This is a genomic window from Aeromonas mytilicola subsp. aquatica, from assembly GCF_044336385.1.
Taxonomy (GTDB): domain Bacteria; phylum Pseudomonadota; class Gammaproteobacteria; order Enterobacterales; family Aeromonadaceae; genus Aeromonas; species Aeromonas rivipollensis.
On the sequence record NZ_CP172298.1, the window covers coordinates 4,393,942 to 4,451,612 of the forward strand.

At 63.4% G+C, this 57,671-nt stretch carries 46 protein-coding genes and 1 tRNA gene (2 of these 47 only partly in view); 24 read left to right on the forward strand and 23 right to left on the reverse strand.

All coding sequences use genetic code 11. The features are described 5' to 3' along the window. The 6 genes from ACFWHB_RS20175 to yqhD all read right to left on the reverse strand — a co-directional run. Positions 1–626: the beginning of a CoA-disulfide reductase gene (locus ACFWHB_RS20175; RefSeq protein WP_395949128.1), read on the reverse strand. 703 nt of this gene lie to the left of the window's left edge; only the first 626 of its 1,329 coding nucleotides appear in the window; the start codon lies at positions 624–626; the stop codon falls past the left edge of the window. 72 nt (positions 627–698) lie between these two features. Next, positions 699–2,099 carry an L-cystine transporter gene (locus tag ACFWHB_RS20180; protein ID WP_395949129.1) on the reverse strand — a complete coding sequence of 467 codons (1,401 nt, stop codon included), beginning with the start codon at positions 2,097–2,099 and terminating at the stop codon, positions 699–701. Positions 2,100–2,255: 156 nt separating this feature from the next. Continuing rightward, positions 2,256–3,548: an L-cysteine desulfidase family protein gene (locus ACFWHB_RS20185; RefSeq protein ID WP_111910890.1), complete on the reverse strand. Its 1,293-nt coding sequence runs from the start codon at positions 3,546–3,548 to the stop codon at positions 2,256–2,258. A 311-nt stretch (positions 3,549–3,859) separates the two neighbouring features. Then, positions 3,860–5,344, reverse strand: a complete 1,485-nt coding sequence (gene pntB / locus ACFWHB_RS20190; protein WP_106885534.1) for a Re/Si-specific NAD(P)(+) transhydrogenase subunit beta — start codon at positions 5,342–5,344, stop codon at positions 3,860–3,862. 11 nt (positions 5,345–5,355) lie between these two features. Continuing rightward, positions 5,356–6,882 carry a Re/Si-specific NAD(P)(+) transhydrogenase subunit alpha gene (pntA, locus tag ACFWHB_RS20195; protein ID WP_289978260.1) on the reverse strand — a complete coding sequence of 509 codons (1,527 nt, stop codon included), beginning with the start codon at positions 6,880–6,882 and terminating at the stop codon, positions 5,356–5,358. Between the two features lie 506 nt (positions 6,883–7,388). Beyond that, positions 7,389–8,552 carry an alcohol dehydrogenase gene (gene yqhD / locus ACFWHB_RS20200; RefSeq protein ID WP_395949130.1) on the reverse strand — a complete coding sequence of 388 codons (1,164 nt, stop codon included), beginning with the start codon at positions 8,550–8,552 and terminating at the stop codon, positions 7,389–7,391. 144 nt (positions 8,553–8,696) lie between these two features. Between yqhD and ACFWHB_RS20205 the strand changes: the two genes are divergently transcribed. After that, positions 8,697–9,599 (forward strand): AraC family transcriptional regulator, encoded by a 903-nt coding sequence (locus ACFWHB_RS20205; RefSeq protein ID WP_139743809.1) that lies wholly within the window; start codon positions 8,697–8,699, stop codon positions 9,597–9,599. 16 nt (positions 9,600–9,615) lie between these two features. Then, a complete protein-coding gene (locus ACFWHB_RS20210) occupies positions 9,616–10,143 on the forward strand; it encodes a lipocalin family protein (protein ID WP_290070755.1) in 528 nt (175 codons plus the stop codon). A 275-nt stretch (positions 10,144–10,418) separates the two neighbouring features. On the opposite strand, the gene ACFWHB_RS20215 is transcribed toward ACFWHB_RS20210, so the two are convergent. Both ACFWHB_RS20215 and ACFWHB_RS20220 read right to left on the reverse strand, forming a co-directional pair. Beyond that, on the reverse strand, positions 10,419–12,308 hold the full coding sequence (locus ACFWHB_RS20215; protein ID WP_111910887.1) for a methyl-accepting chemotaxis protein: 1,890 nt from the start codon (positions 12,306–12,308) through the stop codon (positions 10,419–10,421). A 377-nt stretch (positions 12,309–12,685) separates the two neighbouring features. After that, positions 12,686–12,762, reverse strand: a tRNA-Trp gene (locus ACFWHB_RS20220). A gap of 202 nt (positions 12,763–12,964) precedes the next feature. Here ACFWHB_RS20220 and ACFWHB_RS20225 point away from each other — a divergent pair. The 4 genes from ACFWHB_RS20225 (at position 12,965) to ACFWHB_RS20240 (ending at position 15,876) form a co-directional block, all read left to right on the forward strand. Beyond that, positions 12,965–13,549, forward strand: a complete 585-nt coding sequence (locus ACFWHB_RS20225) for a hypothetical protein (protein WP_111910886.1) — start codon at positions 12,965–12,967, stop codon at positions 13,547–13,549. A 232-nt stretch (positions 13,550–13,781) separates the two neighbouring features. Beyond that, positions 13,782–14,702, forward strand: a complete 921-nt coding sequence (pyrB, locus tag ACFWHB_RS20230; protein ID WP_395949131.1) for an aspartate carbamoyltransferase — start codon at positions 13,782–13,784, stop codon at positions 14,700–14,702. A gap of 17 nt (positions 14,703–14,719) precedes the next feature. Continuing rightward, entirely contained in the window at positions 14,720–15,184 is a 465-nt protein-coding gene (gene pyrI, locus ACFWHB_RS20235) for an aspartate carbamoyltransferase regulatory subunit (RefSeq protein ID WP_395949132.1), read from the forward strand. Between the two features lie 200 nt (positions 15,185–15,384). Continuing rightward, positions 15,385–15,876, forward strand: a complete 492-nt coding sequence (locus ACFWHB_RS20240) for an arginine repressor (protein WP_005324454.1) — start codon at positions 15,385–15,387, stop codon at positions 15,874–15,876. A 129-nt stretch (positions 15,877–16,005) separates the two neighbouring features. Here ACFWHB_RS20240 and ACFWHB_RS20245 read toward each other — a convergent pair whose 3' ends face one another. The 5 genes from ACFWHB_RS20245 to ACFWHB_RS20265 form a co-directional block, all read right to left on the reverse strand. Beyond that, positions 16,006–17,412, reverse strand: a complete 1,407-nt coding sequence (locus ACFWHB_RS20245; protein WP_395949133.1) for a YfcC family protein — start codon at positions 17,410–17,412, stop codon at positions 16,006–16,008. A gap of 121 nt (positions 17,413–17,533) precedes the next feature. Next, complete coding sequence (gene argF / locus ACFWHB_RS20250) at positions 17,534–18,538, reverse strand: ornithine carbamoyltransferase (RefSeq protein ID WP_042650576.1); 1,005 nt, start codon at positions 18,536–18,538, stop codon at positions 17,534–17,536. A gap of 70 nt (positions 18,539–18,608) precedes the next feature. Beyond that, on the reverse strand, positions 18,609–19,535 hold the full coding sequence (arcC, locus tag ACFWHB_RS20255) for a carbamate kinase (protein ID WP_168236010.1): 927 nt from the start codon (positions 19,533–19,535) through the stop codon (positions 18,609–18,611). Positions 19,536–19,597: 62 nt separating this feature from the next. Further along, positions 19,598–20,818, reverse strand: coding sequence for an arginine deiminase (gene arcA, locus ACFWHB_RS20260; protein ID WP_106885524.1), 1,221 nt, complete (start codon positions 20,816–20,818; stop codon positions 19,598–19,600). Positions 20,819–21,161: 343 nt separating this feature from the next. Beyond that, on the reverse strand, positions 21,162–21,374 hold the full coding sequence (locus tag ACFWHB_RS20265; RefSeq protein WP_395949134.1) for a hypothetical protein: 213 nt from the start codon (positions 21,372–21,374) through the stop codon (positions 21,162–21,164). A gap of 191 nt (positions 21,375–21,565) precedes the next feature. Between ACFWHB_RS20265 and ACFWHB_RS20270 the strand changes: the two genes are divergently transcribed. Further along, the gene (locus tag ACFWHB_RS20270) at positions 21,566–21,742 is read left to right on the forward strand and encodes a hypothetical protein (protein ID WP_234676364.1); all 177 of its coding nucleotides are present in this window, start codon (positions 21,566–21,568) and stop codon (positions 21,740–21,742) included. Between the two features lie 804 nt (positions 21,743–22,546). Here the strand turns inward: ACFWHB_RS20270 and ACFWHB_RS20275 are convergent. From ACFWHB_RS20275 to ACFWHB_RS20300, 6 genes are all read right to left on the reverse strand, one after another. Then, positions 22,547–24,280, reverse strand: a complete 1,734-nt coding sequence (locus ACFWHB_RS20275) for a methyl-accepting chemotaxis protein (protein WP_395949135.1) — start codon at positions 24,278–24,280, stop codon at positions 22,547–22,549. A gap of 58 nt (positions 24,281–24,338) precedes the next feature. Continuing rightward, complete coding sequence (gene mglC / locus ACFWHB_RS20280; RefSeq protein ID WP_395949136.1) at positions 24,339–25,349, reverse strand: galactose/methyl galactoside ABC transporter permease MglC; 1,011 nt, start codon at positions 25,347–25,349, stop codon at positions 24,339–24,341. Positions 25,350–25,364: 15 nt separating this feature from the next. Further along, the gene (gene mglA, locus ACFWHB_RS20285) at positions 25,365–26,885 is read right to left on the reverse strand and encodes a galactose/methyl galactoside ABC transporter ATP-binding protein MglA (protein WP_041206573.1); all 1,521 of its coding nucleotides are present in this window, start codon (positions 26,883–26,885) and stop codon (positions 25,365–25,367) included. Between the two features lie 53 nt (positions 26,886–26,938). Beyond that, positions 26,939–27,925: a galactose/glucose ABC transporter substrate-binding protein MglB gene (gene mglB / locus ACFWHB_RS20290; RefSeq protein ID WP_111910882.1), complete on the reverse strand. Its 987-nt coding sequence runs from the start codon at positions 27,923–27,925 to the stop codon at positions 26,939–26,941. 221 nt (positions 27,926–28,146) lie between these two features. Then, a complete protein-coding gene (locus ACFWHB_RS20295) occupies positions 28,147–31,188 on the reverse strand; it encodes a beta-galactosidase (RefSeq protein WP_395949137.1) in 3,042 nt (1,013 codons plus the stop codon). 912 nt (positions 31,189–32,100) lie between these two features. After that, positions 32,101–33,105, reverse strand: a complete 1,005-nt coding sequence (locus ACFWHB_RS20300; protein ID WP_163148389.1) for a substrate-binding domain-containing protein — start codon at positions 33,103–33,105, stop codon at positions 32,101–32,103. A 217-nt stretch (positions 33,106–33,322) separates the two neighbouring features. Here ACFWHB_RS20300 and galE point away from each other — a divergent pair, with 217 nt between their 5' ends. The 6 genes from galE to bacA all read left to right on the forward strand — a co-directional run bounded on the left by galE (position 33,323) and on the right by bacA (position 39,788). Continuing rightward, the gene (gene galE, locus ACFWHB_RS20305) at positions 33,323–34,336 is read left to right on the forward strand and encodes a UDP-glucose 4-epimerase GalE (RefSeq protein WP_395949138.1); all 1,014 of its coding nucleotides are present in this window, start codon (positions 33,323–33,325) and stop codon (positions 34,334–34,336) included. A 51-nt stretch (positions 34,337–34,387) separates the two neighbouring features. Then, the gene (locus tag ACFWHB_RS20310) at positions 34,388–35,434 is read left to right on the forward strand and encodes a UDP-glucose--hexose-1-phosphate uridylyltransferase (protein ID WP_395949139.1); all 1,047 of its coding nucleotides are present in this window, start codon (positions 34,388–34,390) and stop codon (positions 35,432–35,434) included. Next, positions 35,431–36,579 (forward strand): galactokinase, encoded by a 1,149-nt coding sequence (gene galK, locus ACFWHB_RS20315; RefSeq protein WP_289987232.1) that lies wholly within the window; start codon positions 35,431–35,433, stop codon positions 36,577–36,579. The genes ACFWHB_RS20310 and galK overlap by 4 nt, the downstream gene beginning before the upstream one ends. Before the next feature lie 48 nt (positions 36,580–36,627). Further along, positions 36,628–37,620 (forward strand): galactose-1-epimerase, encoded by a 993-nt coding sequence (galM, locus tag ACFWHB_RS20320; RefSeq protein ID WP_395949140.1) that lies wholly within the window; start codon positions 36,628–36,630, stop codon positions 37,618–37,620. Positions 37,621–37,750: 130 nt separating this feature from the next. Next, positions 37,751–38,746, forward strand: a complete 996-nt coding sequence (locus tag ACFWHB_RS20325; protein WP_395950227.1) for an aldo/keto reductase — start codon at positions 37,751–37,753, stop codon at positions 38,744–38,746. 226 nt (positions 38,747–38,972) lie between these two features. Further along, a complete protein-coding gene (bacA, locus tag ACFWHB_RS20330; RefSeq protein ID WP_106885514.1) occupies positions 38,973–39,788 on the forward strand; it encodes an undecaprenyl-diphosphate phosphatase in 816 nt (271 codons plus the stop codon). A gap of 64 nt (positions 39,789–39,852) precedes the next feature. Here bacA and ACFWHB_RS20335 read toward each other — a convergent pair whose 3' ends face one another. The 3 genes from ACFWHB_RS20335 to ACFWHB_RS20345 form a co-directional block, all read right to left on the reverse strand. Continuing rightward, a complete protein-coding gene (locus ACFWHB_RS20335) occupies positions 39,853–40,518 on the reverse strand; it encodes a ChrR family anti-sigma-E factor (RefSeq protein WP_395949141.1) in 666 nt (221 codons plus the stop codon). After that, complete coding sequence (locus tag ACFWHB_RS20340; protein ID WP_025328693.1) at positions 40,511–41,080, reverse strand: sigma-70 family RNA polymerase sigma factor; 570 nt, start codon at positions 41,078–41,080, stop codon at positions 40,511–40,513. The genes ACFWHB_RS20335 and ACFWHB_RS20340 overlap by 8 nt, the downstream gene beginning before the upstream one ends. Before the next feature lie 124 nt (positions 41,081–41,204). Then, positions 41,205–41,771 carry an LON peptidase substrate-binding domain-containing protein gene (locus ACFWHB_RS20345; protein WP_025328694.1) on the reverse strand — a complete coding sequence of 189 codons (567 nt, stop codon included), beginning with the start codon at positions 41,769–41,771 and terminating at the stop codon, positions 41,205–41,207. A 314-nt stretch (positions 41,772–42,085) separates the two neighbouring features. Between ACFWHB_RS20345 and argS the strand changes: the two genes are divergently transcribed. From argS to hslU, 4 genes are all read left to right on the forward strand, one after another. Further along, positions 42,086–43,831, forward strand: a complete 1,746-nt coding sequence (gene argS / locus ACFWHB_RS20350) for an arginine--tRNA ligase (protein ID WP_111910873.1) — start codon at positions 42,086–42,088, stop codon at positions 43,829–43,831. A gap of 3 nt (positions 43,832–43,834) precedes the next feature. Next, on the forward strand, positions 43,835–44,674 hold the full coding sequence (locus tag ACFWHB_RS20355; protein ID WP_139744698.1) for an SPOR domain-containing protein: 840 nt from the start codon (positions 43,835–43,837) through the stop codon (positions 44,672–44,674). A 188-nt stretch (positions 44,675–44,862) separates the two neighbouring features. Continuing rightward, positions 44,863–45,396, forward strand: coding sequence for an ATP-dependent protease subunit HslV (hslV, locus tag ACFWHB_RS20360; protein ID WP_005340772.1), 534 nt, complete (start codon positions 44,863–44,865; stop codon positions 45,394–45,396). A 68-nt stretch (positions 45,397–45,464) separates the two neighbouring features. After that, positions 45,465–46,793, forward strand: coding sequence for an HslU--HslV peptidase ATPase subunit (gene hslU / locus ACFWHB_RS20365; protein WP_005328414.1), 1,329 nt, complete (start codon positions 45,465–45,467; stop codon positions 46,791–46,793). A 67-nt stretch (positions 46,794–46,860) separates the two neighbouring features. On the opposite strand, the gene ACFWHB_RS20370 is transcribed toward hslU, so the two are convergent. Then, a complete protein-coding gene (locus ACFWHB_RS20370) occupies positions 46,861–48,249 on the reverse strand; it encodes an MFS transporter (RefSeq protein WP_395949142.1) in 1,389 nt (462 codons plus the stop codon). Between the two features lie 186 nt (positions 48,250–48,435). Here ACFWHB_RS20370 and ACFWHB_RS20375 point away from each other — a divergent pair, with 186 nt between their 5' ends. The 7 genes from ACFWHB_RS20375 to nirB form a co-directional block, all read left to right on the forward strand. Further along, complete coding sequence (locus ACFWHB_RS20375; protein ID WP_395950228.1) at positions 48,436–49,356, forward strand: LysR family transcriptional regulator; 921 nt, start codon at positions 48,436–48,438, stop codon at positions 49,354–49,356. Between the two features lie 225 nt (positions 49,357–49,581). Next, on the forward strand, positions 49,582–50,214 hold the full coding sequence (locus tag ACFWHB_RS20380; protein ID WP_395949143.1) for a TetR/AcrR family transcriptional regulator: 633 nt from the start codon (positions 49,582–49,584) through the stop codon (positions 50,212–50,214). Positions 50,215–50,299: 85 nt separating this feature from the next. Further along, the gene (gene hlyD, locus ACFWHB_RS20385) at positions 50,300–51,268 is read left to right on the forward strand and encodes a secretion protein HlyD (RefSeq protein WP_395949144.1); all 969 of its coding nucleotides are present in this window, start codon (positions 50,300–50,302) and stop codon (positions 51,266–51,268) included. Beyond that, on the forward strand, positions 51,265–53,019 hold the full coding sequence (locus tag ACFWHB_RS20390) for an ATP-binding cassette domain-containing protein (protein WP_395949145.1): 1,755 nt from the start codon (positions 51,265–51,267) through the stop codon (positions 53,017–53,019). The genes hlyD and ACFWHB_RS20390 overlap by 4 nt, the downstream gene beginning before the upstream one ends. Then, the gene (locus ACFWHB_RS20395) at positions 53,016–54,125 is read left to right on the forward strand and encodes an ABC transporter permease (protein ID WP_111910865.1); all 1,110 of its coding nucleotides are present in this window, start codon (positions 53,016–53,018) and stop codon (positions 54,123–54,125) included. The genes ACFWHB_RS20390 and ACFWHB_RS20395 overlap by 4 nt, the downstream gene beginning before the upstream one ends. A 2-nt stretch (positions 54,126–54,127) precedes the next feature. Next, positions 54,128–55,216: an ABC transporter permease gene (locus ACFWHB_RS20400; protein WP_393935576.1), complete on the forward strand. Its 1,089-nt coding sequence runs from the start codon at positions 54,128–54,130 to the stop codon at positions 55,214–55,216. A gap of 244 nt (positions 55,217–55,460) precedes the next feature. Then, positions 55,461–57,671 carry the 5' portion of a nitrite reductase large subunit NirB gene (nirB, locus tag ACFWHB_RS20405; RefSeq protein ID WP_395949146.1) on the forward strand. 336 nt of this gene lie beyond the right edge of the window, so only the first 2,211 of its 2,547 coding nucleotides appear in the window; it begins with the start codon at positions 55,461–55,463; its stop codon lies off the right edge, out of view.

The window sequence follows — 57,671 nt, forward strand, 5'->3', positions numbered from 1 at the left end:
CCCAGATGCAGATAGACCCCCTGCTCGCGCAGCTCGGCCTCGATGTGCTGGGTTATCTCCGAGTCGAAGGCATCGGGGATGACCCTGTCCGCCAGCTCGATGAGGCGCACCTCCTTGCCCTGATGGACCAGGGCCTCGACCACCTCCAGCCCGATAAAGCCGGAGCCGATCACCACCGCCTTCTTGTTGCGCGGATCCTGCACCGCTGCCTTGAGCGCCAGTCCATCGCTCATGCGGCGCAGGCCGAACACCCCTTGCAGCTGCAAGCCGGGGATGGGGGGCATCTGTTCGCGGGCGCCGGTGGCGATCATCAGCCGATCGTAGCTATCGGTGAAGCTGTCCCCCTTGTGCTCCACCCGCAGGGTCTGGGCAGCCGCGTCCAGGCTCAGCACCCTGTGGCCAATCTTCACCTCTATCCCCTTGGCGGCGAACTGCTCCGGGGTGAACTCGGCCATGTAGCCCGGCTCCTGAAAATCGTCGCCGACGAAATAGGGCAGACCGCAGGCCCCGAAGGAGATCACCTCTGAGGCCTCATAGACCACAATCTCGGCATCCTTGGCCAGACGGCGCGCCTTGGCCGCCGCACTCATGCCGGCGGCTTCGCCACCGATGATCACAATACGCATAGCTTGACTCCAGTCACGACAGGGGAGGCCTCGCCTCCCCTTTTCATAAACAAATCAGAAGATAAGATCCGGTCAGACCGCGGACTCTTCCCCGTCCAGGCTTACCTCGGCATCGCCGTTGAAGACCTCCATGTCGGTCTGCCCCATCAGCCGGCTGGTGAGGGTGCCGGCCGTGATGGAGCCGGAGACGTTGAGGGCGGTGCGGCCCATGTCGATGAGGGGCTCGATGGAGATGAGCAGCCCCGCCAGGGCCACCGGGAAGTCCAGGGCGGAGAGCACGATCAGCGCCGCGAAGGTAGCGCCGCCCCCCACACCGGCCACCCCGAAGGAGCTGACTGTGATGATGGCGATGAGCGTCATGATGAAGCCGGGATCCAGGGGATCGACCCCCACGGTCGGGGCTATCATCACCGCCAGCATGGCCGGGTAGATGCCGGCGCAGCCGTTCTGGCCTATGGTGGCGCCGAAGGAGGCGGCGAAGTTGGCTATGCCCGCCGGGATGCCGAGCGCCCGGGTCTGGGTCTGCACGTTCATCGGGATGGATCCCGCACTGGTGCGCGAGGTGAAGGCGAAGGCAAGCACCGGCATGATCTTCTTGAGGAAGCGCAGCGGGTTGATGCCCACCAGGCTCACCAGCAGCAGGTGCACCAGGAACATGATGGCGATGGCGCCGTAAGAGGCCAGCACGAAGTTCAGCAGGTTGATAATGTCCGCGTAGTTGGAGCCGGACACCACCTTGGCCATCAGCGCCAGCACGCCATAGGGGGTGAGGCGCAGCACCAGGGTCACCATCCGCATGACGATGGCGTGGGCGACCTGCATGAAGCGCTCGAATCTGGCGAAGATCTCGGGCTGCTTGCGTGCGATGCCGGTGGCGGACAGGCCGATGAAGATGGAGAAGATCACCACGGCTATGGTGGAGGTCTTGCGTGCCCCCGTCATGTCGAGAAAGGGGTTGGCCGGGATGAACTCCAGCACCATCTTGGGGAGGGACATGCTCTCGACGCTGCCGAGGCTGGTCTGCAGGGCCGCGCCACGGGCCGTCTCGGCGGCGCCGGCAACCAGCCCCTCGGCACTCAGGCCGAACAGGTTGGACATCAGTATGCCCGCCCCGGCGGCGATCATGGTGGTGAAGATCAGCACCCCTATGGTCAGGGCGCTGATCTTGCCGAGCGCCGTGCCGCCGCTCAGCTTGAGGATGGCGCCTATGATGGAGACCATGATGAGCGGGATGATGATCATCTGCAGCAGCTTCACGTAGCCGCTGCCGACCAGATCCAGGTAGTCGCCGGTCTGGACCAGCACCTCGGAGCCGACGCCGTACAGCAGTTGCAAGGCCCAGCCGAACAGGACCCCGAGCCCCAGCCCCGAGAAGACCCGGCGGGTGAAGCTGACATGGGTCTGCTGCAAGCGGTAGAGAAACAGCAGCAACATGACCAGGATGGCCAGATTACCGATAACGCTAAGAGTCATGATATTCCCCAAAAATAAACGGGCGAGGCCCGAGATGGATGGACGGGCGCACCCTGCGCCTCGCCCCGAAACTGGCCGCATCGTGGCGGCACGCCCCCCGTTCGGGGTGACGTCAATCTCTGCAAAAACCGGGGGCGGCCAGTGCCGCCCCCCTCATCAGCCAGCCTTGCCTTGTTGCTTGGCCCGCATGATGTTGATGATCTCTATGTCGGTGTCCAGCATCCCCTGTTTCGAGAGGCGGCCCAGGTTCGCTATGGTCTGGTCCACGTCGTCGGAGACTATGCCCTCGCTCTGGGGCACGTGCAGGTTGTTGATGGCCATCAGCGACGACTTGACCGCCGCCGAGGTGGAGGTCGACACCTTCATGGAGCAGGCGCTGCCGGCACCGTCGCAGATGATGCCGGAGACGTCGCCAATCATGTTGTTGATGCAGTGGCTGATCTGCTCGAACTGGCCGCCCAGCAGCCAGGTGATGGCGGCGCCCGAGCCCATGGCGGCGGTACTGGCGGCGCACAGGGCCGACAGCTTGTTCTGGTAGGCCTTGATGTAGATGGCCACCAGGTGGCTCATCACCAGTGCCCGGGTCAGCTGCTCGTCATCGGCCTTGAGGAAGCGGGCGGCGGCGACCACCGGCATGGTGGCGGCTATGCCCTGGTTGCCCGAGCCCGAGTTGGACATGGCGGGCAGCATGGCGCCGTCCATCCGCGCGTCCGACGCGGCAGAAGAGAGGCGCATGGCCAAGGTCATCAGATCGTCCGAGAGCAGCTTGCGCTCCACCTGCTCGGTGAGGATCTTGCCGATGCGCAGGCCATAGCCCTGCAGCCCCTCATCCGCCAGCGCCTGGTTCATGGTGGCGGCCTCGCGGATGAAGTCGAGCTCGGCCAGTGGCGCCTCCAGGGCGAAGGCCACTATCTCCCGCAGCGTCATGGCGGGCTTGTCGGATTTCGCGGGCTGGATCTGCACACCGGGGGCACTGTCCTGCTCCATCAGCACCTCGCCATCCTTCTCCAGCAGCACTATGCGGGTGTGATCCGTGCAGATCACCACACGGGCGCTGTGACCGTCGGCCTCGGCAAGCACCTCGGCGTAGAGCACATCAGGCACATCCTTCACGTCCACCTTGATGATGGGCAGCAGCGCCTTGGCGGCGTCCACCTGCTCCGGGGTCAGGGTCTTGAGCACCTCCAGCCCCGCATCCGGGTTGCCCCCCGTGATGCCGACGGCGGCGGCGACCGGCAGACCTATCATGCCGGTGCCGGGTACCCCGACCCCCATGCCATTCTTGAACAGGTTGCCGCTGACCCAGACGCTGATGCGGGTCGGATCCTGCCCCAGCAGCTTGCGGCAGTTGGCGGCGGCCAGCGCCACCGACATGGGTTCGGTGCAGCCCAGGGCCGGCACCACTTCACGCTTGAGCAGAGTAATAAAGTCGGTCCATTGTGCTTTCATCTGTGGTTTCTCTGGTTCACTGTGCCGCAGGCATCGTATGAGGATAAGGGTGCTATCTGGAGGGCCACCCCGTCCATGTCACTTAATTTGATTCTAGTGGCGCGAGTCTCAAATAAAATTGAGCCCCCTCGCTTTTTGCCGCCATTATGCCTTCCAGCGAGGGCAACGTCACCGGATTGCTGACCTGCCACGGGCAATGGATCTCCCCTCCCGGCCAGGGCCCTTTGCCATCAATGTCTTGCCCGCGCCTCGTGAAAAGCGGGCAATAAAAAAGGAGGCCGAAGCCTCCTCTTGTCTCATCCCATCGACGCTTAGAGCGCCTTCAGGATGGCCTCGACGCTGGCCTTGGCATCGCCAAACAGCATCTGGGTGTTCTCCTTGAAGAACAGCGGGTTCTGGACACCGGCGTAACCAGTGTTCATGGAGCGCTTGAAGCCGATGACGTTCTGCGCCTTCCACACTTCCAGCACCGGCATGCCGGCGATGGGGCTGCCCGGATCTTCCATGGCGGCCGGGTTGACGGTGTCGTTCGCACCAATCACCAGCACCACGTCGGTATCGCTGAAGTCCTCGTTGATCTCGTCCATTTCCAGAACTATGTCATACGGGACCTTGGCTTCCGCCAGCAGCACGTTCATGTGACCAGGCAGACGACCGGCAACCGGGTGGATACCGAAGCGCACCTTGACGCCGCGCTCGCGCAGCTTGTGGGTGATCTCGGCAACCGGGTACTGGGCCTGCGCCACCGCCATGCCGTAGCCCGGGGTGATGATGACGGAGCTGGCGTTCTTCAGCATGTCGGCCACATCTTCGGCGTTGGTCTCGCGGTATTCGCCCATCTCCTGATCGGCCGTGGAGGCCACACCGTCGGAGCCGAAGCCACCGGCGATGACGGAGATGAAGGAGCGGTTCATCGCCTTACACATGATGTAAGAGAGGATGGCACCGGAGGAACCCACCAGGGCACCCACCACGATCAGCAAGTCGTTGGAGAGCATGAAGCCCGCCGCCGCCGCTGCCCAACCGGAGTAGGAATTCAGCATGGAGACCACGACCGGCATGTCGGCGCCGCCGATGGAGGCCACCAGGTGCCAGCCGAAGGCGAAGGCGATCAGGGTCATCACCAGCAGGGCGAAGGTGGAGCCACCGGCGTTGACGAAGTGGATCATCAGCGCCAGCGAAACCACCACGGCCAGCAGGTTCAGCTTGTGGCGATGGGGCAGTTGCAGCGGCTTGGAAGAGATCAGGCCACGCAGCTTGCCGAACGCCACTACGGAACCGGTGAAGGTCACGGCACCGATGAAGACGCCCAGGAAGACTTCCACCAGGTGGATGTTCAGCATGGCGCCGGAGAGGTGCTCGACCTGGGCGACGCTGGCCGCCTGCTCGAACGCCGCCCGGGCAGCAGCCAGGGTCGCATCGAGGTTGGAGCCGACGGAGACGACTACCTCCGCGGGTGCGGAGGGGTGCAAGTCGATGAAGCTGTTGAAGCCCACCAGCACCGCCGCCATGCCCACGAAGCTGTGCAGCACGGCCACCAGCTCGGGCATCTCTGTCATCTCGACCTTGAGCGCCAGGCGCACGCCGATGGCGCCACCGATGACCATGGCCAGGACTATCCAGTGCACGCCACTGGTTTCCGGGTTGAAGACGGTGGCGAGCAGGGCGATGGCCATCCCCGCGATACCGAACAGGTTGCCATGCTTGGCCGTTTCTTGCTTCGACAGTCCCGCGAGACTGAGGATGAAGAGCACGGCGGCAACGATATAGGATGCTGTTACCAGTCCTTGAGACACGTTAAACCCCCTTAATCCTTACGGAACATCTTCAGCATGCGCTGAGTGACGGTGAAGCCACCGAAGATGTTGATACTGGCAATCAGCACGGCGATAAAGGCCAATACGGTGACCAGGGTCGACCCTTGCCCAATCTGCAGCAGGGCACCGACCACGATAATGCCGGAGATGGCATTGGTGACCGACATCAGCGGCGTGTGCAGGGCGTGAGAGACGTTCCACACCACGTAGTAACCGACCACGCAGGCCAGGATGAAGACGGTGAAGTGGGAGAGGAAGGCGGCAGGTGCCACCGCAGCCACCCAACCGAAGGCGGCGATGCCGAGGGCACCGAACACGAACTTCTTGTTGGAGGGCTTGGCCTCTTCTTTCTTGGCTGCCGGTTTGGCGGCGGCCGGCTTTTGCGGCGCGGCAGAGACGGAGATGGCGGGGGGCGGGAAGGTCACTTCACCGGCCTGGATCACCGTCATGTTGCGCTGAACCACGTCTTCGAAGTCGATGGCGACGTTGCCGTCCTTCTCCTTGCACATCAGCTTCATCAGGTTGACCAGGTTGGTACCGTAGAGCTGGGAGGATTGGGCGGGCAGACGACCCGGCAGATCGGTGTAACCGATCACCTTGACGCCGTTCGGGGTGACGAACAGCTCGGTCGGCTTGGTGTATTCACAGTTGCCACCGGTGGCGGCAGCCAGATCCACGATGACGGAACCCGGCTTCATGCTGTCGACCATCTCCTTGGTGATCAGCTTGGGTGCCGGACGACCGGGGATCAGGGCGGTGGTGATGATGATGTCCACTTCCTTGGCCTGCTGGGCAAACAGCTCCATCTCGGCCTTGATGAACTCATCGGACATGACCTTGGCATAACCGTCGCTGGAGGCACCGTCCTCGCTACCGAAGTCCAGCTTGAGGAATTCCCCCCCCATGGATTCGATCTGCTCGGCGACTTCCAGACGGGTGTCGAATGCACGCACTATGGCGCCGAGGGAACCGGCGGTCCCGATGGCGGCCAGACCGGCCACACCGGCACCTATCACCAATACCTTGGCGGGCGGTACCTTGCCGGCTGCGGTGATCTGACCGGTGAAGAAGCGACCGAACTGGTGGGCGGCTTCGACCACGGCGCGATAGCCGCCGATGTTGGCCATGGAGGAGAGGGCATCGAGGGACTGGGCACGGGAGATCCGCGGCACCATGTCCATCGCCATCACATTGATGTTGCGCTCGGACAGCTTCTTGACCAGCTCGGGGTTCTGGGCAGGCCAGATGAAGCTCACCAGGGTGGCACCATCCTTAATTTGTGCGATCTCGGCATCGGTCGGCGCGTTGACCTTGAAGATAAGGTCGGCTTGCCAGACGCTCGGCACCACGCTGGCACCGGCAGCCTCGAAGGCGGCATCATCGAAGCTGGCCAGCTGGCCGGCACCGGCCTCGATGGCGACCTCGAAGCCGAGCTTTTTCAGCTGCTCGACGGTGGCCGGGGTCGCTGCGACCCGGGTCTCACCGGCGAGACTCTCTCTCGGTATTCCAATCTGCATGACTATTCCCTGATGGTTAATAAACAATCATTGCCCAGTCTCTCATGTCTGAGGGGACAAGGCATGATCAAAGTGCAGGTCACGGGCCCTTTGTTATGAAAATCAGCAGGCTTTACCTCAACCTCCTGTCATGGTCAGGCCCCCGCTTTTCAGGCGCGAAGGTGATTAGTATCAAATTTTGGAGTTTTATTACAACCACGACCCCGAGCGGGCGGGTACAGAATTCAGCCCATCCCGGACCATGATTAAAAAAAACAAACCAAATTAGGGGCTTATACCAGCAAAATGCGCTGAAAAAAGTGATCCAACCAGTCAAAAAAAATGTTTTGCCGAGCCTCTACCTTAGCGTTTTTTGTTCTTATGAAATCTGCCGTTGGCTCATCTGATGAGATGAAAGGGGAAAAAGTAACCGTTTTGTAACGACTCGGGGGCCGCGCCGCCGCCATAAGGCGGGAGCGGACCCCCTGATTCAACCCCGGACAAGGCCGGAGCTGGTCTCTCGCCCCTTACCAGGCGGCTTCATAAATATGCCGGCTCTGCACCAGGTCGATGTCGCCGTGTTCCCCGAGCGCCGTCATGCCGTGCTCTTCGAGCTTGGCCAGCAGGGTGTCGATATTGGCGTCGGCCAGGCCGTAGTCCCGCAGCCGGGTCTTGACCCCCATCCGCTCGAAGAAGTCGCGGGTGGCGGCGATGGCGCCGTCGATGCGATCGTCCTCGCTGCCGCTGCGCAGATCCCAGACCCGCTCGGCGTATTGCAGCAGCTTGGCGTGTTTCTGCTCACGCTTGGCCTGCAGCAGGGCGGGCAGCACCACCGCCAGGGTCTGGGCGTGGTCGAGGCCGTGCAGGGCTGTCAGCTCGTGGCCCAGCATGTGGGTGGCCCAGTCCTGGGGCACGCCGGCCCCGATCAGGCCGTTGAGCGCCAGGGTGGCACTCCACATGATGTTGGCGCGCACGTCGTAATTTTCCGGCTCCACCAGCGCCTTGGGGCCCTCCTCAGCCAGGGTCAGCAGCAGCCCTTCGGCGAAGCGATCCTGCACCTTGGCGTCCACCGGGTAGGTGAGGTACTGCTCCAGGGTGTGGATGAAGGCATCCACCACGCCATTGGCGACCTGACGGGCCGGCAGGGTGTAGGTGAGCACGGGATCCAGCACGGCGAAGCGCGGCATCACGAAGGGGGAGAAGAAGTGCTGCTTGTCCCCTGTGCTCCTGCGGGTGATGACGGCCCCCATGTTCATCTCGGAGCCGGTGGCCGGCAGGGTCAGCACGGCACCGAGGGGAATGGCGGAAGCCACTTCACCGCCGACGGTCTCGAGGATGTGCCAGGGCTCCCTGGCCAGATCGTAGTGGGCGGCAGCGGCGATGAACTTGGTGCCGTCCAGCACGGAGCCGCCGCCGACGGCGAGCAGGAAGTCGATCTGCTCGGCGCGGGCCAGCTCGACGGCGCCCATCAGGGTCTCGTACGCCGGGTTGGGCTCTATACCGCCGAACTCGAACAGGGTCAGGCCCGCCAGCTCGCTGCGGATCTGCGCCAGCAGGCCGCTACGCACCACGCTGCCGCCACCGTAGGTGATGAGGACACGGGCGTCGGCCGGGATCTGGCCGCGCAGCTGGGCCACCTGGCCCTTGCCGAACAGCACCTTGGTGGGGGTATGGAGAGTAAAATTGTTCATCGACATTGCCTTCTTCTGATAGTCCGGCGGCCTGGCCGCAAAATGTTGATTGCATTTTTCTACAGGCAACCTCTACCATCAAGGCAACATTCTGCACATTGTTTGCCTATTTCTACAAATCATCAGAATCCACCCGGAGCGACCATGTCCAACCGTTACGCCGATCTCGCCGCCAGGCTGGCCCGCCACGTCACCACCCCGGGCATCACCCCCTCCCCGGTGGATCAGGTGAACCTCATCTACACCACCGAGTATCACGGCCGCACGCCCGTGCTCTACCAGCCCCGGATGATCGTCATACTGCAGGGACACAAGGTGGGCTATCTGGCGGATCAGGTGTTTCGCTACGACCCCAGCCACTACCTGCTGATGACACTGCCGCTGCCCTGCGAGTGCGAGTGCTTCGCCTCCCCCGAGCAGCCCCTCATCGGCTTCTCCCTGGAGATCAACGTCGCCACCCTGCAGGAACTGCTGCTGGAACTGGGGGATGCCCTGCCCGCCCCGGCTGTGCAAAAGAGCGGTGTGCACTCTGTCCCCCTGTCCGAAGAAATGTTCTGTGCCGCCGAGCGATTGATCGATCTGATGGACAAGCCCCACCACGCCCGGGTGCTGGGGCCGCAGACGGTGCGGGAGATGCTGTTCTACGCCCTGCACGAGGGGGGCGGCCCGGCGCTGCAGGCGCTGGCCAATCGTCACAACCATGTGGGCCAGATAGCCCGGGTGCTGCGTATGATAGAGGCGCGCTACGCCGACACCCTGACCATGGAGGAGCTGGCCCGGGAGGTGAACATGAGCGTCTCCGCCTTCCACCACCACTTCAAAGCGGTCACCGCCACCTCGCCCCTGCAGTACATCAAGTCGTTTCGCCTGCACAAGGCGCGCATGATGATGCTGCACGACGGCATCAAGGCGGGGGCGGCGGCGGCCAGGGTAGGCTACGAGAGCAACTCCCAGTTCAGCCGGGAGTACAAGCGCTTCTTCGGCAGCACGCCGACGGATCAGGCCTCCCGCTTCCGGGAAGGCCAGTTGCACATCATCGAAGGCTAAAAGAGAGGGATCCCCCATGCGTTCACTGCTTTGTCTGCTCACCGCCTGGCTACTGACGGCCTGCACCGGCCTCGCCGACGGCATCCGCCCCGTCACCGGCTTCCAGCTCGATCGCTACCTCGGCACCTGGTATGAAATCGCCCGTCTCGACCACAGCTTCGAGCGGGGGCTGGAGCGGGTGAGCGCCACCTACAGCCTGCGTGACGATGGCGGCGTCAAGGTGCTCAACCGCGGCCTTCAGAGCGATGGCAGCTGGCGCGAGGCCGAAGGCAAAGCCTATTTCGTCGGTAGTCCTGACGAGGCGCGGCTCAAGGTGAGCTTCTTCGGCCCCTTCTACGGCGGCTACAACGTCATCGATCTGGACCCCGACTACCAACTCTCCCTGGTGACCAGCTACAACCACGACTATCTGTGGATCCTCTCCCGCTCCCCCCAGCCGCCAAAGGCCAAAGTGGATGCGCTGATCGCCAAGGCGAGGGGGCTGGGCTTTGCCACCGACCAGCTTATCTGGGTCAGCCAGGAGCCGGCCGGGAACACGCCTTGAAGATCTTCCAGGCCACCCCGCCGGACATTCCCCGGGTCGCCCCCTGATGCTGAGCACTGCCACCGACAATCGGCAGGCCCAGGCCCTCTACGAGGGGCACGGCGACCAGCGGGACATCGACTCCTACAGCTAGATCAAGCCGCTCTGGGCCCTTGACCGGGCCGATTGCAAGGCCTGACCCCGGCATTATTCAGCGGGTGCATGGCAACAAAATATCCATACACAGCATGAATAAAGGCGACCCCGGGTCGCCTTTGTCACATCAGGGTCTGCCCCTAGAGCCGGAAGCGGCCTATCTCCTGCTCCAGCCGTTCGGTCAGGGACTTGAGCTCGGCGGCCTGGGCGGCCTCCTCCTTCGCCTGCGCCGCCAGCGTCTGGGAGACATGGCGGATGTTCTCGGTGTTGCGGCTGATCTCGCCGGTGACCGAGGTCTGCTCCTCCGCCGCCGCCGCTATCTGGGTCGCCATGTCACTGATGGCGCCTATGGCCTCGTTGATCCGCGCCAGGCTCTGGTTGGCGGCCTCCGCATCCTCCACGCTGGTGCCCGCCAGCTGGCGGCTGGTCTCCATGCCCCCCACGGCGCGACGCGTAGTCTGCTGCAGCGCCTCTATCATCTGCTGGATCTCGGCGGTGGAGTCGTGGGTGCGGCGCGACAGCACTCTCACTTCGTCCGCCACCACGGCGAAGCCGCGCCCCTGCTCCCCGGCCCGGGCCGCCTCGATGGCGGCGTTCAGTGCCAGCAGGTTGGTCTGCTCGGCGATGCCGCTGATGGTGGCCAGGATGCCGCTGATCTTCTGGGCATGGCCATCCAGCTCATGAATGGTCTGGCTGGCGTCGGCCACCTCCCCTGCCAGGCCGCTGATGCTGCGCTGGCTCTGACCGACCTGGGACTGACCGGCCACGGCCAGCCTGACCGCATCGCCGGAGGTGGTGGCGGCAAACTCGGCGTTGCCGGCGATCTCCTGGGTGGCGGACGCCATCTCGGTCACCGCGGTCGCCACCATGACGATCTCGTCCTGCTGCTCGCGCACCCGCTGGCTACGGGCCTCGGCCCCCGCCGCCTGGGTCCGCGACTGGGCCGCCAGTTCGACGGTGACGTCCCGCAACCGGCTGACGATGCCGTGCAGCCGGGCCACGAACAGGTTGAAGTTCTGGGCCAGCAGCCCCACCTCGTCCTTGCTGTGGGCCGCGATCTGCACGGTGAGATCCCCCTCGCCGTGGGCGATGTCGGCCAGCGCCTTGGAGACCCGGCCAAGATCGGCAAAGAGGTAGTTGAACATGGCGATGAGCAGGGCGCTGAACACCAGCAGCAGCACCAGGGTCAGCCCCACCAGCTGCCACAGCAGGCTGGCGAAGGGCGCCTCCAGCACGTCCTTGTACATCACCATGGCGAGCAGCCAGTCGGTGCCTGGCACCCCCTGCACCGACAGCAGCACCTCACGCCCCGCTATGGTGGCGACATGCAGCTCGCCGTCCCGGCTCCAGCCCTCCAGGGTCGTCCCCGTGAGGCCGGGGGCCAGCTCGGCCACCTGCTTGAGGGCCAGCTCCTTCTGCGGGTGACCGACGATGAGGCCGGAGCTGTCCAGCAGCATGGCATAGCCCTCCCCCTGCACCTTCATGGCCAGCACCTCGTCGATCAGGGCATCCAGGGAGAGATCCGCCCCGGCCACCCCGATCACCTGGCCCTGATGACTCACCGGCTCCGCCAGAGTCACCACCATCTGCTGCATGGTCACGCTGACGTAGGGCGGGGTGACGATCAGCTTGCCCGCCTTGCTGGCGCTCTGATACCAGGGGCGCACCCGGGGATCGTAGTTGGCGGTGTTGAGGGAGGGATCGTGGCGGGTCATGGCCCCTTGCGCCGAGCCGAAATAGGTGAGGCCGAAGCCGCCGGAGGTGCGGGTCTGCAGCAGGTGCGGCACCAGGGTCGCCTCGGGATTGTCGGCAATGACGGCGGCCAGGGCATCGACCGCGTGCTTGCGATCCGCCATCCAGTTGCCGATGGCCACCGAGTGGGCGTGACCATAGTTGACCGCCTCGCTCTGAATGGCGCTCAGGGTTCGTGATTTGAGGGTGTGAAAGGCGACTATGCCGAGCAGGGCAGCCATCAGCAGCACTACCCCCAGGCTGGTCGCGAGCAGCTTGCCGCGCAACGAGAGTGTCATGACTACAAATCCTTGTGGTGACAGGAGGCCAGGAATACCCCCATATTGGTAGGTGATATCGGCGGCAGCCCCACTGGACTTTAGTGAATCCTTTTAATTTCTTCTTTATCAACAGCTGAAGATGCTGTGCATGTCGCCGCGACCTCAGCCGCCGGGCACCGACATCCAGAGGCCGCCCGCTGGCGGCACCAGTATCAGCAACGACATGGCGCCAGGGCGACCAGCTAGGGTGAGCGAACCCAAGAGGCGGATCGGCAAGGACAAGAGAAGTGAGTCGCGCGAAGCGCGTCAGGGATCGCAGGCGAGCGGCGCAGCAGAAAGGTTCAGGGATCGCAGAAATGCGAAAGGCCAGCTCAATGAGCTGGCCTTTCTGAAAATGGCAGGGGCGGCAGGACTCGAACCCGCAACCATCGGTTTTGGAGACCGCTGTTCTACCAATTGGAACTACGCCCCTGCAACAAACGAGGCGAATTATACAAAGCCGGGATCAAAGGTAAAGGCTTTTTTTCTCACTTTCGATGCGATCGAACAATTCACGAGCAAATCGCGGTAATTCCCGCAACCAGCCGGGGTAACTTGCTGTATTTGCAGTCCCGCCGGGGTAGGAATGGGGCATAAATGGGGGTAGGGTGAAACCAGCTACAGGGAGGTCGTTCATGCTCAATTACCGCCTGCTTCAACAACTTGCGCCCCTCAACTTCCGGGATGAGCGCAAAACCGAGTCCCTGCCAGACTATCTCGAGCGGGTCTCTCCCCTGGTGCCCTTCATTCCCCAAAATGTGCTGACGCAATGGATTTACCGCCATTGGCGCGGTTTTGAGTCCAACTGGAGCTTTATCGACCTCGCCCGCCACCACTTCGAGTGCGAGGCCTGGGACACGGCCCAGATCGTGAGCCAGATAGGCTCCCGCCACATGGAGGTGATCGAGCGCTGGGGCGAGATGCTGCGCAGCAACCGCTATGTGCGCCGCTCCTGGCTCGGCGAGGACATGCTGAGCCGGGGCACCTGGTCAGAGCCCATCATAGTGCTCGCCCCCGAGCCCGGCGGCCACTATCCGGACGGCCAACCCCTGCCGCAGCCATATTGCCTGCTGGAGGGGCACCACAGGCTCGGCTATCTGCGCAGCATGGCCGAAGATGGTCTGCCGTTGCAGAGTGAGCACCAGGTCTGGATTTGTCGACCCGTTCGCGACACTCAAACGTTTTTACCGGCAAATCCTGCCTCTGAAATAAATTTTTGACAATTCAAAAACCAGCCCTATAATCTGTCCGGTTTTGAAAAAGGTCGGGACAGGACGATGCCGTTTTTGATGAAAAAAGCAGCCTTGCAGACGGGTGGAGCGCACCAGAGCGGCCCCGTTGTTTCCGGTTTCCGACCCACAGATCCCCAGTTATTTTTAAAAAGAGCCCCTGTTTCAGGGGCTTTTTTTTGTGCCAGAAAAACCTTCATTGATGTCAAAGGGAATGCAGACGATGACCAATCCACTCTATAACAAACACGTCATCTCCATCTCGGACCTGACCCGGTCCGACATGGAACTGGTGGTCGCCACCGCTCAGCGGTTGAAGGCCGAACCCGACACCCGCCTGCTGAAAGACAAGCTGGTCGCCAGCTGCTTCTTCGAGGCCTCCACCCGCACCCGTCTCTCCTTCGAGACCGCGGTACAGCGCCTCGGCGGCAACATCATCGGCTTCGCCGACGGCGGCAACACCAGCGCCAAGAAGGGCGAGACCCTGGCCGACTCCATCAAGATCATCGGCTCCTATGCCGATGCCGTGGTGATGCGCCACCCGAAAGAGGGCGCCGCCCGTCTGGCTTCAGAGTTCTCCCGGGTGCCTGTCATCAACGGCGGTGACGGCTCCAACCAGCATCCGACCCAGACCCTGCTCGACCTCTTCTCCATCCACGAGACCCAGGGCAAGCTGGACGGCCTCAACGTGGCCTTCGTCGGTGACCTCAAGTACGGCCGCACCGTCCACTCCCTGGCCCAGGCCTTGAGCCTGTTCAACTGCCGCTTCTTCTTCATCTCACCGGAAGCCCTGGCGATGCCGGACTACCTCTGCGAAGAGCTGGAGGAGAAGGGCATTCAGTTCAGCGTCCACGAGACCATGGAAGAGGTGATGCCGGAGCTCGACATCCTCTACATGACCCGGGTTCAGAAAGAGCGCTTCGACGAGACCGAGTACAGGCACATGGCCGCCAAGTTCGTGCTGGAGCTGGCGACTCTGGAAGGGGCCAAGCCCACCATGAAGATCCTGCATCCCCTGCCCCGGGTCGACGAGATCGAGGTCGCCGTCGACAAGACCCCCCACGCCTACTACTTCCAGCAGGCGGAAAACGGGGTCTATGCACGCCAGGCGCTGCTGGCACTGGTACTGAACGAAACCGTCTAAGGGAAAAGGGGAACATCATGTCCGAGAAGAACCAACTGCAAGTCGAAGCCATCCGTCACGGCTCCGTCATCGACCACGTCCCCGCCGGCCAGGGCATCAAGATCCTCAAGCTGTTCCAGCTGATCGAGACCCAGGAGCGGATCACTGTCGGCTTCAACCTCAAATCCGGCGCCCTGGGCAAGAAGGATCTCATCAAGATCGAGAACACCTGCCTGACCGAACAGCAGGCCAACCAGCTGGCGCTGTTTGCTCCGACCGCGACCGTCAACATCATCGAAGACTTCGCCGTGGTGAAGAAGCACCAGCTGAAGCTGCCGGAGTTCATCGCCGGGGTGTTCCACTGCCCCAACTCCAACTGCATCTCCCACAACGAGCCGGTGGACAGCTACTTCCGGGTGCGCGAAGTGAAGGGCGCTGTGCGCATGAAGTGCAAATACTGCGAGAAATCCTTCACCCAGGACATCGTCAGCGAGCGCTATTGATACTCTGTCGGGCCCTGCGGGGCCCATTTTTGACCCCTGTCACATCACTAATTCCCCCTTTGGTTATAATTTGCCATCTCGCAACGGCTAGACATCGCTCATCACCTACCGAAATGCTCGTCATCAGTGTTTTTCGCTATGAAAAACAGGCGTGACAGACTGAGCGCCATAGCCATCTGTCATCGTCAAAGGAAGTCGCCATGGTCAAGACCCTCAGTCGCCCCCCGGAACAGGAGTCCGACCTGGCCCAGCTCGATGCCTGCCGCCAGATCATCGGCCAGCACTGCTACAGCACCCAGGAAGAGATCCGCCGCGAGCTGGCGGAGCGCGGCTTCGCCGACATCAGCCAGTCCACCATCTCCCGTCTGCTGCGCCGCCTCGGCGTCGCCAAGGCCCAGAATGCCAATGGCAAGAAGGTCTACACGCTAGTGGACGATCAGCTGGAACCCGCCGGCAGCACTCGCTCCGTGCACGACATGGTGCGCGCAGTGGTGCACAACCAGCAGATGGTGCTGGTACACACCACCCCGGGGGCCGCGACCGTGGTGGCCCGCCTGCTGGATCGCCACGCCGATCCCGAGATCCTGGGGGCCGTCGCCGGCAACGATGTGGTGCTGATAGCCCCGCGCCACATCAGTCGCACCCGCCAGGCCCATGCCGCCGTGGTGCGTACCCTGGAGCAGGCGCGCTAAGCCAGCCCCGAATGCAGCAAGGCGACCCCTGGGTCGCCTTTTTGTTGCCTGCGATCTGCCCGTGCCATCATGCACAGCCATAAAAAAACGGGAGCCCGCAGGCTCCCGTTGTGTCTTGCTGGTCATCCCTTATGAGAGCAGGGCCCCCAGGCTCAGGCAGACCACGATCAGCACAGTCAGTATGCCAAGCAGCGGTGCCACCCACTTCAGCCAGCGCACATAAGGCACCTTGGCGATGGCCAGGCCACCCATGACCACGGCTGAGGTCGGGGTCACCAGGTTCACCAGACCGGAGGCGGATTGGTAAGCGGTCACCACCAGCTCGCGGCCCACGTTGGCGAAGTCGGCAAGGGGCGCCATGATCGGCATGGTCAGCACCGCCAGACCGGAGGAGGACGGCACCAGGAAGGAGAGCACCACTTCCAGCACGAACATCACGTTGATGAACACCACTGTGGAGAGGCCGGTCACTATGCCTTCCGCGCTGTTCAATATGGTGTGGGTGATCATGCCGTTGTCCATCACCACCACTATACCGCGGGCGATACCTATGATGAGGGCCACGCCGAGCAGGTCACGGGCACCGTCGATGAAGTTGGAGGTCAGCTCCTCCTCGCTCATGCGGGAGATAACGCCGACTATGATGGCGGCGGCCAGGAAGACACCGGAGATCTGCGCCATCCACCAGCCGAGCACGGCCACCCCGTAGATCATCACGGCGAAGGCGGCGACGAAGATACCCAGCACTATCTTGCGGGTCAGGGTGAACTCCAGCATCTGGTCGCTCTTGTTGCCGAGGAAGTGGGCACGGTTCTCATCCCACTTGTCGGCCACCAGGGACTTGCTGGGGTCGTTGCGCACCATCTTGGCGTAACGCATCACATAGGCCACGCACAGCAGCCAGCCGGCCACCAGCATGGCGACCCGCAGCCAGATGCCGTCGGTGAAGGAGATGCCGGCCGCGTTGGCGGCAATCACGGTGGCGAACGGGTTGATGGTGGAGCCCAGCGTCCCTATACCGGCGCCGAGCAACACTGTCGCGGCGGCGACCACGGGGTCGAAGCGGGCGGCCATCATCACGGGCACCAGCAGGGTGTAGAAGGGCAGCGACTCTTCCGCCATGCCGTAGATGGTGCCCCCTGCGGCGAACAGCGCCATCAGGATCGGGATCATCCACTCCTCGCGGCCACGCAGACGATCGGTGACGCGCTCGATACCGGCATCGATGGCGCCGGTCTTGGTCACAATGCCAAGGAAGCCGCCGATGATCAGGATGAAGAGGGAGACGTCGATGGCGCCTGCCTCATAGGTGTCGTGGTTGTAGAGACCGTCGATGGGTGCCAGCAGCACGTCGACGATGCCCTGGGGATTGGCCTCTACCAGCTTGTAGGTGCCAGCCACCGGCACTTCCTTGCCGAGGGCTTCATTCATTACCATGTCGTATTTGCCGGCCGGCACTATCCAGCTCAGGGCGGCCACCAGGGCGATCAGCACAAACAATATGGTGTAGGCTGACGGGAACTTGAATTTGGTCATGGTCCAGCTTCCTTCTGTGGTGCGGTATCCATGTATCTGCGGGTCGTAGGGTTAGAGGTGTTATGCCGCCGTCACATGGTCGAAAAGCCGGGGGTCACCCCCCGGCACCACTACTGCGACCTTAGTCGCCCAGCGTAGCCACCATCACTGCCTTGATGGTGTGCATCCGGTTTTCGGCCTCGTCGAAGACTATGCTGTGCTCGGATTCGAACACGTCCTCGGTCACTTCCAGACCCTTCATGCCATATTTGTCAGCCACTTCCTTGCCCATGGTGGTCTCATCGTTGTGGAACGCCGGCAGGCAGTGCATGAACTTCACATCCGGGTTCTTGGTGGCGTTGATGACGTCCATGTTGATCTGATAGGGGGTCATCAGTTTCACCCGTTGATCCCAGGCTTCCTTCGCTTCACCCATGGAAACCCAGACGTCGGTGTAGAGGAAGTCGGTACCCAGCACGCCCTCTTTCACGTCTTCGGTCAGGTGAATGCGCGCACCGGTTTCTTCGGCGATCTGGCGGCACTTGGCGACCAGCTCTTCTTCCGGCCAGAAGGCCTTGGGGGCAACCAGGCGGATGTCCATGCCCATCTTGGCGGCGCCGACCATCAGGGAGTTGCCCATGTTGTTGCGGGCATCACCCAGGTAGGCGAACTTGATCTGATCCAGACGCTTGCCCTTGCCGTGCTCCAGCATGGTCATGAAGTCCGCCAGGATCTGGGTCGGGTGGAATTCGTTGGTCAGACCGTTCCAGACCGGTACACCGGCATGGGCGCCCAGCTCTTCGACTATCTCCTGACCGAAGCCACGGTATTCGATGCCGTCATACATACGACCCAGTACACGGGCGGTGTCCTTCATGGACTCCTTGTGACCGATCTGGGAACCGCTTGGGCCGAGGTAGGAGACCTGGGCGCCCTGGTCGAAGGCCGCCACTTCAAAGGCACAGCGGGTACGGGTGGAAGTCTTCTCGAAAATCAGGGCGATGTTCTTGCCGGTCAGGTGTTTGCGCTCATAGCCACCGTATTTGGCTTTTTTCAGGTCGATGGCCAAGTCGATCATGTATTGGATTTCGCGTGGGGTGAAGTCCAACAGTTTCAGGAAGTTACGGTTACGCAGATTAAAAGCCATGATGAGTTCTCTCTATATTTGTGTCAGACCAATTCGGGCAGTGTTGTTAACTACGCAGTGATTCAACGACTCAAGCATTCACGGTATGGGTGGCGACTATATTGGTGCCAGCTTCCCCCTTGAGGATGGCGAGGCCATCTTCCAGGGAACCGATCCCGACCATGCCGCCGGTTGCCTTGACGAATTCGCAGGAGGCTTCGACCTTGGGCCCCATGGAGCCGGCATCGAACTTGACGCCAGCCAGCTCATCCGGGCTGGTGACCCGCAGCGGGTGCTGGGTCGGCTTGCCCCAATCCAGGTAGACGGCATCGGCATCGGTCAGGATCAGCAGGGCGTCGGCCTTGATCTGTCTGGCCAGGTAGGCGGCGGACATGTCTTTGTCGATCACCGCTTCGATGCCGGTCAGGCACTGGCCATCCCAGGTCACCGGAATGCCGCCACCACCGGTACAGATGATGAGGTGGCCCTGGGCGATCAGGGTTTCGATGGCGTCGCCTTCGACGATGCGCTGGGGCAGCGGGGACGGCACCACGCGGCGGAAGAACTTGCCGTCGGCCTTGACGCTCCACTGCTTCTCGGCCGCCAGGGCGCGGGCTTCGGCTTCCTCATAGACGGGGCCGATGAACTTGGTCGGATTGGCGAAGGCGGGATCCTCAGGATCGACCTGCACCTGGGTCAGCAGCGCGGTGACGTTGCGGCTCGGCATCAGGTTTTTCAGCTCCTGGATCAGCATGTAGCCGATCATGCCCTGAGACTCGGCGCCCAGCACATCCAGGGGATAGGGAGAGACCTTGGTATAGGCGCTGTTCTGCAGGGCCAGCAGGCCGACTTGCGGGCCGTTGCCGTGCACCAGCACCACGTTGTACTCCTCGGCGATCCGGGCGATGGTCTTGGCGGCGGTCGCTATGTTCTTGCGCTGGATGTCGGCTTCAAGGGGCTCGCCACGACGGAGCAGGGCATTGCCACCCAGGGCGACGACGACAGTTGGTTTTTTCATGAGTGTTACTCTCGAGTCTTGGTGTGTGTGGCGCCAGCCTCTGCCGGCGCCACGCCGTCTTGTCAGATGCCGTCACGTTCCATCGGGCAGCTCATGCAGCGGGCGCCGCCGCGACCACGTCCCAGCTCTTCACCCGGGATGGGCAGCACTGTGATGCCGGCCTTGTCGTACTTCTCGTTGGTGTAGGTGTTGCGCTCGTAACCCACCACCACGCCGGGACGCACTGTCAGCACGTTGTTGGCATCGTTCCACTGCTCGCGCTCGGCCTCGAAGCTGTCACCACCTGTGGTGATGAGCTTGAGCTGATCCACGCCCAGCGCCTTCTCGATGGCGGTGACGAAGTAACCCTCTTCCTTGATGTTCATGCCGGTGGCGCCGCCCGGAGTCAGGCTCCAGCAGTTCACATCCTTGCGGATGACTTCCGGATAGACGGAGAAGGTGTCTATGTCCATGTGGGTCATGACGGTGTCCAGGTGCATGCAGCTGCGGTGTTTCGGCAGTTGCATGGCGATGACCTGCTTGGCCTGACCGTGCTTGAACAGGCCGCGGGCCAGGTGTTCCACCCCTTGCGGCGTGGTGCGCTCGGACATGCCGATGAGCACGGCGCCACGGCCGATGACCAGGACGTCACCCCCTTCGATGGTGGAGTTGTCGTAGTCACGATCCTCGTCACCGAAATACTTGATGAAGTCCTGACCGGCGAACTGCGGGTGCCAGCGGTAGATGGCCTTCACATGGTTGGTCTCGCGGCGACGGGCGGCCTTGGCCATGGGGTTGATGGAGACGCCACCGTAAACCCAGCAGGAGGTGTCACGGGTGAAGAGGTGGTTGGGCAGCGGCTCTATGATGAAGTCGGTCGGAGCGTGCATGCCCACTACCATGTTGACGCCGCTGAAGGGCATCTCTGAGTAGGTCAGGCCACCGGAGAGGATGCGGGCCAGCTCGCGGTGCGGCATGTCAGCCAGGAAGCAGCGCACGTCATTGGCCAGTGCGGTGCCGAGGCGATAATCGGAGACCTGGTGTTGCAGCAGCCAGGCTTTGGCTTCCGGCACATCCAGGGTTTCGGCCAGCAGGTTGGTCAGCAGGAAGACTTCGACATTCTGATCGCGCAGTACCTGAGCGAATTTGTCGTGCTCCTGACCGGCACGTTCAACGGACAGGACGTCATCGAACAGCAGATCCTGGCAGTTGGAAGGGGTCAGGCGCTTCAGACTGAGGTTGGGGCGGTGCAGCATGACGCGGCGCAATTGGCCAACTTCAGAACCTACATAAAATTTGCTCATGATTATATTCCGTCTAGCAGTGGTCCCTGCGAGTGATTGAATAGATTCCTTCTATTCTGGCTCGTGGCTAAGGCGGGATATTCTTTATGTAGGGTACTCGGCTTGTGTTCTATCCTGCCCTTGCCTTTCGTGACAGAGGTTAGGACTAGCAATCACCACAAACTTAGACATTGATCACATTCACTCGAGACTGAATAAAATCAGGAGTTAATTTATGATGGAGTTTACATAAATGACATTTACTCATTAACGCCTGCCGCATAACGACGCAATAAGGGCAGGTTTTATTTCACCGGGATACCGTTTTCATTCATGACGGATATCTACAAATGGATATGATCAATTAAAAATAACCAATAAAATCATGAGCATGTCTGGTTTTTATTTTTTGTTTGAATTTTATACGTTCATCCATGCATTTATCCTCATAAATACGCCCGCCACTCACCACATAAATAGTCATCTTCATCCCTTCGCCTGAATAATCCATCTCTTGTCCCAGATCATGGCATCGGCGCCAACCCGCACGGGCAGCCCTCCGTATCAGGGTGCTCATCGCATCTCCTTTATATGGATATGCATTCTGGGCGCATCCTGGCGATGCTTTTCTCACCAGCGCCATTGCATCCCGGTTTTAAAGTTTTTTCATTAGTTGAATTTATTGCGCCACCTTGCGCCACTCCCGGGTTCGCCTTAACTCAGAAAGTGATCAGGATCACGCTATTTTCTATCACCAAGGAGATAACCATGAAGATCAAATCGCTGTTTCTGCTGGTCGCCCTGGTTCTGCCCATGACCCCGACCCTGGTTCAGGCCCAGGGTGCTCCCGCCATACCGCTGGTGGTGTGCCATGTTGACCAGGCCCCCCAGAAGCTGCTCCCCGCCTACCTGTGCCAACAGCATGGCGGCCAGCAGCACCATTGATACTGTCCCCAGGGGGAGGACGCCTCCTCCTGGGTTGTCAGTTCCCCACACCGGCATACCCCTCCCCCGATAAGCCCGCTCCTTTTAGCCGCTTCCGGCCAGCAACCCCATGCGACCCTCTGTGTTCCCCCTCAACCCGTCCTGGCACAGGTGCCTCTGACCCTGGATGCTGGCGGCCCCGGCTCGCCTATCTGCGATCGACTCTGACCCTGGTGACTTTTCTGAACCTCAGTTAAACGAGCTGTAAGATATTCGCCATAGCAGGCGTAAGCCAAGCGCCTCAAAAATTCTCGCCATAGTCGGAAGATTGGAGCAAAAAAGCGCACTTAAAAACAACAACGATATGATTTACAACGAAATAACATCATTATCATTTCTCGAGAAACGAGTTTCGAAAAAACGTTTTTCAACATGCCATTGTCGTCCCCCGGGAAATCCTTATAGTTACTCCTGCACGGACGCAATGAAGTCGGTCAGGAAGACTGGCTGCCAGGGTTGGGCAAATGGACTCACCACAGGATGTGGTAAAGGACACCTCCCAGGACGGAGAAAGTGCGACGGGAACGGATGACTCGTCAGGCCATGATGGCTAAAGGACACCCCAAAGGATTGGGAAGGGGAAACCTAAAGGAAGAGGTATAGTCAGGGATTGCAGGGAGCAACTTCGTTCAAGGATATGAGCGATAAGACTATCGGGGGCGACGCAAGTCGCCCCCATCTTTTTTTGGGAATTTTTCACGCTTTCCCTGTGAGCTGCCACCCTGGCGCCAGCGGCCAGGGTGCCCACGACCAGTCCAACCGACCTTACTCCAGCCGGAAGTGTCCCACTATCTCCCGCAGCCTGTCATAGGTGTGCTGCATTGAAGTCGAACTCTCAACCGTCCGCTCGCCATTGCCCTTTAGCTGGGTGATCACCTCGGCGATGGCGCTCATGTTGCGGTTGATCTCTTCGGCGACCGCACTCTGCTGCTCCGCCGCTGTGGCGATATGGCTGATGAGATCGTTGATCTCCACCACCTCCCCCGCCATCAGATCCAGCGACGCATTCACCTTGCTGGTGTTCTCTGCCGCATCCTGACAGCTCTGCCGGGTGTTGCCCATGGCGGCCACCACAGTCTGGGTCCCCCGCTGCAACCGGGTCAGCATGGTCTGGATCTCGGCCGTGCTCTGCTGGGTACGGCCCGCCAGGGAGCGCACCTCGTCGGCGACCACGGCAAAGCCGCGCCCCTGCTCACCGGCACGGGCAGCCTCGATGGCGGCGTTGAGGGCCAGCAGGTTGGTCTGCTCGGCGATGCTGCCGATGACCCCGAGGATGGAGCCAATCTGCTGCACATCCTGCTGCATGGCGGCGATGGAATGGGCCGTGGTTTCCACCTCCGTCACCAGGGCGGTGACGCTGGCCATGGCCTGATCCACCACCCGGCGCGACTGGCTCGCGAGCTGCTGGCTCTGGCCGGTCAGCTGGGCCGTGCTGGCGGCGCTTTCCGACACCGAGACGGCGGTGCGGCTCATCTCGTTGATGGCGGTGACCACCTGCTCCGTCTCCCGCACATGCTCGGCCAGCAGCCCCTGGGCCGAGCCAGTCTGCCTGGCCAGACCCGAGATCCCTTCGTTGAGCTGGCCGCTGGCTTCCCGTACCTCTCCCATCATCTCCTGCAGCCGCTCGATGAAGCGGTTGATGCCGGCCGAGATCTGGCCGAGATCATCCTTGCTGGTCACCGCGAGCCGACGAGTCAGATCGCCGCTGCCCCGAGACAACTCCTGCACCAGATCGCGCAGGGAGAGGATGGGGCGGTAGGCCAGATTGAGGGCCACCATGGAGACCACCAGCACCAGGGCCGCCACCCCGAGCAGGGCCAGGGTTATCTTGCCGTTGAGCGCCTGGGTCATGGACTGGATGTAGTCGAGATCGATATAGCCGGTAAGGGTCCACTGGCTGCCACGGATATCCAGCGGATTGGGGCGAGACTCGCTCTCCCCCTGTGGTTTGCTGCTGTAAAGCACCTGGCCCTGACTGTCCGCCAGGGAGAAATAGCGCCCCTCCCCGCTCACCTTTGCCAGCAACTCCTTGAACTCGCTCATGTCGAGGTAATAGAGGTAGGCGGAATCGGCACCCCGGGGCACCAGAATGGAGATGACCGGCTTGCCGTCCAGCTGCTCCAGCGAGCTGACGGTGATCTGGTTGTTGGCGGCGGGGATCAGCTGGCGCAGAGCCTCAACCCTGGCCTTGTCGTCGATGACCCCGTTCACGTCGAACGCCATGTCGCCGATCAGCTTGACGATGTTGTGAAAGCCGGTCTCCTGCAGCGCCTTCTTGACGCTGGTTACCCCCAGGTTGAGGTTCGCCGCCAGCAGCACCTTCTGGTTGATGTCACCGGCCAGCTTCTCCTTGACCAGGGTGATCTGCTCGTTGATGTTCTGGGTCGCCTGGGTGCGGATGTAGCCACTGATGAAGTGATTGACGCTGAACCAGGCGGTGCCGATGGTGACCAGGATGGCGAGCAGCAGCAGGACGTTAATCTTGACTTTGAATGGCATGGGGTGGGTCCCTCCAAATAGAAAGGGCCGGAACATGCCCGGCCCTTTCTGCCAATGCTTACTTCTTCTTGGCGTACTTCATGGAGTCCAGGGCCACGGCAAGAATGATGATGCCGCCCTTGATGATGAACTGCCAGTAAGGGCTGACCCCGATGTAGGTCAAGCCGTAGTTGATCAGGGTGAAGATGAGCACCCCGGTGATGACACCGGCGACAGTTCCCACACCACCGGCAAAGGAGACACCGCCCACCACGCAGGCCGCGATGGCATCGAGTTCATACATGAAGCCGAGGTTGTTGGTGGCGCTGCCGATCCGGCCCGCTTCCAGCATGCCGCCGAAGGCGTAGAAGACACCGGCCAGGGCATAGATCATCACCAGGTTGACGGCGACGTTGACGCCGGAGACCTTGGCGGCTTCCGGGTTGCCGCCGATGGCGAAGATGTTCTTGCCGAAGCGGGTCTTGTTCCACAGCACCCAGACGAAGACGCTGGCGATGGCCGCGTAGAAGGTGAGATACGAAAGCTTGAACCCCCCTATCCGGATAAAGCCCTGCGCGAAGCTGGAGAAGCGGGGGTCGAAGCCGGCCACCGGGGAGGCACCTACAGAGTCAAAGTAGAGGGAGTTGATGCCGTAGACGATGATCATGGTGCCCAGAGTGGTGATGAAGGGCGTCACGTTCAGGTAGGCAACGATCAGGCCGTTGACCAGACCGATCAGGGCTCCCACAGCGCACACCAGCAGGATCACCACGGGAATGGGCACTTCACCCAGGCTGGGGAACACCTTGTTGACGTTGGTCAGCGCCTGCAACATGGTGGCCGCGATCAGCGCCGCCAGACCGACCTGACGACCGGCCGAGAGATCCGTCCCCTGGGTGATGATGATGCCCGCCACCCCGAGGGCTATGATGACCCGCACCGAGGACTGGGTCAGGATGTTGCTGAGGTTGGTGAGGCTGAGGAAGGAGGGCTCCTGGATCACGATGACCATGAGCAACACCAGCAGCACCAAGTAGATGGCGTTCTCTTTGAGCGCCTGCATCAGATTGAAATTTTTAGCCGACTCCATAATGTCTTCCTGTCTTTATAGGTACAGAGATGCCAGGCGCAGGATCTCGCTCTGGTCAGTTTCTTTGGTGTTGACGATCCCCGCGACCCGGCCATTGCTCATGACCATGATGCGATCCGTGATCCCCAGCAGTTCCGGCATCTCGGACGAGATAATGATGATGCCCTTGTCCTTCTTCGCCAGCTCAAGAATGAGCTGATAGATCTCGAACTTGGCGCCCACGTCTATGCCGCGGGTCGGTTCATCCAGCATCAGGATCTCCGGCTGGGTCAGCAGCCAGCGGCCTATGATGACCTTCTGCTGGTTGCCACCGGAGAGGGAGCCAATCTGTGTCTGCTGGGTCGGTGTCTTGACCCGCATGGAGTCGATGACCCACTGGGTATCGCTCTTCATCTTGTTGTCGCTGAGCAGCCCCATGGATCCCTTGTAGCTGTCCATGTTGGCGATCAGGGAGTTGAAGGCGATATCGAGACGGGAGTAGATCCCGGTGGAGCGGCGCTCCTCCGTCACCAGGGCGAAGCCGTTCTGGATCGCCTCATGGGCGTTGCGATTGGCGACCTCCTTGCCGTGCAGCTTGATGACACCGTCGCTGTGATCGCGGATGCCGAACAGGGTCTCGACTATGTCGGTGCGCTTTGCCCCCACCAGACCGGCGATGCCGAGGATCTCCCCCTTGTGCAGGTTGAAGCTCACGTCCTTGATGGAAGGCTGGTTCTTGGCCGTCAGGTGCTCGACTTCGAGGATCACCTCTTTCGGCTGGTTGGTTTTCTCCGGGAAGCGCTGGGTCAACTCACGACCGACCATCATGCCGATGATCTGATCCATGGTCATGCCCTCGAGCGGCTGGGTCGCCACCCACTGGCCATCCCGCAATATGGTGATCTCGTCACAGAGCTGGAAGATCTCTTCCATCTTGTGGGAGATGTAGACGATGCCGCACCCCTTGTCCTTCAACTTGTTGATGATCTTGAAGAGGTGGTTGACCTCTTTCTCGGTCAGGGAGGAGGTGGGTTCGTCCATGATGACGATCTTGGCGTCATAGGAGAATGCCTTGGCAATCTCGATCATCTGCATCTGGGAGACGGAGAGGGTGCCGACCTTGACCCGGGGGTCTATGTCGATGTCCAGCTCGTCGAAGATGCGCTTGGTGTCGTCATACATCTTGCCGTGGTCGATGAACCAGCCCTTGGTGGGATAGCGACCTAGCCACATGTTGTCCATCACGGTGCGTTGCAATACCAGGTTCAGCTCCTGGTGCACCATGGATACGCCATTTTCCAGCGCCTCTTTGGAAGAGGTGAAGTTGACCTCCTCGCCCTTGAAGAAGATCTTGCCCTGATCCTTCTCGTAGATGCCGAACAGGCACTTGAGCAGCGTGGACTTTCCTGCGCCATTCTCGCCCATCAACGCATGCACAGAATGAGGACGGACCCGTAAATTGACATTATCGAGTGCCTTGACGCCAGGAAAGCTCTTACTGACGTCAATCATCTCCAACAGCCATTCTGATTGTTGCCGTGTTGTCATATCAGCCATCACATCTGGTTGAAAAAAGGGCAAGGGGATCTCCCTTGCCCTGGAGGGGGGAATTACTCGAATTGGGACAGGTTGTCTTTATCAACGCCCACGTAGGCAACACGCACGACCTTGTTGTCGATCTTCCAGTTGGTGCCTTCACCGGCCGGCTTGCCTTCAGCCAGGTTCTTGGTCAGCTCGTAGGTGGCCTTGGCCTGGTTGGCCGCATCGTTCAGCACTGTACCCGCCATGGCACCGCTCTTGACCATGGCCAGGGCTTCCGGCAGGGCATCGACGCCGAATACCGGGATGGCGCTCTTGCCCTGGGCTTTCAGGGATTCAACAGCACCCATTGCCATGCCGTCGTTGTTGGCGATGACCACTTCGATCTTGTTGGCGTTGGGGCCGGAGATCCAGGCGTCCATCTTGTCTTTCGCCATAGCGGTATCCCACATACCGGTATCCATGTGCAGCTGCTCTGTCTTGACGCCGCCGTCATTCAGGGTCTTGACGACGTAGGTGGTGCGGGCTTCCGCATCCGGGTGGCCCGGCTCGCCCTTCAGCAGTACGAACTGGATGACGCCGTCCTTGTTCAGATCCCACTCAGGGTGTGCCTTCCAGTGCTTGGCGATCAGCTGGCCCTGGATGATGCCTGACTCCTTGGAGTCGGTACCCACGTAGTAGGCCTTGTCATAGCTGGCCAGGTCGGCCGCGCTCGGTTCCTTGTTGTAGAACACCACGGGGATCTCGTCCGCACGGGCCTTCTCGATCACGACAGGGGCCGCCGCCGGGTCAACCAGGTTGATGGCCAGCGCCTTCACGCCCTTGGCCAGCAGCACGTCGATCTGGTCGTTCTGCTTGGACTGGTCATTCTGGGAGTCATTCATCAGCAGCTCCACACCGGGATTGGCTGCCGCTTCCTTCTCGATGGCCTTGCGCACTACCGCCATGAAGTTGTCGTCATACTTGTAGACGGTGACACCGATACGGGTATCGGCCTGGGCTTGGGCTCCCGCCATCAGTCCCATCAGCAAGGTGGCAACTGTCGTGAGTTTTTTCATTGTTATGCTCCGATCTCTAATATCTGTTTTTGTAGGGAATGCTGTACACCGTTTGAACTGGCGCCAGCCTAATGTAATCAGTTTGTTGTATGGCGGTCTGTGATCATGGCAACAAAATGAAAACGTTTACACTCTGTTACATAGACATAAAACATTTTAAAATCAATAAGATAACTAATTAAAAGACCTTTACGAATCCATTTTCGTCATCGGCGTCAGATTCAGTGTAGAACACAGTTCCAACTGTAACTTCCAGGCGGCAACCAGAATTCGGGTCGCACGCTCTGGCTCCAGGAGTCATCGCCCCCTACACCCATGTGGAAACCATCCAGGCAGAGGTGCAATCCCCCCAGGGCCACCAGATCGGTCTGGTGGCGGGCCTGGGCCAGCTGCTGCTGGCTGTAGCGGCTGACGCTGAAATGGAACTTGCCCTCCATGCTCACCTCTGCGAGGCGCAGCTGACGGGTATCGCAACGCAAACCGTTGTCGGTCGGGAACACATAGGGGGTGTGCAGGGCCGAGATCGGCAATTGCCAGCGATGGAGGTCGGCGGCAAGCTGACGATCCGGATAGTTCTCGTGGGGACCGCGTCCCAGCCAGCTCACCTCGTCGACCTCGTCGGCCAGCCAGAGCCTGGCCCCGATGCGGGGCAGGGACGGCATGTCGGCGGCAACCTCCACCTCTATGCGCAGCGCCATGGCGCCGTCGGCACCGAAGCTGTGATGCCAGCGGGTCAGCAGCCGCAGCGACTCCCCGACGAAGTAACCGTGGGATACGACCAGCGTCCCCTTATCGGGGTTAGCCTCCAGGCCGAGGCAGCGGTGCTGCAGATCATTGAGCCCGGCCTCCTGCCAGCGGGCAATCCAGGCGTTGGGATCCGCGTGATCCGCCTCGCTGGTGCCGATGTCGTTGTCGAGCGGTGCCCGGTAGAAGTGATCGGCGATGGCATCCCGCAGCCGCTCATGACCCTGTTTCTGCCAGCTACTGATGCGGCCGCTGGCCTTGTCCAGCCGCCACTCGCTGCCTGCGGCACGCACCAGCCAGTGGTCCGGCTGCTCGCTCAATGAGGCGGGCGCCCGGGTAACAGGCAGGGCCAGAGGGGTCGGCAGCATGCATTGCTGGCGCGCCACCTCGTGATCCGCCCCGGCCCATGCCGTGGCGGTGGGCTGCACTATGGTCAGATCCAGCCAGGCCAGGGTGCCTGCGGCAAAGCCCGGCAGCCGCTCCAGCAGGGTCAGCGTCACGCAGCCCTGGGGCGCCAGCTCGAGCGGGCACTCACCCTGGCTCAGCACCACACCGTCCTCCAGCAATTGCCAGCGCAACACCTCGTTGTCCGTGGGGCGGAACAGGTATTCGCTGCGGATCTCGACCCGGAGCGGCTGCCGGCTTTGCAGGGTCAGCACGAAGGGCTGCTGGGCCCGCTTCGCCTCGAACAGAGCGGGATGCGGCGTCCGGTCCGGGAACAGCAGGCCGTTGCAGCAGAACTGGCGATCGTTGGGAATATCGCCGAAGTCACCGCCATAGGCCCAGAAATGGCGGCCATCGTCGGTCTGCTTGTCGAGCCCCTGATCCACCCAATCCCACACGAAACCGCCCTGCAGGCGGGGATGATCGCGAAACGCCTGCCAGTAGTGGGCATAACCCCCCAGGCTGTTGCCCATGGCGTGTGCGTACTCGCAGAGGATCAGCGGTCGGGTCTCGTCCGGCAGTCCTATCCACTTGGCCAGCGCCCACTTGGGCACCGCCGGGAAGGATTGATCCTGATGAGTGCGGGCATACATGGGGCAGATGATGTCGGTGGCCGGGGTATCGGCCCCGCCCCCTTCGTACTGAACCGGCCGGCTCGGATCGGCCCGTTTGACCCACTGATACATGGCGTCGTGGGCCGGGCCATAACCGGATTCGTTGCCCAGCGACCAGATGATGATGCTGGGGTGGTTGAAGTCCCGCGCCACCATGCGGGTGACCCGCTCCAGGAAGGCGTTGCTCCAGGCGGGATCCTGCGCCAGCCGCCCCATGGGGGTCATGCCGTGGGTCTCCAGGTTCGCCTCGTCCACCACGTAGAGGCCGAGCCGGTCACACAGTCGATAGAACTCGGGATGGTTGGGGTAGTGGGAGCAGCGCACCGCGTTGAAGTTGTGCTGCTTCATCAGCCGCAGATCCTGCTCCATGGCGGCAGGGGTCACCACATGGCCCAGGGCGGGATCGTGTTCGTGGCGATTGGCGCCGCGGATCAGCAGCGGCTGGCCGTTGACCCTCAGCAGGCCGCCCTTGATCTCCACCGCCCGAAAACCCACGTCATGGGCCTCGCTCTCGATGGGCTCGCCCTGCTCATCCAGCAGGGTCAGGGTCAGTCGATAGAGGTGCGGCGTCTCGGCGCTCCACTTGTGCGGCGCCGCTACCTCCAGCCACAGCTCGGCCCTGTCTGGGTAGGCGCCCTTCTCGTCGATGGCGCCTGTGCCGAGCGGCTGGCGCCGATCGGCGATCAGCGTCTCGCCGAAATAGAGCCTGGCCTCCACCGCCAGCCCGGCGCCCTCATTGACCTGCAGCGCCACCTTGAGGCGGGCGTCCCGGTAACAGGCGTCCAGCACAGGGGTCAGCCGCACGTCCAGCAGCCGGCGCTCGGGTTTGTGCAGCAGGCTGACGGAGCGGAAGATGCCGCTCATGCGCCACATGTCCTGATCCTCCAGATAGGAGCCATCGGACCAGCGCAGCACCAGCACGGCCAGCCGGTTCGCACCGGCCTGCAGGAAGTCGCCGAGATCAAATTCTGCGGGCAGCCTGCTGTCCTGGGAGTAACCGACCCAGCGGCCGTTGCAGAACAGATGGAAGGCGCTGTCCACCCCATCGAAGATGATGCGGGTCTGGCCGCTGGCCAGCCAGTCGGCGGGCAGTTCAAACTCGCGGGAATAGCAGCCGGTGGGGTTCTCGGCCGGCACCCGGGGCGGATCGCAGGGGAAGGGGTACTTGATGTTGGTGTAGATGGGGCGATCAAACCCCTGCAGTTGCCAGTTGCCGGGCACCCGGATGGGGGTCGCGCCGGGCAGATCCCCGCTCAGCCACTCCTCTGGCACCAGCTCAGGGGCTTCGAAGAAGGAGAAACGCCAGTCGCCATCGAGCAGCATGCGGGAGGGCGAAGGGAGCCCGGCACGGGCATCGGCCTCGCTGCGCCAGCTGAACAAGGGGGTATGGGCAGGCAGACGATTCACCGATGTAATCGCCTGGGTCTGCCAGTCCTGACGGGCCACTATCTCCCTGAGCATTCTTCTCTCTCCCTGCATGAAACAGATAACGCATGCAGTGTAGGGGAGTTTTGCCCGGTGATCGGCGATCTCGCTCACACAGATGTAAACGATTACACTGATTTTGTTAAGTAAAACAGGGTAAAAATAAGATAAATGAAAGTAAAAGATCACCCTGCCGGATAGGCAGGCTGAAACAGGGCGATCCAGACGTGGAAATCGGGGAAAAAGAGAGATGGATGGCCTCGAACAGGTACTCTTTAGGCGTGTTATCAGAGGCGGCCACTCAACTACCTCCAATCCACCGTCAGAAGACGGCAAGGAGACACAGCCTTCCGAGCTGTGGGGACCACCGGATGCGATTGTTCAGAGACTGGCGGGCGCCATCAAGCGGCAATTGAACAGGGACCTGGGCGTGTAGCGGCGCCTCTGCCCCCCACTCCAGCGCTATGACAACGGCAAATGGGAAGAGCGCTCAGAGCCCGACGAGCGCGACCGAGTGCGGTTGAGCAGAGACCAGGGCGCTTAGCAGAGGCGCAAGTCTGTAAACACGCCTCTGCCGCCATCACGCCAGCGCCATGACGGCGGCGAGAAGATGCGGCGATCAGAGCCTGACGGGCGCCACCGAGTGGCGGTTGAGCAGAGACCAGGGCGCTTAGCAGTGGCGCAAGTCTGTAGACACGCCTCTGCCACCTTCACGCCAGCGCCATGATAACGGCAAGGAGGGCAGAGCGCTCAGAGCCCGACGGGCGTGACCGAGTGGCGGTTGAGCAGAGACCAGGGCGCTTAGCAGAGGCGCAAGTCTGTAAACACGCCTCTGCCGCCTTCACGCCAGCGCCATGACAGCGGCAAGGGGGGGCAGAGCGTGAGCCTGTAAACACGCCTCTACCGCCTTCACCCCACCGCCATGACGGCGGCGAGAAGACGCAGCGATCAGAGCCTGACGGGCGCGACCGAGTGGCGGTTGATCAGGGTCGGGGTGTAGATCCGGCTCTGCACCGTCTCGCTCTCCCCGGCGGCGAGTTGCAACGCCAGCTTGGCGGCCTGGGCGGCCATGAGCTCGATGGGATAGCGCATGGTGGATAGCTTGGGCCGCAAGTATCTGGCATAGATGATGTCATCGAAGCCCACCACAGAGACCTCTTCCGGCACCTTGAGGCCGTTGTCCGCCAGCACCGAGATGGCCCCTGCCGCCATGGCGTCGTTGTAGGCCACCACGGCCGTGATGGGCAGCCCCTTGGCCAGCAGGTTGAGCATGGCGCGCTCCCCCCCTTCCTCATTGGGCATGCCGCTCTCCACCAGCTCGGGATCTGCGCTCAAACCCGCCTCGGCCAGGGCATCCTGATAACCCTGATGGCGCAGCAGGGCATCCTCGATGGCGTGATCCGAACTGAGGAAGGCGATGTGACGGTGCCCCAGCTCCAGCAGATGGCGGGTCGCGGTGGCGGCCCCCTGCCGGTTGTTGAGGGCGATGCAGCGGCCCCTCAGGCTGGGGATGTCGCGGTTGATCAGCACCATGCCGGGGGCTCGCAGGGCGTAGTCGATGAGCTCCTCGTCGCTGAGCGCCTTGCTGTGCACCACCAGCGCCTCGCAGCGCTTGCCGATCAGCAGATCTATGGCTTCCCGCTCCTGCTGGGCGCGGTGAAAACCATTACCCATCAGCAGGTGCAACCCCTGTTCCACCGCCACGGCGGCGACCCCCTTGACCAGGGCTCCGAAGAAGGGATCCGCCACGTCACCGACCACCACCCCCATGGTGTCGCAGGTCTGGCTGACCAGGGCCCGGGCGTTGGCGTTGGGGGTGTAGCCCAGCTCGGCCATGGCCTTCTGCACTACCTCGCGGGAGGCGGCGCTGGCCTTGGGTGAGTTGTTCATCACCCGTGAAACCGTTGCCACCGATACATTGGCCAAACGGGCGACATCCTTGATGGTGCTCATGCTGTTTTCACTTATTTCACGGTTCGATATGGCGCCATTATACCGGGCAATGTCACTGATAACAGGGGGAAAAGCCATGTCGATGCATTTATAACCACACAAACAAGTGTAATCGTTTCCACATATTTGTTAACCAGTTCACAGTTTGTCCGTCAGCCCCTCGGCTAGACTCCTGCTCAGGCTTTCCTTGCGTGAGGCACGAACGGTGGAGAAGAGGATGAGAGTACTGGTGACCGGCGGTTGCGGCTATATCGGCAGCCACACCTGTCTGGCCTTGCAGGCGGCAGGCATGGAGCCCGTGGTGGTGGACAACCTCTGCAACAGCAAGGCCGCCGTGCTGACACGGGTCGCCGCCATCAGCGGGCAGATGCCCAAGTTCTATCAGGGGGATATCCGTGATCCTGCCCTGCTGGACAGCATCTTCGCCGAGCAGCAGATAGACGCAGTGATCCACTTCGCCGCCCTGAAAGCGGTCGGCGAATCGACCCGGATCCCCCTCGAATATTATGAGAACAACCTGAGCGGCACCCTGGTGCTGCTGCAGGCGATGAAGCGGGCCGGGGTTCACAACCTGGTGTTCAGCTCCTCGGCCACCGTCTACGGCGACCCGGCCAGCACCCCCATCCGGGAGGACTTCCCGCGCAGCGCCACCAATCCCTATGGCCGATCCAAGCTGATCATCGAGGAGATCCTCGAGGATCTACAGGCCGCCGAACCCCACTGGAGCATGACGCTGCTGCGCTACTTCAACCCGGTCGGCGCCCACGAGTCCGGCACCCTGGGGGAGGATCCCCAGGGCATGCCCAACAATCTCATGCCCTATATCACTCAGGTGGCCATTGGCCGTCGTGACTGCCTCTCGGTCTTTGGAAACGATTACAACACCGTGGACGGCACAGGGGTGCGCGACTATATCCATGTGATGGATCTCGCCGAGGGGCACGTCAAGGCGCTGCCCCACTGTGCGGGGCGAGGCGGCGTCCACCCTTACAACCTGGGTACGGGCCAGGGCCAGAGCGTGCTGCAGATGGTGGCGGCGTTCGAGGCGGCATGCGGCCGCCCCCTGCCCTGTCGCATCGAACCCAGACGCCCGGGTGACATCGCCGAATGCTGGGCCGATCCCGCCAAGGCCGAGCGCGAGCTGGGCTGGCATGCCACCCGGGATCTCGCGGCCATGTGCGCCGACAGCTGGCGCTGGCAGTTCGCCAACCCGAACGGTTACGAGGAGTAGGCCTGACGGCCTGCCCGTTACGATTTTCTCAACTCATTGATTGGAGTGATGATGTTCAACCCTGTTGATCACCCCCACCGCCGTTTCAACCCGCTGACCGGCCAGTATGTACTGGTCTCCCCCCACAGGGCCAAGCGCCCCTGGCAGGGTCAGGTCGAAAAAATAAGCCAGGCACCGAGCCAGTCCCACGATCCGGACTGCTTCCTCTGTGCGGGCAACAAGCGCGTCACCGGCGACCAGAATCCCGACTATCAGGAGACCTTCGTCTTCACCAACGACTTCGCCGCCCTGATGCAGGACACCCCGGCCGCCGACGGCCAGCAGGATCCCCTGCTCAAGCTGGAGGCCGCCCGCGGCACCAGCCGGGTCATCTGCTTCTCGCCAGATCACGGCAAGACACTCCCCGAGCTGGCGCTGCCCGCCATAGAGGCGGTGATCAGCACCTGGATGAGCCAGGTGGCCGAGCTGTCGAGCCAGTGGGACTGGGTGCAGGTCTTTGAAAACAAGGGCGCCGTCATGGGCTGCTCCAACCCCCACCCCCACGGCCAACTGTGGGGCAGCGACTTCCTGCCCAACGAGATCGCCCGCGAAGAGCAGCACCAGCGCAACTGGCTGGCCGAACACGGCCGCCCGCTGCTGCTGGACTATGTGGAGCGGGAGCTGGCGGACAGATCCCGCATAGTGGTGGAGACGACACATTGGCTGGCAGTGGTGCCCTTCTGGGCGGCCTGGCCGTTCGAGACCCTGCTGCTGCCCAAGGCCCATGTGCCCTCCCTGCTGGGTCTCACCCAGGAGCAGCAGGAGGATCTGGCGGTGGCGCTCAAGGAGCTCACCAGCCGCTACGACAATCTGTTCGAGTGCAGCTTCCCCTACTCCATGGGCTGGCACTTCGCGCCGCCCAAGTCGGATTGCCCCGAGGCCTGGCAACTGCACGCCCACTTCTATCCGCCCCTGCTGCGCTCCGCCACGGTACGCAAGTTCATGGTGGGCTTCGAGATGCTGGCCGAAACCCAGCGAGACCTGACCCCGGAACAGGCCGCCGAGCGCCTGCGCTCCCTCTCCCCCGTTCATTACAAAGCCAATGAGGTGACCCCATGACCCCGAGCCAACGCGTCAGCGCCGTGTTTGCCGAGCAGTTTGAGCAACAACCCGACCTGCTGGTGCGCGCCCCCGGTCGCGTCAACCTCATCGGCGAGCACACCGACTACAACGACGGCTTCGTGCTGCCCTGCGCCATCGACTACGAGACCTGCGTCGCCATCGGCCTGCGCAGCGACAACCTGGTGCACGTGATCGCCGCCGACTACGGCAACCAGCGGGATCTATTCGACCTGGACAAGCCCATCACCCATCATCCGGATCAGCGCTGGAGCGACTACATTCGCGGCGTGGTCAAGCATCTGCAGGCCCGTGGCCATGCCCTGCGCGGCCTCAATCTGGTGGTCTCAGGCAACGTGCCCCAGGGGACAGGCCTGTCGTCGTCCGCGTCTCTTGAGGTGGCCATAGGCCAGGCCTTCAAGGAGGCCCTGGGGCTTCACATCAGCCAGGCCGAGATCGCCCTCAACGGCCAGCAGGCGGAGAACCAGTTCGTCGGCTGCAACTGCGGCATCATGGATCAGATGATCTCCGCCAGCGGCGAACGGGATCACGCCCTGCTGCTGGACTGCCGCTCCCTGGAGACCCGCCTCATCCCCATGCCCGAAGATCTGGCGGTGCTGATCGTCAACTCCAACGTGCGCCGCGGCCTGGTGGACAGCGAATACAACACCCGTCGCCAGCAGTGCGAGACCGCCGCCCGTCACTACGGGGTCAAGGCCCTGCGCGACCTGGATCTGGCCGCGCTGGAAGCGGGCAAGGCCGGGCTGGACGAAGCCTGCTACCGCCGTGCCCGCCACGTGGTGGGGGAAAACGCCCGCACCCTGGCCGCCGCCGAGGCGCTGGCCTCTGGCGATCTGGTGCGCCTCGGCGAGCTGATGGGCCAGTCCCATGCCGCCATGCGGGATGACTTCGAGATCACCGTGCCCGCCATCGACGGCCTGGTGGAGATCATCAAGGCAGAGATCGGTACCCAGGGCGGCGTGCGCATGACAGGGGGTGGCTTCGGCGGCTGCGTGGTGGCCCTGTTGCGCCCGGCGCAGGTGGACGAGGTGATCGCCGTGGTCGAGGCCCAGTATCCGGCCAGGTTTGGCCTCAAGGCGGACTGCTATGTCTGCCGCGCCAGCGCCGGGGCCGGCAGGCTCTAACGGGAAGCACATGAGTGACAGGCCACTGACCATCGAAACGGGCAAACCATGAAGACATTCGAACTGGAAAACGAGGAGGGGCTGCGCCTGCGCGGCCTCGAATTTGGCGCCACCCTCACCTCCCTCAGCCTGCCGGTGGCCGGCGTGCGCCGTGAAGTGTTGCTGGGCTGCGCCGATGAAGCCTATGCCACCCAGCAGGTGTGGCTGGGGGCGGTGGCGGGGCGCTTTGCCAACCGCATCGGCGGCGCCGAGCTGGTGCGAGGGGACGAACGCTGGTCCCTGGACGCCAATCAGGCCCCCCATTGCCTGCACGGCGGACGAGCCGGATTCCATCGTCAGCCCTGGCAGATAAAGGAACGGGAGGCGGACAGGGTCAGGCTGGCCCTGCTCTCAAGGGCGGGAGATCAGGGCTTCCCCGGCAACCTTCGGGTGACCCTGGAGTATCGGCTGGAGCAGCAGGATCTGGTGGTCGACTTCAGGGCCAGCACGGACGCGCCGACCCCGGTCAGCCTCACCAGCCACGCCTATTTCAATCTCGATGGCCACCAAAGCGGCAGCGATCTGCACTCTGATATTCGCAGTCATGCCATCAGTATCAATGCCGATCGCTTCCTGCCCACCGACCAGAGCGGTTTGCCGCTCGCCATCACGCCGGTGGAGGGCCCCTTCGATCTGCGTACCGAACGCCCCATAGGCCAGGATTGGCTGAGCCACCCCCAACAGCAGCAGGCCAAGGGCTTTGATCACGCCTTTCTGCTGAACGGCTCCGAACAGGCCTTGGCGGCAAGGGTGGTCTCAGGGGATAAGCAGCTGGTGATGGAGGTCCATACCAATCAACCCTCCCTGCAGTTCTACACCGGCAACTGGCTGGCCAGCACGCCGGACCGCCGCGGTCGACCATACCGGGATTACGACGGTTTCTGCCTGGAGGCGCAACAGCTGCCGGACAGCCCGAACCGGCCCGAGCTCGGCGACCCCTGGCTGCTGCCGGGCCAGCTGTATCACCACCAGACCCGTTACCGCCTGATCCCCGCAGGCTAAGACCCCCTACCGATCTCCCCCTTCGAAAGGGGGAGGCGCTATGACGCCTCTTATGAAGGGGAGAGGTGGGATTCTTCACCCTCTCTTGCTGACGACAGTCCACCGAGCCAACTCAGGAGTCTTGATGAACATGGATGATCACTACCTCGCCGCGCCGGATCGTTACCAGCGCCAGCCCTACAGAGCCGCCGGTCGCCACGGCCTGCGCCTGCCCGGCATAGGCCTCGGGCTCTGGCACAACTTCGGCGCCGGGAGCGATCCCGCCAGGGTGAAGGCCATGGTGCATCAGGCCTTCGATCTGGGGATCACCCACTTCGATCTCGCCAACAACTACGGGCCGCCGCCGGGCTCCGCCGAGACCACCTTCGGCGGCGTGCTCAAACGCAGTCTGGCCCCCTACAGAGACGAGCTGATCATCGCCAGCAAGGCGGGTTATGTGATGTGGGACGGCCCCTACGGCGATGGCGGCAGCGCCAAGTACCTCTTTGCCAGCCTGCACCAGAGCCTGCGCCGGCTCGGGCTCGACTATGTGGACATCTTCTATCACCACAGGCCGGATCCCCGCACCCCGCTGGAGGAGACCTGTCAGGCGCTGGCGCTCATGGTGCGTCAGGGCAAGGCGCTCTACGTCGGCCTCTCCAACTACCCGGCCGAGCTTGCCGCCAGGGCGGCGACCCGGCTGGCCGAACTCGGCACCCCCTGCCTGGTCAACCAGCTCAAGTACTCCCTGTTCCAGCGCGACATCGAGGCCGAGACGCTGCCGGTCTGCCGCGAGCAGGGAGTGGGGGTGGTCGCCTTCTCGCCCCTGGCGGGGGGCCTGCTGAGCGATCGCTACCTGGAGGGGATCCCGGCGGACTCCCGCGCCGCCAGCGCCAGCCCCTTCCTCCAGCCAGACCAGATCACCCCGGACAAGCTGGCCCGCATCCGCGCCCTCCATGCCCTGGCGCAGCAACGAGGGCAGCCCCTGTCACAGCTGGCATTGCAGTGGGTGCTTCGCGATCCCGTGGTGAGCTGCGCCCTGATCGGCGCCAGCAGCCCGCAGCAGATAGTAAGCGCGGTCGAAGCCCTGGCCCTGCCGCCGCTGGAAGAGGCGCTGCAGCAGCAGATCCTGGCGGTGCTGGCATGACGGGCCTATACCGCTGACCATGTCAGAAGATGACGGAACCAGGGGACTGTCGGCCCCTGCCCCGCGCCACCCGCAGACAAACGACACCGGCCGCGCGGCACCTAGCGGGTTCGACTGTCCCTTCCAATAATCTCTGGTTGCCCGCGTGATTTTCCGCCATCATTGGCCGCCCCGACCCTGATCGGGGCTGATTTTATCCGGACCCATCAACCAAGAGATCTGTACCATGACCGAATCCTACGCCCTGTTTGTGGCCTTCGTGCTGGGCATAGTGGAAGGCCTGACCGAGTTTCTGCCCGTTTCCTCCACCGGCCACATGATCATCGTCGGCCACCTGCTCGGTTTCGAAGGCCCCAAGGCCGCCACCTTCGAGGTGGTGATCCAGCTGGGCTCCATCCTGGCTGTGGTCGTCATGTTCTGGCGCCGGCTGTTCGGCCTCATCGGCATCCATTTCGGTCAGAAACCGGCACCTGGGCATGCCACCCTCTCCCTGGTGCACATCATCCTCGGCATGTTGCCCGCCGTGCTCATCGGGCTGGCCATCCACAGCTGGATCAAGGCCCATCTGTTTGGCCCTGAAACCGTGATGTATGCCCTGGTGGCCGGCGGCATACTGCTCATCATCGCCGAGAAGTTCCGCCCAGCCGTCACCGCCGAGACCCTGGACGACATCAGCTACAAGCAGGCGTTCGGCATAGGTCTGTTCCAGTGCCTGGCGCTCTGGCCCGGTTTCTCCCGCTCCGGCGCCACCATCAGCGGCGGCATGCTGATGGGCATCAGCCGCCATGCGGCGGCCGAATTCTCCTTCATCATGGCGGTGCCCATGATGATGGCGGCCAGCGGACTGGACCTCTACAAGAGCCGCGACTTCCTCTCCATGGCCGACTTCCCCATGTTTGCGGTGGGCTTCGTCACCGCCTTCGCGGTCGCCATGGTCGCCATCAAGACCTTCCTGGCGCTGATCCGTCGCCTCGACTTCATCCCGTTCGCCATCTACCGCTTCGTGGTGGCCTTCGCCGTCTACCTGGTATTTGTGGCCTGATCCCGAGGGATTGCCTGATGAAAAAAGGGACCGTTAAGGTCCCTTTTTCTATTGCTGCCCGCACTCAATAGAGGCGATGGCTGATGCCGTTGAGCAGCCGAGACAGTCCCTTGGTGAAGTGGACGGGTGCGTCCTGCACCGTGTAGCAGAGGCAGCCGTCCGGGGTGTGCGGGCTGTGGGCGTGACTGGCGTCGCGCCAGATGAAGTCCCCCGCCTGATAGCAGATGTCCCCCTCCTGCATGTTGCCCGCCAGCAGCAGGGTCAGCTCATAGCCCTTGTGGGTATGCTCGGGGATGCGGCCACCGGCCTCGATATGGAGCAGGCTGGCGCGAGCCCCCATCTCGTCGAGCGGCAGGCTGTACTGGCGAATGGCGCCCACATGGCGCCACTTGGGCGCATGGTGGCGGGCCAGCACCCGTGGCAGCCGGTAGGATTGGCCCGCGACCCGCAACTCGGGGGCCGGCCGCACCTGCTGCGCTAGCTCGGCCACGGCCGCCACGGGTTGTTGCAGTATCTCCGCCAGCATGGCGTCGAGCCCGGCCGGCAGCCCCTGGTCCGGCGCGGCCGGCGCCAGGAGCTGGTTCGCCAGCTCGGCCTCAAGGGTCTGCACCTGGGCGGCACACTCGGGGCAGAGCTCGCAATGGGCAGAGACACCGACGGCCAGCGGCAGGGGCAACTCGTCGGCGGCGAAGGCCCGCAACATGAGTTCGGTCGGATGGGTCTTAATCATGGCCTTGCTCCACTTGCTCTTTCAGTTTCTGTAATGCCAGCCGGAGGCGGGACTTGATGGTCCCGAGCGGGACGCCCAGCCTGTCGGCCAGCTCCTGCTGGGAAAACTCCTGCAGATAGATGCCGCGTACCACCTGTTGTTGCGGCTCCGGCAGAGTGGCGAGGTAATCTGCCATCTGGCGGGTCAGCACGGCGTCCTCCCCGCCGCTCAGGTGCTCCTCTTCCGCCCTGAACTCCAGCAGGGGCCACAGCTCCTCGGCGCAGAGATCCTCCTTGCTGGCGCGACGGCGCCGCAGCATGTCGAAACTCTGGTTGCGCATGACGGTATAGATCCAGGTGGTCGGCGCCCCCTTCTCGGGGTGATAGAGGCGAGCCTTCTGCCACACCAGCAGCATGGTCTCCTGCACCAGCTCGAGGGCGTTGGCCTCGCTGCCGAGGTGGCGCATCCCATAGCTGCGGATGCGCGGCGCGAAGTGGTGGAACAGGGTGGCGAAGGCGACCTTGTCGCCATGTTCGGCCACCCGAATGAGAAGAGACGTCAGATCGCCATCTGGGTTGTCCATGGGGGGCGATATCCTGCTTGGAGCCGATTGTGATTGGCCAGTATATGCCATTGCGCCATCCCTTGAGTGTTGCTGTCATCACCATTACGGCTGGCGGGGCGAAAGGATCACCGGGGACGGGAATTCAGTGGCTCGCGACCAGCAGGCCGCTCAGCAGGGAGAGGGCGGGCTGGTTATCCTTGGCCGCGACCAGCCACTGCTTCTGCTCCACCGGGATGGGCAGCACCTCCAGCCAGCGCTGGGCTACCCAGCTGGCGTCGTCCCAGTCGGGCTCGGGGTAGAGGGCCGCGTATTCCGGGTAGTCGTTGAACACATCCTGCAGCGCCTTGGCCAGGGTGTGCTGGTCGGCCTTGAGCCGGCCGCTCTGCCAGGGGGGCAGCGGCTCCACCTCACCCACCCGCAGGCCGTCAGGCTCCTGCCACAGATCGACTATCCTGACCCGCTCCACCCCGAGCACTGTGATGCCGAGCAGGCCGTCCGGCAGCAGATCGAAATCGATGATCCGCACCCGGGTGGCGATGGGATACATGTTGCGCATGGCGTCGGGCTGGCGGGGGTCCAGCATGCAGAGCGCAAACTCCCGCTCCCGCACCTCGGCTATCATGCGCTGATACCTGGGCTCGAAGATGCGCAGCGGCATTATGCCGCCGGGCAGCAGGTGGGCGGAGAGTGGAAACAGCACCAGTGTCATCGGGATCGTCCTCTAGCGACTTCCTCTAAGGATACGACCGCCAGACGGCGCGGGATCATTCAGACCAAATTGGAATAAATAACCCCTTAACAATCAGGGGAAAATAGCCTGGACAAGCCGCTTCGATATGCAGTAGAAATGGATAACCACCACTTATTCAAATCAATATTCTGCAATGTGGTGAAAAACGCAGTGAAATATCCGCCACCCCAAGGGGGTCGGGCCATTCCTATAGTTTTCTCGGCCCGATGCGGGTAAAATTCACGCCCTTATCCAGTCAGTCATTTTTCGACGCGCAACCTCGGTGGTCAGTTATGAAAGAGCATATTCATCATCTACTTGAACAAACGGTAGCCAATCTCAAGTCCGCGGGCGTCTTGCCGGCCGACCTGGAAGCCCGGGTGCAAGTAGACCGATGCAAGGAGAAGGCTCACGGCGACCTGGCCACCAACCTGGCCATGCTGCTGGCCAAACCGGCCCGCAAGAACCCCCGTGAGCTGGCCGCTGCCATCATAGAGCACCTGCCCGCCTCCGATCTGATCGCCAAGGTCGAGATCGCCGGTCCCGGCTTCATCAACTTCTTCTTCGACCCGAGCTGGCTGGCCGGTCAGGTGGAAGCCATGGTGACCAGTGCCAACGCCAACGTGAAGCTGCCGACCCCGCAAACCGTTGTGGTGGACTACTCCGCCCCGAACGTGGCCAAGGAGATGGCGGTGCACCACATCCGCAGCACAGTCCTCGGTGACGTCGCCGCCCGCGCCCTGGAGTTCCTCGGCCACAAGGTGGTGCGTGCCAACCACATCGGCGACTGGGGCACCCAGTTCGGCATGCTGATCGCCTACCTGGAGAAGATGGCCAACGAGCACGCCTCCGACATGGAGCTCAAGGACCTGGAAGCCTTCTACACCCAGGCCAAGCGTCACTACGACGAAGACGAAGCCTTCGCCGAGCGCGCCCGCAACTACGTGGTCAAGCTGCAGGGTGGCGATGAGTACTGCCGCACCATGTGGAAGAAGCTGGTCGACATGACCATGGAGCAGAACCAGCGCAACTACGACCGCCTGAACATCTCCCTGTCCAACAAGGACATCATGGGCGAGTCCATGTACAACGACATGCTGCCCCAGATAGTGGCCGACCTGAAGGCCCGTGGCCTGGCGGTCGAGAGCGAAGGCGCGACCGTGGTCTTCCTCGACGAGTTCAAAAACAAGGATGGCGAGCCCATGGGCGTCATCATCCAGAAGAGCGATGGCGGCTTCCTCTACACCACCACCGACATCGCCTGTGCCAAGTACCGTTATGAGAGCCTGGGCGCCGACCGTGTCATGTACTTCATCGACTCCCGTCAGCACCAGCACCTGATGCAGGCCTGGACCATCACCCGCAAGGCGGGCTATGTGCCGGAATCCGTGCCCCTCGAGCACCACGCCTTCGGCATGATGCTGGGCAAGGACGGCCGCCCCTACAAGACCCGCTCCGGTGGCACCGTCAAGCTGGTCGATCTGCTGAACGAGGCCGAAGAGCGCGCGAGCGCTCTGCTGGAGAGCCGCAACAGCGATCTCAGCGCCGAAGACAAGGCCAAGGTGGTGCACGCCATCGCCATGGGCGCGGTCAAGTATGCGGATCTCTCCAAGAACCGCACCACAGACTACATCTTCGACTGGGACATGATGCTGTCGTTTGAAGGCAACACGGCCCCTTACCTGCAGTACGCCTACACCCGCATCCAGTCCATCTTCCGCAAGGCGAACATAGATGCCGAGGCCCTGACCGGCCACGTGACCCTGAACGAAGAGGCCGAAGAGGTGCTGGCCCAGAAGCTGATCCAGTTCTCCGACGCGGTCAACGGCGTGGCGGACAAGGGCATGCCGCACCTGCTGTGCACCTATCTGTACGAGCTGTCCGGCAACTTCATGACCTTCTACGAAGCCTGCCCGATCAACAAGGACGGCGTGGACGAAGCGACCCGCAACAGCCGCCTGCTGCTGTGCGCCGCCACCGCCAAGGTGCTCAAGCTGGGCCTGGGCGTGCTGGGCATCCACACCCTGGAGCGCATGTAATAGATGGCGACCCGGGATTACGTCGGCAACAGCCCGAGACGACGGGCCGGTGGTCGTAACATCAAGAAAGCGGCACCTCGCCGCTTTCCTGTTATCCCGGCACTGCTGGCCGGGGCCCTGGTCGTCGGCTTTGGCGCCTTCCTTTACCTGATCAACGGCAAGGGGGCGGATGCCCCCACCATAGAAGAGCAGGTGAAGGCCAACAAACCCAAGGCACAGGGTCACACCCTGCCCCAGGAGAAGTGGAGCTACATAGAGCGGCTGGAGAACAAGCAGGTGGACATCATAGAGCCGCCGCCCCAGCCGGGCGTGCTGCCGCCACCGCCTGCCGAGACCCTCACCCTGCAACCCGAGAAGCTGCCGCAGCCGGTACCGACCGAGATCCCCCAACCCGGGACCCCCCTCGGTCAGGTGAAGCCCTTCCAGCCGCAACCGGTGCAACCGACCAAGCCGGCCACCGGTGCCCCGGTCGCCAGCGCGCAAGAGCAGGTGATCGACCAGAAGGCCGAGCGTGAGCGGATGGAGCGGGAGATCCGTGCCGAACTGGAGCGGGAACGCGCCGAAGCCGCCAAGGCCAAGGCGGCGACCCAGACGGCGGCAGCCGACGGCGGTCGCTACATGATGCAGTGCGCCGCCCTGCGCTCGCAGGATTCCGCCGAATCGCTCAAGGCACGCATCGCCTTCGGCGCCGGCCTCTCCTCCAGCCTGCAGGTGGTCAATGGCGCCAATGGCACCGTCTACAAGGTGATGGTGGGCCCCTTCAGCGGCAAGGCGGCCGTCGATGCGGCCAACCGCAAGCTGCAGAGCTCAGGCATCAGCGGCTGCATTCCCAAGAAAGGCTAGCCGCACAGCCAATCAAGAAGGGCCGGGGGGACAACCCCGGCCCTTCTCCTTTCGACTCCCCTCTCCCTCGCCGGCATGGCCTCCCCCTTTATCCCGACAACAGGTAGGCTTGAAAAGCCGGTTTGCCATCCCCATCTTTCTTGCCATGCACAGTCCGGCCGTCATTCGGCTCAAGCGAGGTAAGTAAAGTGACTACCATAGTTTCCGTCCGCCGCAACGGCCAGGTCGTGATCGGCGGTGATGGCCAGGTCTCCCTCGGCAACACCGTCATGAAGGGCAACGCCCGCAAGGTTCATCGTCTCTACAACGGCAAGGTGCTGGCAGGTTTTGCCGGCGGCACCGCCGACGCCTTCACCCTGCTCGAGCGCTTCGAAGCCAAACTGCAGGCCCATCAGGGCAACCTGGAACGCGCCGCCGTGGCGCTGGCCAAGGACTGGCGCACCGATCGCGCCCTGCGCCGCCTCGAGGCCCTGCTGGCCGTGGCCGACGAGCACAAATCCTTCATCATCACCGGCAACGGTGACGTGGTGCAGCCGGAGCACGACCTGATCGCCATCGGCAGCGGCGGCAACTTCGCCCAGTCCGCCGCCATCGCCCTGCTGGAAAACACCGAGCTGGATGCCAGGACCATAGTCGAGAAGTCCCTCAAGATTGCGGGCGACATCTGCGTCTTCACCAACGGCAACCACACCATCGAAGTGCTGGACTACAGCGCCAAGTAAGGGCGCCCGTCAGCCAACTCATTCTCCAAGGGGTGGGCCCTGCCCGCCCCGGATACAGGAACTCCATCATGTCCGAGATGACCCCGAGAGAAATCGTCCACGAGCTGGACAGACACATCATCGGTCAGGCCGATGCCAAGCGTGCGGTGGCCGTGGCCCTGCGCAACCGCTGGCGCCGGATGCAGCTCAGCGAAGAGATGCGCCATGAAGTGACCCCGAAAAACATCCTGATGATAGGCCCGACCGGGGTCGGCAAAACCGAGATCGCCCGTCGTCTGGCCAAGCTCGCCAACGCCCCCTTCATCAAGGTGGAAGCGACCAAGTTCACCGAAGTGGGCTATGTGGGCAAGGAAGTGGACAGCATCATCCGCGATCTCACCGATGTCGCCATCAAGCTGGTGCGCGAAACCGAGATGGAGAAGATGAAATACCGCGCCGAGGAAGCCGCCGAGGAGCGCATCCTCGACGCCCTGCTGCCGAACCCGCGCAACAGCTGGGGCGAGGAGGAGAAGGCCGACAACTCCAACACCCGCCAGATCTTCCGCAAGAAACTGCGGGAAGGTCAGCTGGATGACAAGGAGATAGAGCTGGATCTGGCCGCCACCCCCATGGGCGTCGACATCATGACCCCTCCGGGCATGGAAGAGATGGCCAACCAGCTGCAGGGGCTGTTCCAGAACCTGGGCCAGCAGCAGAAGAAGAAGCGCAAGATCAAGGTCAAAGAGGCCATGAAGGCGCTGATCGAAGAGGAAGCGGCCCGCCTGGTCAACCCGGAAGAGCTGAAGCAGAAGGCCATTGCCGCGGTCGAAAACAACGGCATCGTCTTCCTCGACGAGATCGACAAGATCTGCAAGCGCGGCGAGAGCTCGGGCCCCGATGTCTCCCGTGAAGGGGTGCAGCGCGACCTGCTGCCGCTGGTGGAAGGTTGCACCGTCAACACCAAGCACGGCATGGTCAAGACAGACCACATACTGTTCGTCGCCTCCGGCGCCTTCCAGGTGGCCCGTCCGTCGGACCTCATCCCCGAGCTGCAGGGTCGCCTGCCGATCCGGGTCGAGCTGACCGCACTGACTACCCATGACTTCGAGCGGATCCTGACCGAGCCGAACGCCTCCCTGACCGATCAGTACCAGGCGCTGATGGCCACCGAAGGGGTCAAGATCGAGTTCACCCAGGACGGCATCCGCCGTCTGGCCGAGGCGGCCTGGCAGGTCAACGAGCGCACCGAGAACATAGGTGCCCGCCGCCTGCACACAGTGATGGAGCGCCTGATGGAAGACATCTCCTACGACGCCTCCGAGAAGTCCGGCGAGACCTTCGTCATCGACACCGACTACGTCAACGCCCACCTCGGCGCCCTGATCGAGGACGAGGATCTGAGCCGCTATATTCTGTAAGCGCCCCCCTCCCGATAAAAAACGTCTCCCTTCGCGGAGGCGTTTTTGTATGCGTTTCTGCTCCCGCTCAGGCGCTGACCAGCACCCCATCCCGGCGGCGACCCACCAGCCAGAGCGCCAGGCCAATCAGCAGGGCGCTCAGGGCGAAGAGGGCCCGGGTGCCAAACAGCAGCTCGCTGGCCAGGGTCAGGCCCTGCTCTCCCACCAGGGCGGCGAACAGGCCGCCGAGCCCGGCCACCCCGGTCAACTGGCCCAGATTGCGCGACAGGGTCAGCAGACCGGCCACGGCGCCCCGGGTCTGCTCACTCGCCCCACCCACCACGGCACTGTTGTTGGCGGTCTGGAACAGGGCATAGCCGGCGGTCAGCAGCAGTATGGGCAGCAGGTAGCCGAGCGGGCCGAACTGCCCCGCCGCCCCGGCCAGGCCTAGGGCCGCAGCCCCCATGACTGCCAGCCCCAGCCGGACCACCTGCCGCGCCCCCAGCCTGTCCACCAGCCAGCCGGCGGGCATGCCCGTCAGGGCCGCCAGCAGGGGCCCGCCCGATATCATCAGGCCGACAGTCCCGAGATCTAGGTCGAAGACCCCCCTCAGGTAGAAGGGGCCTATGAGCAGGGTCAGCACCATGACGCTGGCCACCAGGGCGCTGGCGACAAGGCCGTTGCCAAGCCCCGGGGCCCCCAGCAGCGCCAGCGGCAACAGGGGCACAGGAGCGCGGCGCTCGCGGCGAACGAACGAGGCCGTGACCAGCAGGGCCCCCGCCCCCCACCAGAGGGCCAGGGCGCCCCCCAGAGTCAGCGCCAGGCCGTAGCAGAGCAGGGCCGCCACCAGCAGTGACAGGCTCGCGAGGTTCGTCCCCTCTTGTTGTGGCGAGGAGCCGTCCCGGGGCAGACCGAGCCGGGCACAGCCCAGCGCCAGCAGGCTGAGGGGCACCAGCAGCAGGAAGGGGGCCTGCCAGCCAAACCCGGCCGTCAGCAGGCCGCCAAAGGAGGGGCCGAGCGCAGTGCCGCAGGCCGACAGGGTACCGAGCAGCCCCATGCCCCAGCCCCGCCGCGCCGGTGGCACCAGCTGGCCCACCATGGCCAGCGCCAGGGAGAGCATGCAGGCTGCAGCTACTCCCTGCAGGGCACGGGCCGCGATCAGCCAGCCCATGGTCGGCGCCAGGGCGCACAGCAACGAGGCCAGCGCAAAGAGCCCCAGCCCCAGGAGCAGCAGGCGACGCCGACCGAACCTGTCCCCCAGTCGGCCGGCCACCACAGTCAGGCAGGTGATCCCCAGCAGATAGGCCACCAGCACCCACTGCAGGCTGGCAAAGGACACCGCAAAGGCCTGCCCCAGGGCGGGCAGCACCATGTTGGCCAGGCTACCCCCCAACATGGGCAGCAGGGTGGCTAGGCCGAGTGCCAGCAGGCCGAGACGGCGAGCGGCAGGGGTCGGAAGGGGCTTGGGTTGTGACATGGCACTGTCTCCGGCAGAGGATGATGCCACAAGGCTAGCGGGGGGCATGAGCCGGCGGAAGGCGCACGACTTGCAGCTTATAGCTGCACGAGACGCCATATGAAGATCAGGGTTCTCGCGTATGATGAAGCCAACCGACCGTCATGGGTCATCACCCGGGATCCCCGGCTCGGCGAGGGCAATGCCATGAATACCCCCGACTTCAATCTGCTGCTGACCCTGGATGCCCTGCTGGACGAGGGCAGCGTGGCCGGTGCCGCCAGGCGACTCTCCTTGAGCCCCTCAGCCATGAGCCGGGCCCTGGCCAGGCTGCGGGAGACCACGGGTGACCCCCTGCTGGTCAGGGCGGGCCGGGGTCTGGTGCCCACGCCGCGTGCCCTGGCCCTGCGCGCCCAGGTCAGCCAGCTGGTGCAGGAGGCGCACGCCGTGCTGCGCCCCCAGCAGGAGATAGACCCGGCACGGCTGGTGCGCACCTTCCGCCTGAGATCCAGCGACGGCTTCGTGGAGGCGGTCGGCCCTGCCCTGCTGGCCCGGCTCGCCGCCGAGGCCCCTGGGGTCAGGCTGCACTTTCTGGCCAAGCCCGACAAGGGGAGCCGCCCCCTGCGCAGCGGCGAGCTGGATTTCGAAACCGGCGTCATAGGTGCAGAGACGGCGCCCGAGCTGCGTACCCAGGCGCTGTTTCAGGACCACTTCGTCGCCGTGGTGCGTCCGGGCCACCCCCTGTGCGAGGGCCCCCTGACCGCCCCCCGCTATGCCGCCGCCCGCCACATCATGGTGTCGCGGCGCGGGCTGGAGCAGGGCCCCATAGACGAGGCCCTGACACACCTCGGGCTGGCCCGCGAGGTGGCGACCCTGGTCCCCGGCTTTGCCACTGCCCTGGCGCTGGTGCGAGGCAGCGACCTGGTGGCGACGGTGCCCGAGCGGCACTGCGCCGCCCTGTACACCGATCTGGTGACCCTGCCCCTGCCCTTCCCGCTGGCAGGGATCAGGGTCGCCCTGATCTGGCACCCCAGTCAGGACGCCGACCCGGCTCACCGCTGGCTGCGCACCCTCATCCGCGAGACCTGCGCCCGGGCCCCCTATGGAGGGGACACCAGAGACAGCTGATCCCCCCGGCGGCAGGCAAATCCACCTCCTGGCCGCCCGGGGAGCACGGCGCGGCTGCCCGGAATCCCGAGGGCTCCGGCCCGCTGCACCCGCCTTTTCCCTCCGTCACACAGAGCTGCGAGGCGCCGCTCACACTTGTTCAAAAAAAGATCGGCCCGCCCCTTCCTTCGATTTTATACGAGCGTATAATTCAGATCAAAATCTGTGCGACAGGAGCCTTGTTCGATGCACCCCACTCGTCAAAAACTGCTCGATACGGGCCTTGCGATCGCCACCGACAAGGGATTGCGCGGCCTCACTGTGCGCGAGCTGGCGGCGGCGGCCGAGGTCAATCTCGGCACCTTCGTCTACCACTTCGGCAACCGCGACAGCTATATCGACGAGCTGGTGGAGCTCTGGTACGCCCCCCTCTTTGATGAGCTCAAGGCGGTGGCTGCCCGCGGCATCTACCCCTCTGCCCTGGCGACCTTCGAGGCCACCATGGTGGCGGTGATCGCCCTGGTGGCGCGCCAGCGCAGCTTCATCAATCACCTGTTTGGCGATGCCCTGTCCGGCGAGCGCGCGGCCCAGCGCTTTCTGCTGAGCCTGCCGCGCCGCCACCCCCTGCTGCTGCTCGAGCAGGTGCGCAACGCGCAGGCGGAGGGCTCCCTGGTGGCAGGCAACCCGTTGCAGCTGATGATCTTCATCATGGGCTCCGTCGGTCTGCCCCTGGTGATAGCCGGTGGCGGCCGCCAGCTCGGTTGGCTGCCCCCGGAGGCGGCGCCGTTTTTGTCCCAGATAGACAATCCCGAGGCCGCCCGGCAACGCCTGACGTGGGCCCTGCGCGGCCTGTGCCGCTCCGAAGGAGATCCCGCATGAAACAACGCATCGCCATCCTGGCCGTGCTGCTGGCCCTGCTCAGTGGCTACCTCGGGTGGCAGGGCCGCCCCCAAGGAGATCCGACATGAAACAACGCATCGCCATCCTGGTCCTGCTGCTATCCGTCATCGGTGGCTACCTCTGGTGGCAGGGCCGTCCGGCCGACGGCTCCATCCTCTACGGCAACGTCGACATCCGCGATGTGAACCTGGCGTTCAGGGTCGGCGGTAGGGTCAGCGAGGTGCTGGTCGATGAGGGGGATAGCGTAAAAGCAGGCCAATTGCTGGCCCGCCTCGATCCCGTGCCCCTCGCCCACCAGCGCGACAGCGCCCGCGCCAATCTGGCCGCGATCGAAGCGGCCAACACCTTGATCCACAAGGGGTATCGCAGCGAAGAGACAGACCGTGCTCGGGCCGAGCTGGCCGCCGCCGAGGCGGCCGCCCTCGAGGCAGAGCAGCAGTGGCGTCGCCAGCGTGCACTGGCGGCGACCGGCGCCATCTCCCGTGGCCAGCTCGACAGCGCCCGCTCCCAGCGGGATCAGGCCCAGGCCCAGGTGCGCTCCGCCCGCGAGCAGCTCGGCCAGCTCGAGACCGGCTACCGCCCCGAAGAAATTGCCCAGTCAGATGCCCAGCTGGAAGGGGCCAAAGCGGCGCTGGCCAGCGCCGAACTGGCGCTCGCCGACGCCGTGCTGACAGCCCCGAGCGACGGCATCCTCCTCACCCGCGCCATAGAGACCGGCAGCATGGTGCAGCCGGGGGCCACCGCCTTCAACCTCTCACTGACTGCGCCTGTCTGGGTGCGCGCCTATGTGGAGGAGCCCTGGCTCGGCCACTTCCCGAGCGGCGCCAAGGTGATCCTTACTACCGACTCAAGGCCGGACCAGCCCTATCAGGGGGTGGTGGGCTTTGTCTCCCCCACCGCCGAGTTCACCCCCAAATCCGTGGAGACGCCGGATCTTCGCACCCACCTGGTCTACCGGCTGCGCATAGTGGTGCAGGATCCTGACTCTGCCCTGCGCCAGGGGATGCCGGTCACCGTCAGGCTGCAGCCATGAACGCCGCCATCCAGCTCGCCGGGGTCACCAAGTGCTTCGGCGAACGGGTGGCCCTCAACGCCATCTCGGCCACCATTCCGACCGGCGGCATCACGGGCCTGGTGGGGCCGGACGGCGCGGGCAAGAGCACACTGCTGCGCCTGCTGGCCGGTCTGCTGGTACCGGAGGCCGGGGAAATCCGGGTGCTGGGGCTGGATCCGGTCCGCGAGGGGGATGCCCTGCGCCAGCGGCTGGGTTACATGCCCCAGCAGTTCGGGCTCTACGAGGATCTCAGCGTGCAGGAGAACCTCAACCTTTATGCTGACTTGCGCGGCGTGCTGGAGCCAGAGCGCAGCCCCACCTTCGAGCGCCTGCTCGCCTTCACCGATCTCGCCCGCTTCACCGCACGGCCGGCGGGCAAGCTGTCGGGGGGAATGAAGCAGAAGCTGGGGCTGGCCTGCGCCCTGCTCGGCACCCCGGACGTGCTGCTGCTCGACGAGCCCGGTGTCGGGGTCGATCCCATCTCCCGCCGCGCCCTCTGGAAGATGGTGCGCGAGCTGGCCCAGGGAGGCATGACGGTGCTCTGGAGCACAGCCTACCTCGATGAGGCCGAGCTGTGCGACCACGTGCTGCTGATGGCGGACGGCGAGGTGCGCACCAGCGGCACCCCGGCGACACTCATGGGAGCCATGGCGAGCCGCTGCTGGCTGCTGGAAGCCGGAGAACTGGACGGCCGTGAGCGGCGCGCCCTGCTACGCCGCGCCCTGGCCCACCCGGCGGTGATGGACGGCACTGTGGCGGGGGAGCGGGTGCGCCTGCTGCTGCATTCGGGCCAGATGCCGCCTCCCCTGGCGGAGCTCGGCCTCTCGGAGGGTGGCTTCGTACCGACCCCTGCCCGGCTCGAGGATGCCTTTATCGATCTGCTGGGGGGCGGCCCGGGTGGGGAATCCAGCCTGGCGCAGCTGATGCGCGAGGCCAGCCTGCCCGAGGGGGTCTCCCCGGAGGCGGTGATCGAGGCGCGCCGCCTTACCAAGCGTTTCGGCGATTTCACCGCCACCGACGACGTCAGCTTCGCGGTGCGCCGGGGGGAGATCTTCGGCCTGCTCGGCCCCAACGGCGCGGGCAAGTCCACCACCTTCAAGATGGAGTGCGGCCTGCTGCGCCCAAGCAGCGGACAGGCGCTGGTGACCGGCATCGATCTGGCCCGCAGCCCCTCGGCGGCGCGTCAGCACCTCGGCTACATGGCCCAGAAATTCTCCCTCTATAAGCAGCTCACCGTGGCCCAGAACCTGTCGTTCTTCGCCGGTATCTACGGCCTGTTCGGTCGCCAGCAGCAGACGCGCATCGACGCCATGGTGAAGGCGTTCGCCCTCGGCCCCTGGCTCGGCCAGCAGACGGAATCCCTGCCTCTTGGCCTGCGCCAGCGCCTGTCCCTCGCCTGCGCCCTGCTCCACGAACCGCCGCTGCTGTTCCTCGACGAGCCTACCTCAGGGGTCGATCCTGTGACCCGGCGGGAGTTCTGGTCCCACATCAACGCCTTGGCCGATCACGGGGTCACAGTGCTGGTCACCACCCACTTCATGGACGAGGCGGAGTATTGCGACCGCATCGCCCTCATCTACCGCGGTCGCCTGCTGGCGCTCGGCACCCCGGACGAACTCAAGGCCAGTGCCGCCGGAGGGGCCACCCTCTCCTTGCCAACCTCTTCATTACCAACGATGGAAGAGGCCTTCATCACGCTGGTCGAGCAGGCCAGCGAGGAGGACTCATGAGCATCAACCGCCGCCGTCTGCTGGCCCTGTGCCACAAGGAGTCCCTGCAAATAGTGCGCGACCCCAGCAGCATCCTCATCGCCTTCATCATGCCCGTGGTGCTGCTGGTGGTGATGGGTTACGCCATCAACCTGGACGTGGACCACCTGCGACTCGGCATCTGGCGCACCGACGGCGGCGCCCCGGCCATCCGCCTCGAACAGGCCCTTCGCGGCTCGAACGCCCTTGAGGTGCAGGGCGGTCCGAGCAAGGAGGCGCTGCTCGGCAGCCTTGAGCGCGGCGAGATCCGCGGCCTGCTGGTGATCGACGAGGGGTTCTCCCGTGCCATGGCGGGCCAGGGCGGCGGCACCCCCAGGGTCTTGCTGCTCACCGACGGCTCCGAGCCCAACACGGCGAACTTCGTCACCAACTACGTGCAGGGGATCTGGCAGGGGTGGCTCGTCAGGGAGGGAGTCTCCCTGCCGGTGGCGGTGGAGAGCCGCGCCTGGTTCAACCCGGCGCTGGTGAGCCGCAACTTCCTGGTGCCCGGGTCTATCGCCGTGGTGATGACCATCATAGGCGCCCTGCTCACCTCCCTGGTGGTGGCCCGGGAGTGGGAGCGCGGCACCATGGAGGCGCTGCTCGCCACCCCGGTGACCAAGACAGAGCTGCTGCTCTCCAAGCTGTTGCCCTACTACGGGCTCGGCATCGCCGCCATGCTCATCTGCCTGCTCTTCTCGGTGGCCGTGATGGGGGTGCCCTGGCGCGGCTCGCTGATCTCCCTGTTCGTGCTCACCACCCTGTTTCTCGGCAGCGCCCTCGGGCTCGGGCTCTTTCTCTCTACCGTGATGCGCAGCCAGTTCAACGCCGCCCAGGCCGCGCTGACGGCAGCGTTTCTGCCGGCCATGATGCTCTCGGGCTTCGTGTTCGAAATCGCCAGCATGCCGCCCCTGTTGCGGGCCATCACCCACCTGATCCCGGCCCGCTACTTCGCGAGCTCGTTGCAGACCCTCTACCAGGCGGGCAACGTGCTCTCCATCCTGCTGGTCAACGGCGTCTGCCTGTTGCTGCTGGCCGCCTTCTGGCTGGCCCTCACCGCCCGCAAGACGCGGCGCACCCTGGAGTAAACATGCTGATCCGACTCTGGTGGCTGATCCGAAAAGAGTTGCAGGCCCTGATGGGTAATACCCAGGGGCGCTTCCTGCTCATCATGCCGGTGCTGCTGCAAACGGCACTCTTCCCCTTCGCCGCCACCCTGGAGGTGACCGGCAACACCCTGGCCATCTACGACCAGGATGGGGGGGCGCAGAGCCGGGAGCTCATCGAGCGCCTCACCCACATGCCCGCCTTCACCACTGTGATGCCGGTGGCGGGCGAGGCTGGGATGACAGATGCCATCACGGGGCAGCAGGCCCTGATCGGCCTCATCATCCCGCAGGATTTCTCCCGCCGCCTGGCGCGCGGCGACACTGCCAAGGTGCAGCTGATCATCGACGGGCGCCGCTCCAACGGGGGTCAGGTGGCGGCAGGCTACATCAATCAGGTGATCGCCCGCTGGCAGAGCGAGGGCAAGGGGCTGCCGGAGCTCACGGTGCGCCACCTCTACAACCCCAACATAGAGTTCAGCTGGCACATACTGCCCTCCCTGGTGGCCATCATCACCACCATTGGCTGCCTCATCGTCACCGCCCTGTCGGTGGCGCGGGAGCGGGAAGAGGGCACCTTCGACCAGCTGCTGGTCTCCCCCCTCACCGCGGGCTGGATCATGGCGGGCAAGGCAGTACCCGGCATTCTGGTGGCGGTGGGCCAGGGCACCATAGTCGCGTTGGCGGCCCGCTTCCTCTATCAGGTGCCGTTTGGCGGCAGCACCACGCTGCTGATGGCGGGCATGGTCTGCTACGGCCTGGCGCTGGCGGGGATAGGGCTCTTCGTCTCGTCCCTCTGTTCGACCCAGCAGCAGGCGTTTCTCGGGGTCTTCTCCTTCATGGTGCCGGCGGTGATCCTCTCGGGCTATGTTTCCCCCATCGAGAACATGCCGCTGTTGTTGCAGTGGCTGGCGGCCGTGGATCCCCTCAGTCACTTCATCCTGCTGCTCAAGGGGGTCTTCCTCAAGGATCTCGGCTGGTCGGCGGCCTGGCCCCTGCTCTGGCCCCTGCTCGCCATCGCCGGTGTCTCCCTCTCCCTGGCGCTGGCCATGTTCCGCCGCCATATCGCCTGATGACCCGGCCCCTGCCAGGGGTCGGGCCCTTGCCCGCCATACCGGCACTCGACCGGGGCCAGCAGCCACGCCGGGTACGGAAATCGTCAACTGGTATACCCATTTATGTATAAGTTTGAATTCCCTCGAATTACCCCTGAGGAGATATATAAATAGACACTTGATTTGCATCAATCGACCGCCCCCGCCGACTGGGTAGCCTAGCTTCAGAATGATGTTTTATTACTCCAAATCAGAGGCAATCATGAGCAAAGTCAGGCTGGCCGTCATCGGCAACGGCATGGTGGGGCACCGCTTCATCGAAGAGTTGATCGAGCGATCCGATCCGGACCGGTTCGAGATCACCGTCTTCGGTGCAGAACCGCGTCCCGCCTACGATCGTGTCCATCTCTCCTCCTACTTCTCCCACCACACCAGCGAAGATCTCTCCCTCGTCAAACCCGGTTTCTACGAGAAGCACGGCATCCGCCTGCTGCTCGGCGAAGCGGTGAAAAAAATCGACAGGGCAACCCGCGAGGTGTACTCCAACAAGGGCACTGTGGTCGGCTACGACAAGCTGGTGCTGGCCACCGGCTCCTACCCCTGGGTGCCGCCCATCCAGGGCAGTCAGCACCACGAGTGCTTCGTCTATCGCACCATCGAAGATCTGAAAGCCATCCGCAGCGCCGCCAAGAGCGGCAAGAGTGGTGTTGTGATCGGGGGCGGCCTGCTTGGCCTGGAGGCGGCCGGTGCCCTCAAGGCGCTGGGCCTCGAGACCCATGTGGTGGAGTTTGCCCCGGTATTGATGGCGGAGCAGCTCGACGGCCAGGGCGGCCAGCTGCTGCGCCGCAAGATCGAGTCCATGGGGGTGCAGGTGCACACCAGCAAGAGCACCAGCGAGATCCTGATGCACGGCGGTGAGCAGGCGAAACACCGCCTCGCCTTCGCCGACGGCAGCGCCCTTGACGTGGATGTGGTGGTCTTCTCCACCGGCATACGCCCGCAGGACACCCTGGGCCGTTACTCTGAGCTGGCCATCGCCGAGCGCGGCGGTGTGCTGATCGACGATCACTGCCTCACCTCAGACCCCGACATCTATGCCATCGGCGAGTGCGCCGCCTGGCAGGGTCGCTTCTTCGGCCTAGTGGCACCGGGCTACAAGATGGCCCAGGTCACCGTCGATCACCTGCTCGGCGGCGACAACCGCTTCGAGGGGGCGGACATGAGCGCCAAGCTCAAGCTGCTAGGCGTCTCTGTCGGCTCCATCGGCGATGCCCATGGCCGCACCCCTGGCAGCCACAGCTATGTATTCCAGGATGACCAGGCCGGCGTCTACAAGAAGATAGTGGTGAGCGAAGACAACAGCCGTCTGCTTGGCGCCGTGCTGGTGGGTGACGTGGATGACTACGGCAACCTGCTGCAGCTGATGCTCAACGCCATGCCGCTGCCGAGCCACCCGGATACCCTGATCCTGCCCGCCTACGCCGGTGCCAAGCCGACCCTGGGGGTGGATGCCCTGCCGTCCACCGCCCAGATCTGCTCCTGCTTCGACGTCTCCAAGGGCGACATAGCCCAGGCGGTGGCCGAGGGCCACACCACGCTCGCCGCCATCAAGCAGCACACCAAGGCCGGTACCGGCTGTGGCGGCTGCGTGCCGCTCATCAGCCAGGTGCTCAACGCCGAACTGGTGAAGCAGGGCATAGAGGTCAACAACCACCTCTGCGCTCACTTCCCCCACTCCCGCCAGGAGCTGTTCCACCTGGTCAAGGTGGAAGGGATCAAGAGCTTCGACGAGCTGCTGGCCAAGCATGGTCAGGGCTATGGCTGCGAGGTGTGCAAGCCCACGGTCGGCTCCATCCTCGCCTCCTGCTGGAACGAGCATGTGCTGAGCCCGCTCAATACCCAGCTGCAGGACACCAACGACATCTTCCTCGGCAACATGCAAAAAGACGGCAGCTACTCCGTCATCCCGCGCATGGCCGGTGGCGAGGTGACACCGGAAGGGCTGCTGGCGGTGGCCGAAGTGGCCCGCGACTACCAGCTCTACACCAAGATCACCGGTGCCCAGCGCATCGGCCTGTTCGGCGCCCAGAAAGACGATCTGCCCGCCATCTGGCGGAAATTGCTGGCGGCGGGATTCGAGACAGGTCAGGCCTACGCCAAGGCGCTGCGCATGGCCAAGACCTGCGTCGGCAGCACCTGGTGCCGCTTCGGGGTGCAGGACAGCGTCGGCCTCGGGGTCTTCCTCGAGAACCGCTACAAGGGCATCCGCACCCCCCACAAGATGAAGTTCGGTGTCTCCGGCTGTACCCGCGAATGTGCGGAAGCCCAGGGCAAGGACGTCGGCATCATAGCCACGGACGCGGGCTGGAACCTCTATGTGGGCGGCAACGGCGGCATGAAACCGCGCCACGCCGACCTGCTGGCCTCCGATCTCGATCGCGAGAGCCTCATCAAACTGATCGACCGTTTCATG

Excerpts from the sequence above, each read along its gene's own strand:
- ACFWHB_RS20265 (WP_395949134.1), bottom strand. The coding sequence starts at position 21,374 with ATGAGCACCCTGATACGGAGGGCTGCCCGTGCGGGTTGGCGCCGATGC.
- mglC (WP_395949136.1), bottom strand. The coding sequence starts at position 25,349 with ATGGAGTCGGCTAAAAATTTCAATCTGATGCAGGCGCTCAAAGAGAAC.
- ACFWHB_RS20210 (WP_290070755.1), top strand. The coding sequence starts at position 9,616 with ATGCGTTCACTGCTTTGTCTGCTCACCGCCTGGCTACTGACGGCCTGC.
- ACFWHB_RS20355 (WP_139744698.1), top strand. The coding sequence starts at position 43,835 with ATGGCGACCCGGGATTACGTCGGCAACAGCCCGAGACGACGGGCCGGT.
- arcC (WP_168236010.1), bottom strand. The coding sequence starts at position 19,535 with ATGAAAAAACCAACTGTCGTCGTCGCCCTGGGTGGCAATGCCCTGCTC.
- ACFWHB_RS20270 (WP_234676364.1), top strand. The coding sequence starts at position 21,566 with ATGAAGATCAAATCGCTGTTTCTGCTGGTCGCCCTGGTTCTGCCCATG.
- ACFWHB_RS20185 (WP_111910890.1), bottom strand. The coding sequence starts at position 3,548 with ATGAAAGCACAATGGACCGACTTTATTACTCTGCTCAAGCGTGAAGTG.
- hlyD (WP_395949144.1), top strand. The coding sequence starts at position 50,300 with ATGAAACAACGCATCGCCATCCTGGTCCTGCTGCTATCCGTCATCGGT.
- ACFWHB_RS20370 (WP_395949142.1), bottom strand. The coding sequence starts at position 48,249 with ATGTCACAACCCAAGCCCCTTCCGACCCCTGCCGCTCGCCGTCTCGGC.
- ACFWHB_RS20215 (WP_111910887.1), bottom strand. The coding sequence starts at position 12,308 with ATGACACTCTCGTTGCGCGGCAAGCTGCTCGCGACCAGCCTGGGGGTA.
- argS (WP_111910873.1), top strand. The coding sequence starts at position 42,086 with ATGAAAGAGCATATTCATCATCTACTTGAACAAACGGTAGCCAATCTC.
- pyrB (WP_395949131.1), top strand. The coding sequence starts at position 13,782 with ATGACCAATCCACTCTATAACAAACACGTCATCTCCATCTCGGACCTG.
- mglB (WP_111910882.1), bottom strand. The coding sequence starts at position 27,925 with ATGAAAAAACTCACGACAGTTGCCACCTTGCTGATGGGACTGATGGCG.
- bacA (WP_106885514.1), top strand. The coding sequence starts at position 38,973 with ATGACCGAATCCTACGCCCTGTTTGTGGCCTTCGTGCTGGGCATAGTG.
- arcA (WP_106885524.1), bottom strand. The coding sequence starts at position 20,818 with ATGAGCAAATTTTATGTAGGTTCTGAAGTTGGCCAATTGCGCCGCGTC.
- galM (WP_395949140.1), top strand. The coding sequence starts at position 36,628 with ATGAAGACATTCGAACTGGAAAACGAGGAGGGGCTGCGCCTGCGCGGC.
- ACFWHB_RS20205 (WP_139743809.1), top strand. The coding sequence starts at position 8,697 with ATGTCCAACCGTTACGCCGATCTCGCCGCCAGGCTGGCCCGCCACGTC.
- argF (WP_042650576.1), bottom strand. The coding sequence starts at position 18,538 with ATGGCTTTTAATCTGCGTAACCGTAACTTCCTGAAACTGTTGGACTTC.
- mglA (WP_041206573.1), bottom strand. The coding sequence starts at position 26,885 with ATGGCTGATATGACAACACGGCAACAATCAGAATGGCTGTTGGAGATG.
- ACFWHB_RS20395 (WP_111910865.1), top strand. The coding sequence starts at position 53,016 with ATGAGCATCAACCGCCGCCGTCTGCTGGCCCTGTGCCACAAGGAGTCC.
- ACFWHB_RS20180 (WP_395949129.1), bottom strand. The coding sequence starts at position 2,099 with ATGACTCTTAGCGTTATCGGTAATCTGGCCATCCTGGTCATGTTGCTG.
- ACFWHB_RS20310 (WP_395949139.1), top strand. The coding sequence starts at position 34,388 with ATGTTCAACCCTGTTGATCACCCCCACCGCCGTTTCAACCCGCTGACC.
- ACFWHB_RS20390 (WP_395949145.1), top strand. The coding sequence starts at position 51,265 with ATGAACGCCGCCATCCAGCTCGCCGGGGTCACCAAGTGCTTCGGCGAA.
- ACFWHB_RS20300 (WP_163148389.1), bottom strand. The coding sequence starts at position 33,105 with ATGAGCACCATCAAGGATGTCGCCCGTTTGGCCAATGTATCGGTGGCA.
- ACFWHB_RS20295 (WP_395949137.1), bottom strand. The coding sequence starts at position 31,188 with ATGCTCAGGGAGATAGTGGCCCGTCAGGACTGGCAGACCCAGGCGATT.
- ACFWHB_RS20400 (WP_393935576.1), top strand. The coding sequence starts at position 54,128 with ATGCTGATCCGACTCTGGTGGCTGATCCGAAAAGAGTTGCAGGCCCTG.
- ACFWHB_RS20275 (WP_395949135.1), bottom strand. The coding sequence starts at position 24,280 with ATGCCATTCAAAGTCAAGATTAACGTCCTGCTGCTGCTCGCCATCCTG.
- pyrI (WP_395949132.1), top strand. The coding sequence starts at position 14,720 with ATGTCCGAGAAGAACCAACTGCAAGTCGAAGCCATCCGTCACGGCTCC.
- ACFWHB_RS20340 (WP_025328693.1), bottom strand. The coding sequence starts at position 41,080 with ATGGACAACCCAGATGGCGATCTGACGTCTCTTCTCATTCGGGTGGCC.
- ACFWHB_RS20380 (WP_395949143.1), top strand. The coding sequence starts at position 49,582 with ATGCACCCCACTCGTCAAAAACTGCTCGATACGGGCCTTGCGATCGCC.
- ACFWHB_RS20335 (WP_395949141.1), bottom strand. The coding sequence starts at position 40,518 with ATGATTAAGACCCATCCGACCGAACTCATGTTGCGGGCCTTCGCCGCC.
- ACFWHB_RS20325 (WP_395950227.1), top strand. The coding sequence starts at position 37,751 with ATGGATGATCACTACCTCGCCGCGCCGGATCGTTACCAGCGCCAGCCC.
- hslU (WP_005328414.1), top strand. The coding sequence starts at position 45,465 with ATGTCCGAGATGACCCCGAGAGAAATCGTCCACGAGCTGGACAGACAC.
- ACFWHB_RS20345 (WP_025328694.1), bottom strand. The coding sequence starts at position 41,771 with ATGACACTGGTGCTGTTTCCACTCTCCGCCCACCTGCTGCCCGGCGGC.
- galK (WP_289987232.1), top strand. The coding sequence starts at position 35,431 with ATGACCCCGAGCCAACGCGTCAGCGCCGTGTTTGCCGAGCAGTTTGAG.
- ACFWHB_RS20245 (WP_395949133.1), bottom strand. The coding sequence starts at position 17,412 with ATGACCAAATTCAAGTTCCCGTCAGCCTACACCATATTGTTTGTGCTG.
- ACFWHB_RS20375 (WP_395950228.1), top strand. The coding sequence starts at position 48,436 with ATGAATACCCCCGACTTCAATCTGCTGCTGACCCTGGATGCCCTGCTG.
- ACFWHB_RS20225 (WP_111910886.1), top strand. The coding sequence starts at position 12,965 with ATGCTCAATTACCGCCTGCTTCAACAACTTGCGCCCCTCAACTTCCGG.
- pntA (WP_289978260.1), bottom strand. The coding sequence starts at position 6,882 with ATGCAGATTGGAATACCGAGAGAGAGTCTCGCCGGTGAGACCCGGGTC.
- ACFWHB_RS20240 (WP_005324454.1), top strand. The coding sequence starts at position 15,385 with ATGGTCAAGACCCTCAGTCGCCCCCCGGAACAGGAGTCCGACCTGGCC.
- galE (WP_395949138.1), top strand. The coding sequence starts at position 33,323 with ATGAGAGTACTGGTGACCGGCGGTTGCGGCTATATCGGCAGCCACACC.
- yqhD (WP_395949130.1), bottom strand. The coding sequence starts at position 8,552 with ATGAACAATTTTACTCTCCATACCCCCACCAAGGTGCTGTTCGGCAAG.